We start from the raw sequence: 57,671 nt of genomic DNA on the forward strand, positions 1-57,671 counted from the left end.
TCAACAGCAGTTGGCTAAAATTGAACCTTTAGCTAAACAAATTAAAGGTGTCAAAAGTGTAGTTGTTAAAGCAACTGTTGCCGCAACCAAAAAATAAGGCAGATAACAACAAATCCAAGTGAGTAGGTAGGCAGAAATAAATTCCGATCCTCCTGCTCAATCTTATTGGTCAGTAATAAGTATAACTGACCACTAAGAATTGACAACTGATGACCTTAATAATTATATTTATTGATGCTCAGTTCAGTTATTGAATCTCTTTGTAATCAGCGAAAATCAAAACTATGGAAACCGAACAACAGCAAGATCAATCTATCAATCCTTCCTTATCACAAGGTATGCTAGCACTTGAAGGTACAGATACTGAAAACTTGCCAAGGTTGTCACCAGCAGCTGAACCTGAATCTCAATGGCAGCAAATTAGCAGACAAGTTACTCAATTTTTAGAGCAACTGCCCCAATACTTAAGTAACTTTTTTAAGGACTACAAGCAGCCTCTAATAACCGTTGCTTTAATTTTGACGGCGATTGTTTCAGTTAAGGTAGTCTTTGCAGTATTGGATGCAATCACTCATATTCCATTACTATCACCGCTCTTTGAGTTAATTGGAATTAGTTACGCTAGTTGGTTTATTTTCCGTTATCTACTGAAGGCTTCTAATCGGCAAGAATTAGCCGATGAAATTCAATTTTTGAAAAACCAATTTCTGGGCGAATAAATTTCTAACCCATTAAAATATTACAGACATTCCCGACTTATCTAAAAAGTCGGGAATGTCTGTAAATAGAGCAATACTGTTTGATTTCCAAACACCAGAGGCTCAGAACCCGGACTTCTTCAAGAAGTCCGGGTTCTATTTTGTTCGTAACTCCTGTAAGGATTGCTATATCCTATTTTGGATGCAAAACGTAGTATGGGCAGAATAATCTTCATTGGTGTCTGTGTAAACCTTCAGTCAAAACTCTTGTTTTACCCAATGAGCGTAAATTATCAGTATTTAACCGAACTTAACATTAGTCTTTTGGATACATCAAAAGATAGAGAGTATAAGATTATATTTAAATTTTAATCACCTCTCAAGATAGTCGATCGGAGATGAAAAAAAGCGTAATCTAGTTTTTGAAGTTATAAGAATACTGCTTGAAAACACTTAAAGATGTGTCCGACCTAAGGTCGATACATCTGGACTTTAGACAAGGGATGAAAAGGGCAAAAGCCTTTAGGCTTAAGTCAATTTTATGATTGAACATGGTAGTATACTCAGATCAGTATAAGATTAAAAAACCTACCCCCGGACTGGGGGAAGTCATGCCCGAAAGAACCTTGAGGAGATATGACTACGCACTTTTTTGTGCAAACGTGGTCAGCCTGGGAACCTGAGAAATCAGGATATCAAAACAGTGATGTTTTAAGAATCTCCGTTTATTGAGAGCGGAAAGTGTCAATTAATACATTCTTTAACGAGGACATAATTTATGGCTAATGAAGGAGTTAACAAAGGTATAGATTCATCCGATCGAGCTGAATCCGATACATACGATCGCGGCATTATCCCAGCTGAAACAGCTGCTCGAATGGAAAGAGAAGGAAATCTGTACAAAACAGTCCCCACAGAAGAAAGGGAGGCAGATGCACCTACGGATGACCAAACCGATCCAGATAGTATACGCACCACTGACGGTTATACTGTGGACAAAGAAGGTTTGTTGAACAACTATGCTGTTGAACCGGAAATGTACTACGAAGAACCGGGTGATGCACGTAAACAAGCAGCAGAAGAAACTGCCCAACGTGTTGAAGAACTCGGAGAAGTTAATCAGGACGAGGAAGGCAAGTTGACCGAAAAGGGTGACAAACGCGGTAGAGGCCCAGGAATAATTTAATTCACTATGCTTTTGCTGGGTGCAATTACACGTCAGAAGGCGAAATAAGTGGTTTGTAGAGACGCAATGATTGCGTCTCTACTTTTATGGCTAAATAATATTATGTCCGGCTAATCACTTAATGAAGGAGTGGGGAGAAATGAATTCAAAATTCAAAATTGAAGAACTCTTGTCTCCTCTTTCCCAATGCCCATTTCTTAAATGATTAACGGCTCAAGTTCACTATTATGCCATTTTCGCTGATGCCATTCGGCAACCAAAGGACGGACAATAAACTTAGGCTGTCCATCGCCTTTAACGTCAATGCGTAAACCTGAATAAGGTCGTCGCTTCTGAAAACCTTGACCGTTGCGACCAATGAAGAGATGCGATCGCGCTACTAATCTATTTTCATTCCCAAAAGTCTCCATCAAATCTGCTCCCTCAATTCGCTGGCGTCGCAAACTAAACCCGCTACCCCCACAAACTATCCAGTGGATATGAGAATCAGCGTGTCCTGTATCCATTGTTTCCAGGTGTTCTAAGCAGTGGGCGTGACCGTTTAATACCAAATCAAGCAAAGGACGCCCCTGAGTTAGGGAACCTATTTCTTTAGCTACCGCATCCAGCACAGCACGGAGGCGATCGCGAATGATCAGAGTTTGTGCTTGTTGCCACTTTGTCGCTTCAGTTACATAGGGAGGATGATGGAAATAAATCACCCTTCCCCGAACTTCAGGATTATTCCAAGATTCAATTAATTTTTGTTTGAGCCAGTCTAGTTGTTCAGTATCAGTTAGCGTTGTTTTATTAGTCGCTAGTTGCTTATCGATATCAACAATAATTTCTTCAATTTGTGACAGCTTGGCGTGGAAGTCGTCTAATTGGTCGGCTTCAGTAGGGTTTTCGGGACGAAGCTTGGCTGAGGTTTCAATAATTTCCAGCTTTTCTTGCTCTAAATCTTCACGGCGTTTTTCTAAGACTTTGCGATCGGCGTTACCTTTTTTTGTTTTAGGTAGGGGCGGTGGATCGTTAAATGTATTAGAGTCCAAGGCAAAGAAATCAATACCACCATAGCGAAAAGTGTAGTAACGATTGGGAAGGCGGGTGAAGTGCCCAGGTTGATAGCAAAGACAACTACCTGTATCTGTCTTGGCTGTGTAATATTTCTCTAAGTGGCTGGCTAACTCTCCGGGAAGCTGAAAGGCGTTAAGATAGTCCAAAAACGCCCGTGCATAGGCATCACCGGTTCCTGAGCCATGCAAGCCCACATCTAGGTCTAACCGCGATCGCAACAGTCCACGAATGGGTAATGTTGTTAAGGACGCCAAGCTCAATAAAATCGGCAAGTTATAGTAATCGTGATTTCCCGGTACAGGTAAAATGGGCAGCTTAAAAATCATCTGGTCATAGGCAATCTGTCTGGGATGCTCTCCTCCCAAGATAAACTCTCGGTAAGGCTCGATAAAGTTTTGGTGGTAGTATTCACTCGACCCCACTAAATAGATCACATCCCCGGTATGCAGCATAAAGCGGGATTCGTTGTGATGGGGCAGCATGAGTTCAGCCACCTGTCGCTGGGGATTGTGTCCCCGGTGCTTGCCGGAACCACTATCACCTACAACTAAAAATGAGAACTCCGAATTGTCTGTTTGACCATCTTCCAACACCAGCCGAGTTTGGTCGATGTTCCGTTCTACAATTAACGGATCTTGCCACCGCACTCGCTGATTCATTTTACGAATTTTGTTAGCGATCGCTGGATCAGATACAAGTTTCAATGCAAGCTACTCCTGAATCTTCAATTTAAGGCGAGCAGAGGAGCAAGGTTGCAGCAAGTCTTTCCCCAATGCCCAATACTTCGACTTCGCTCAGTACAAGTGCCCAATGCCCTCATTCTTCTACTGTGTCTTTCATCTCAATAGTTAGATTCGGAAGTCCCTCTAGTTTTTCCGTAGGCTCAACTTCTTCTACTAATGGCACAAAAATTTTCAAGCCTGCTGGTACGCACTTAATTTCTACTGGTGTTGTGCCGACTATTTCACCATCTAAAACAACCTTTTGTGGTGGGTTAGTTGTAATTTTAAATTGTTTGGCTCGTAAAAAGCCAATATCATCCCGTTCTACAGCGTTACCTGTAGAGGCCGTTTGAAATAGATGAAATGTAGCAGCGATCGCTCCTGCCTTGTTAACTGGAGCTACAATCGTTAAATCTAGTAACCCATCATCATAAATCAGACCTGCTGGCCCTTGAGCGAAGACGGAAGTAGCAGGCGCGGCATTTGCTACTGTTACTGCACAGGCACTAGTTTTAATTATTTTGTCTTCAGTTTCAATTTCAACATCAAAAATTTTTAAGCTTCTCAGTTGTTGAATTCCTGCCAAAACGTAGGCCATCATTCCAAAACGATTTTTCGCTTCCCGGTCTGCTAATTCTACAGTTTCAGCTTCAAAACCAATACCTGCTAAGAGTACCATTGGGCGATCGTTGCAATAGGCTACATCTACATTGCGGGTTCCACCCTGTAGGATTGTGTTACATGCAGCTGCGATCGTGTCAGGAATTCCTAAAGCTGTGGCAAAAGCGTTTGCTGTTCCTCGAGAAATGATCCCAAATGGAATCTCAGTACCCACTACAGCCGCCGCCGCCGCCGAGAGAGTGCCATCTCCCCCCGAAGCAATGATTGCATCTACCCCCCTCGCTACTGCTGCATAGGCCAGCTCGTCAGCGTCGATTTCTTCAGTTGTGAGATAAATATCTAGGTCAATATCTGGCTCTAATATTGCCCGAATTTCTGCCAGTTCTAAGTCTGGGTCTCCCTGACCCGCAACTGGATTGAAGATGAGGCAGGCGGAACGATTCATAAAATATAAAAGCTAAACTTAGGTCACTAAAATATTCTTTATAGCATTCTTGTAAAATTTCAACTTCCCTCTTGCGGCTAGGTTGCCGGAATGTATTAACGACTAATAGTGCAAGAAGGAAGTCGGCAATAACAAATCAACAGATGTAATAAATATAAAGTTAAGGTAGGGTGTGTTAGCTCTGATCTGAGTTCTACGCTACCTAAAATCTCAAATTCCTATACTTAAACAATAAAAATTTTGCCATGCGTCAATTATTACTAGTTTTGGCAAGTATACTAACTCTCAGCAGTTTAGATACTCGCACAATGACACTAGCAGGTACAACGCCTGATTTAGCCGAGATGCGCTTAGTTCAAAAGCTCAATTGCAATAATCCTCAAACTCAAATAGCAATTAATGAATGCACGAAGTTATCTTATCAGAATGCAGATAAAAAACTGAATCGAGTTTATCAACAATTGTTACCTACCTTAGAAAGCTCTAGGAAACAGAAATTGATTGCTGCACAGGTAATATGGATCAAGTTTCGAGATACCAATTGTGAGTTTGAAAGAAGCAGAAATGAGGGAGGAAGTATTGCGCCGACGATTTATTTTGGTTGTCTAGAAAATACCACAAAACTGCGTACCCAACAATTACAGGAATATCTCAAATCCGACCCTTAATTTTTTTGATTTATAGCGATTTCTATGCTCGCATTACGATAGCTACTTTCTTTCTGGATGCGCTGCATCCTCTGGTGAAGGAGTACCCATCTGGTTAATTGTGGCAATCATCTGATATAAGCGCCCTAAGTCGCGTTGATTGAAGCGCAAAATCAGCCGGGGTAGTTCAACAGTTTCATCTTGTGCTTCTTGAGGTAATGCCTGACTTTTTTCAATCCGCCCTTGAATAATAATGTCGCTAAAATCAGCATTGAGTTGCTCTACAAGAGCGTCTGATATATCTGTCTTCAGGCGGACGATTAACTTATCGCCTACATATCGACAGGAGTGATAAACCTGGTAAAAACGGGTGATAGCGTCACAAGCTACATCCAAGTTGTCTGTCACCGTGTAAAGGCTGGGGTCTTCAGGGCTGACAAGACCATTTTGCACTAATTGTTTATCAATATATTCGCTCCAAGACCGCCAGTAATCACCACCAGGGCGATCGATTAAAACTAGAGGTACTGGGCCAAATTTACCATTCTGGGTTAATGTCATACATTCAAAAGCTTCATCTTGAGTGCCAAAACCTCCTGGAAACAAGGCTACAGCATCACTTTCTTTGAGGAGAAACAGCTTGCGGGTAAAGAAATATTTGAAGTGAATTAGCTTGGGATCACCCTCTATAAAAGGGTTTGCTTGCTGTTCAAAGGGTAACTGAATGTTTAATCCAAAGGAATTTTCTCGCCCAGCACCTTCATGACCCGCCTGCATGATTCCACCGCCACCGCCGGTCATCACCATAAATCCTAATTGAGAAACAGCGCGAGCAAACTCAAGCGCCATTTGGTACTCTGGTGTATCTACCGCTAGACGAGCAGAACCGAAGATGGTGACTTTGCGAACGTGTCGATAATCATAAAAAAGCTGGAAACCTCGCTCCATATCTGCTAACGCAGCCGACAAGATTTTCCAATCGAGACGCTCAATTTCACTATCAGCTAGACGAACAATAGTAGCAAGTGCTTGCTGAATAAATTGCCGATTTTTTAATGTCGGTAAACGAGTGATCAATTCAGCGATATCCGCCTGTAAAGACTCTAATGTGTCAAACGACGCAGATGAGGTCATGAGAACTGCTGCAACAATGGCATTATATTTTACGTGAACAGCTCACACTCTAGCAAGCGGGATATAGCCCTCTGATCTAGAGTTAGTACACTCAAAACTGGTTTTGAGGTAGTATTGCTCATTAGTCAAGCCCAGATCCCCATGTTTTGAGATTGGAACTCGGAAGTTCGTGTTCGGAACTCGGAAGTTCGTGTTCGGAACTCGGCAAGTCGTGTTCGGAACTCGGAAAGTCGTGTTCAGAACTCGGAAAGTCGTGTTCGGAACTCGGAAGTTGGTGTTCAGAACTCGGCAAGTCGTGTTCAGACCTCGGAGGGTGGTGTTAAAACCTACTAATTTTTCTAACTTCTTGTGGGGTGGGCGTCTCGCGTTTAGTGTAGAAATTTGGGCTTGATGGGTGTGGGAAGAATGACAGACCGCAGAGGCACAGAGGACACGGAGGAAGAGAAAAGGCGATCGCACCGTGCTAATAATTAAACATTTGCTGTTTTTGAGTTGATCATTCAAGTTAATATACTCATCTTTTAAGATTGAAACTCACGCATTTGGTGTTCGGAACTCAGCTTTTTCCCTTCCCCTGATCTCAATTCAGTCCCAGTTCTTCTTTCAACGCCGGAGGTACATTAACTGCTGTCTCTAATCCGCGCACATCTTCCCACTGCTGCTTTTTACCCCAGGTCATTTTTTCCATATTCGCATCGCTGAGGTCTGCACCACCGAGAATGGCATAGCTGAGATTGCTGTGACTGAGATCGGCGCCATTGAAGATAGCACCACTGAGGTTACTGCCACTGAGGTTAGCACTGTTAAGGTTGGCATAGCTGAGGTCTGTGCCGAACAGGATAGCGTCGGTGATGTCGGCATTACTGAGGTCGGCTTCGCTGAGAATTACCCCACTCAGGTCGGCTTCGTTGAGAATTACGCGACTCAGGTCTACGCCGCTAAGGTCGGCACCTAAAAACATTGCGCCGTTAAGTCTGGCATTGTTAAGCTTGGCACCGTTAAGTTTGGCGTAGCTGAGGTCTGCGGCGATCAGGATGGCATCACTAAGGTTGGTACTGAAAAGAATTGTGTCACTGAGGTTACTACCATTGAGAATGGCGTGCCTCAAATCAGCACCACTGAGGTCGGCACGGCAGAGGTCGGCATGGCTAAGGCTGACGTTGCTAAGGTTAGCTTCACTCAAATTCGCACCGAAAAGGATGGCGTTACTTAGGTCAGCATAGCTAAGGTTGGTGCTGCTGAGGTCGGCATGGCTAAGGTTGGCGTAGCTAAGGTTGGCGTGGTTGAGGTTCGCACTGCTAAGGTCGGCGCGGTTGAGGTCGGCGCGGCTAAGGTTTGCACAGCTAAGGTTAGTACCGCTAAGGTTGCTGCTGCTGAGGTCGGCAGCATTGAGGTTGGCACCGCTAAGGTTGGCACCGCTAAGGTTGGCATCGCCGAGGTTGGTACCGCTAAGGTTGGCATTGCTAAAGTTTACGCCGGTTAAGTTGGCATCGCCGAGGTAAGCATGGCTGAGGTCGGCACCGCTAAAGTCTGCCCCGGTGAGGTTGGCATCACCCAGGTAAGCACCCCGAAAGTTACCGCCTTTGAGGAATTGCCCAACTATATTGCTAAAGTTGCCAATTTCCAGGGCATCGCTATAGTTGATGATCCGCAGCAGTTGGGATGTGAAAAAATTATCTGTGTCCGGTTGAGAAGATGGATAGAAGGTGATTTTTTGTTTGAGTTCATCTCGCTCTTGGGCGTAGCGGTGTAACTCTAACAGTAAAATCAGTACGTTCAGCCCTGTATATATGTCTACCTGTCTCAGCCCGATCGCAATATTTTGTGCCGCTAGCTTTAATCTTGTTTTCTGAGGTAGGTTCTTATCTGGTGTCGCATCGATAAATTCTCCCTGACACCAGCGACGATAAAAATCTTCTAGCCGCCAAAAAAGCAGTTCTGGGTAAATTTTTTTATTAGTTACAACCAATTCCATTAGTTGGTTGACTATTTCTGTTTTCAGCGCCCCATTCCCCAGTAAATCGTAAATCTCTTCATGCATCTGGCGATCGCACATTCTAAAACAAAACTCAGAGGGTAGAGTCCCCAATGTGCGATCACCCATCTTAGAAGTCAAACCGCTCTTTGATATTGTCCATTTTTCTAAGCTTTCTTGCAGTCTTTGAAACCAGAAATTTTCCTGCAAATTATCTTGAGCAAATTTAACGCTTTTGTCTGGTTCTTTAATACTTTTTCCTAGAGGTAAAACTGCTTCGGTTTCTGGCGATGTGGTCTTTGGCATATCTTGCAACCTTGTACCACTCACATAATTTCTCAGCAGCAGCCAGACTTGAGATAAATATGTTGACATTTCTGTGTCCGTTGTTACATTTTAATGAGTGTTTTGATCATCCTGAATTAAAAATTTTTCTCTGCTAGTTTGCTTTTCACTACCAAAAATTAATAGTATCAATAAATACTACACGAAAAATATCATCGGTTGCCGATGTCTACGATATGCTATACCAACGGCATTCCTGGTGGGCGACTTATCACTAACTTGTAGTAGCTTCAAGCTTCTTCTGATGATATAAATAAAGTGTTAGCTTAAAAATGCTTTCTAAAATCAAGTAATTTTCCGGTTTTGCCTAATTTGTGATACTTTTTTACCCATAAATTTACTAGTCTAATGTAAGAAGAATATTTGCTGTTTGTTGTAGACACAATTGTTAGGAAAAATCTGACAGTAAAATAGCCTATTAACAATTCCAAATTCCAAATTCCAAATTCGTCTGGGAAAGTTCTGTTCGCCCTTGACGTTGGCAAAGCCATCGGATAGCGCCACAAAGAGCGAGTCCGCGTACCCCTACAATACAAGCAAGCTACGCGCAGCGTCTCGTAGAAAAGAGAGTTTCAGATGAGGATTTAAACCCCGGCTGAAACTACGTGTTGAGGTTGCCCGTCTGAAATCCTTTAATTTTCGATAAAGCTGAAAAATGGCAACTAAAATTGAAGTCTAAAGTTTGCTGTTTATTATAAAGCAGCTAATAGAATCGCCAAAAAGTAGGCTATATAGCTTTGCAAAAGTCAAAAATTAACTCCGGGATAGTTATCGGGTATACATCGGATGAATAACAGATTAACCTTTTATATAATTTTGTTACATGGTTTGTTTTTAGGAATAACAACGGCTAGCGCCAAGTCATCGTCTGTTAACATAGTTGATCCAGATTTGTCAGCCAAGCATCATACTGTCAGACTTGTAGAAGCCGTGGTTACAGCCAGAAGTGGAGAGAAATCCAATAGTCAGTTAACGACAGAAACTTCTTCAACTAAAATCTCCGGTTTATCGCCAAAGGATATGAAGATTCCCCAGAAACAGAGGCTACCGTCAGGGCAAGTTTGGGTAATTAATCAAAATAAATACGCACAGCCTCAACCGTTTATTTGGCTAGTAAAAGACCTTAAAAAAGCAGGATATCAACCATTTTTGCAAGTTGCAAACCCGTCAGAAAAACCGAATTCAAAGCCTAATTCTACTACTAAACCACCAGCAAAGGATGATTTACAGCCGTTTGATGAAGTAACCAAAGACACTCAAAAGTTCGGGGGATTGTTCACCCTTTATCGCCATAAAGAAAAGAATAAAATTTATCTAGAAATTAAACCGGAGCAACTTAATAAAAATTACCTAGCTACGACAACCCTGGAATCGGGCATTGGCGAACGTGGTATTTATAGTGGTATGCCTTTGCAAGATTTTTTGTTTTATTTCCAACGGGTGGATAATAAATTAAACTTTGTGATTCGCAATGTACATTTTCGCACTCGTGAGGGAGATCCGCAGGTGCGATCGCTAGCCCGGTCTTTTAGTGACTCTGTTCTCTACACTATTTCTATTAAAAGCATTCATCCAAAACGCAAAACTATTCTCATCGACTTGGGCGATTTGTTACTGACAGACTTAGCTGGATTATCTGTAAGTTTAGGAGTACCAGCAAGCACAGATCAGTCCTATTTTGGTACTGCTAAAGCTTTTCCCCAAAACTTAGAAATTGAATCAGTTTTGAATTTTTCTGGTGGCGTTGGACATAAGAGTGAAATACCAAGCTTTGCGTCGCTACCTGACAAGCGTGGCTTTACCCTGCGCGTCCACTATAGCTTCTCCCAACTACCCGATCAAGATTATCGACCGCGCCTTGCTGACGATCGCATCGGCTATTTCATCACCGCCTACCAAGATTTATCCAAAGACGATCGCGGCGATTCTTTTGTCCGCTACATTAATCGCTGGCATTTGGAAAAACAAGACCCAAAAGCAGTAATTTCTCGTCCCAAAAAACCGATTGTTTTTTGGATTGATAACGCTGTACCCTTAGAGTACCGCGATCCAATGAAAGAAGGCGTCCTGATGTGGAACAAAGCCTTTCTGAAAGCGGGATTTAAAGATGCAATTGAAGTCCGACAAATGCCGGATAATGCCACATGGGACCCAGCAGATATTCGTTACAACACGATTCGCTGGATTAACACAGTCGATGGTTATTTTGCAATGGGACCATCCCGCGTTAACCCATTGACTGGGGAAATTTTGGATGCAGACATTCTCGTAGATGCCAGCTTTGTGCGGCTACTTAAGAATGATTATCGCCGAATCGTCCAACCCAGCCAAACACAAAATCGCACTACTTTATCAGCTTTGATGCAAAATCGTCTACTTTGCCCCAATGGTTTAGATCCGAAAAACAATGGTGTCCCTCAGGAGATGCAAGACCAACAGGGATTGTTGAGTCGTTTATCGAAAATGGCAGGGGAGTACGATTTATGCTACGGGATGGAAGCTGCTAATCAGTTTGCCTTTGGTTCACTGGCGATGTCACTGCTGCCTGATAACATGGCAACTCCAGACCAAGTGAAAGAATATATCAATCAATATTTACGTTTAATTATCGCTCACGAAGTTGGACATACTCTTGGTTTACGCCATAACTTCCGTGGTAGTACACTGCTACCACCACAGGAGATGAATAATACGGAAATTACCAAAACTAAAGGTCTGACAACTTCGGTAATGGACTACATTCCCCCAAATATCGCCCCTCAAGGTACAAAGCAGGGAGATTATTTTCCCAGCATGGTGGGGCTTTATGATGAATGGGCGATTAAGTACGGTTATATGCCAATTCAGACATCAACTCCCATAGCGGAAAAGCCAATTTTGGAGAAAATTGCTGCACAATCCTACAAGCCAGAGTTGAGTTATTCCACAGATGAAGATGTGTATGACCTTGACCCCACAGCCAATGCTTGGGATAACAGCAGCAATGTGCTGCTTTATTCTCAGTGGCAGTTGAATAATTCGCGGGTGATGTGGGAACGTCTGGATCAGCGTTACCCACTGGCTGGTGATAGTTATACTGATGTGAGCGAACGTTTTGGCACAGTATTGGATAACTATTTCCAGCAAATATATTACACTACAAAATACATCGGGGGACAGTCTTTCTATCGCATTCACCCTAGCGAGATTCCTGCTGATAACCTCTCTGGAGTCCGCCAACACCGATTACCATTTGAACCAGTACCAGTTGAACAACAACGTCAAGCTTTAGAGACGCTGCAAAAGTATGTGTTTGCAGAGGATGCCCTGAGTTTTTCACCAGAACTACTGAATAAATTAGCACCTTCGCGTTGGCGACATTGGGGTAGTTCTCCGCAAGTTGGCCGTTTGGATTATCCAATTCATGATTTGGTGCTACTCATGCAGAGTTCTGTGTTGCGGGATTTACTCTCAGGCGATCGCCTCTCTCGTCTCAAGGATATCGAACTCAAAACTCAGGAGGGACAAGCACTGACTCTACCGGAATTATTTGACACTTTGCAGTCAGATATCTGGACGGAAGTAATCAAACCAAAAGGTAAATCAATCAAAATTTCCAGTTTGCGGCGAGGCTTGCAAGGGGAATATCTAAAGATTTTGACGGCTATGGTGTTACGGAAAGAATATGTTCCAGAAGATGCTCGCACTCTGGCTTGGTATAAACTCAAACAACTGGATGAGAAACTCAAGCAAGTTAATTCCGAGGATGAATATACCAAAGCGCATTTACTAGAAACAGGCGATCGCATCGAGAAAGTCTTAAATGCGCCGTTGCAAGGGAATTAAAAAGGGAGTAAGGGAATAGGGGAATAATTTTTAATTGTTTCTCTTTCTCCCATCACCACTTTGGCTAAATATATTTAGAATACCCATAGAGGCTGAGAAAAAAGTTTATGTCAGCTAGAGATAAATTTCACAATGTTGTGAAATTGGCATTACAAAAGGACGGGTGGCGAATTACTCATGACCCTTTGCTAATTCGCATAGAAAATATTACCGATATGTATATTGACTTGGGGGCAGAGAGAATTATTGCAGCAGAATATATTACCTATCTTACTGAAAAGTACCAGTAATGGGAATTTTGATTGATACTAATGTCGCGCCAAGACTCGAACTTGCTCACCAAGTCTAGTGATTTGTTAGACCACTCGCCTCGCTACCTAATACTCCAACAGTTTGTCATATTTTGCGTGTGACCCAATCCAAAACCACACAAAATCCTTATCCTGCTCCACAGCTAGCGCACGATAGTATAAACCCACTCGTACTGACCAAAAACCTCCTACTTTCTTAAAATGCAGTGATGGATAGCGAGGGTCTTGCTTTAGTAATTCGTAGCATCGATCTGCAAATTCTTGAATATCACTTGGTAACTGTTGATAGCAATACCAAAAATCTGGGCTTGCTCGGTGTCTCACAGTTCAGTACAATTTCCTGCTCTCAAATCTTGCAACGCTTTTTCAGCCAGAGCATCAAGCCGACCCGCAGCTACATCTGTCTCAAACTGTTTATCCCATAAGGCCGCATCGAATTCTGCAAACCAGACACGGAAAGCAGCAAGCTCCTCTGGTGAAAGTTGACTGACAGCAGACTCAATATCATGTAGGGTACTTATATTCATGAACACCAAGCTCTTTACTCAACTAGTTCAAATATACAACTATCTAAATATCGCGTAATTTTGTAGCTTTTGCATAAAAGGAGGCAGCAGATAATAAATTCTACCTCTGCTACCTCTGCTTTCTCCTAACTACTCAACGCCTTTAAAAACCGTTGCAAACTCTTAAACACACTGGGCTTTTTCTGTGGTGTCGCATCTGTTGTTGTTTGCGGTTGTCCTTTTAAAAGGATCAGATCCAAATCATCACCCGATGGTTTTGTGGGTAATTCGGCAATTCTTTGATATTCGCCGCCGGTTTCCAGCCAAACTTCCCACTGTCCTGGGTAGCAACGACATAAAGCACTTTCATCATCTATGGGGCGCAGGTAATAACAGGATTCAATGGTACTGATGAAACGCCGACGGGTTTCCCTAGCTGTATAACCAATGCCTACAGTTCCAGAATCTTCTAGGCGGGGATTTAACAAGACTACAGGGCGATCGCCTATTTCTTCACATAACTTTTCCAATTGCACTACTTCTACGGAAGTGGGGGCAATGAATAAGAAAATTTCATCCTCTGGCTGAATTTTTGTCTGCAAGGAAGCAGCCCTACCCGTGCCGATATCCAAAATTTGAAATGGTGCATCAGCCCAATTGCGGCGGGCTAAGGCCGCAGCCCCAGCGTCAGCAAAGAAAATCTTCAAACGGGAATCATATTCTGTAAACACGGGCAGAAATTGTTCCGCTACCGGCATAAACTTGAGTTCTGGGAACAGTAACTCAACTTGTAGGCGAGTGCAACCATCTGCAAGGGCAGCTTGGACGGCTACACGAGATTGGGCGATCGCATCTTCAAGACTATTGGGTAGTTCACTCATAGTTCATATTTCACTCTAGCATTACTTCCATTGTTTCAGTATTAGCTCTGATTTTGACCTGATTAAATTTGAATATGAATAATTTGATCTTGATATGGCAACCTTAAAAAGGAAGTATTGATATCAAGGTCTTTCATGAAACCTGTTTTGCGTAAAGGTCAACTAACAACATGGAAGGATGACAAGGGTTTTGGCTTTATTCGCTCCAGTGATGGCAGTCAAGACGTTTTTCTTCATATCACTGCACTCAAAGAAACAAATCATCGTCCACAACTTGGTGATGTGATTTGCTATCAGCTAACCGTTGGGAAAGACGGAAGAATTCATGCTTGCAACGCCTTCATTGAGGGAGTTGTATCCGAACATATGCCGATAACTTCATCTTTGGCAATAGAGAAAGAAACATTTAAGCTGAAAGCAAAATCTTCTTTAATGTTCGAGGTATTGCTCTTATCTTTATTACCAAGTTTAGGAGCAATACATTTTGCATTGACGACTTTCAACCCAATTTTTTTGATTCTCTATCCGGCGATGAGTTTTATTACCTTTGCACTGTATGCGGATGATAAATCTCGTGCAAAGCAGGGGCGTTGGAGAATACCAGAAAAGAGATTACATTTGTGTGAATTGATGGGTGGATGGTTGGGGGGATTCATCGCTCAACGAAGATTACGTCACAAAAATAGGAAGGTTTCATACCAAGTTGTATTTTGGGTAATAGTAGCTATTCATCTGATATTTTGGTTGGATTGGCTTTTCTTTGGGAGAAGACTGGTAGACCTATTTATTAGCATTGTTTCTAGAGGATAGCAGAGAAAATAAGCAAAACAAACTGCTCTGTCGAGATTCCCTGACTACTTGCTAATTTTTCGATCTGCTGTTGAAGTTGGGGAGGAAATCTCAATTGAAGAAGTGCGATGCCTGCGGCGGGCGAAGCCATCGCATAGAAGACACTCTCAAAATTTTACCTGTTGGGAAAAAACTCGTTTAAGGCTTTGGGCGACATAGAGCGCCAATCAGATAAAACCTAGATATTTTGATATGCGATAGCCAAGCCAAATCCCCACAAGGCCACCAATAACGCCCAAAAGGATCGAGGTGAAGGATAGCAAACTTCCACCCCATAATGCAGGGATGTAGCTGCCAATCGTAGAGCCAAGAAACATCCCAATTCCAATGATGGTTTTACTCATTCAAGAAAAGCCTTAATCAAAAGTAATCAAAATAAGTCATGCTTGAACTCCTTTATGACTCAAAATATTACCTTTTGGGAAAAGACTTGTTTAATCCTTTCGGCAGGGTTGCTGATCTCTGGTAGTCATGAAGTCATCAGAAAAATTGTCTAGACTATCAATGAGGGATTCCCAAGGGTTGTCTTTGGCAATCAGGATAATGGCGTTACCAATTTTTTTGATATAAACTTCAGTCCCAGTAAGTTGAAAGTCTTCGGGTAAAATAACGATTTGGTGAGTGCCATCAGTGGTGAGTTTAGCAGTGTTCATGGTGGTGTTTAAGGATTATTAATACAGAAACTAAAACATGGGTTATGTTGCTGATATTGAATATCTACAGGAATCAGAACGGCACACGCAAATTTTCTCATTCTTTTGATTAACTGTCAGCATCATCCCTCGTGTTCCACACTGAGGACATTCGGAACCAGTTATTTTTCTCTCTTCAGGTAGTTTGATTGAGTGATTACAGGAGTGACACTGACGGTAACGCTTGTTATGGGGACTAACTTCCATTCCTATCGTGCCGCATTTTGGGCAAATATCACCTTGAGTATAAGTGTTGCTGTGTTGTGTTCCACTTCCACAGTGAATACAGATGTAATAGTTCTTTTCTGGTGACTGGTATCTGCTCTCTCTACTATCAATTATTTCACTGCATCCCCAGCATTCGTTCAAATAAATATTATGGTTATGACCTTCTCCACGTTTGCAAGAAAAAACTGTAACCCTGAATTTAGTACTAAATTGAGAATATTCTATATTGTGCGGCATTATATCTTCACATACAGAACACTTGAGTCTTGAGCGAATTTCGTTAATGCGATTAATCCACCCTGATAGTTTTGGTAAGTAATCCTCCGGCTTTCTCAAATCAGGCATAGATGGCACAATGTCTACTGTTTTAAAAAGTTCTAGTAAAGACCAGTTTTTCCAATCTTGTGAACATTCAGCAGATAAACGCGCTCCATACAAACCAAAATTTGAATTTGAGCTTCTGTTTTGTTCAAATAAGTTACAGTTATTTCTTGCACGCGGGCAATAAGCGCTAGTTACTATTTTAGTCTCACCTGTTGTTTGAATTTCTTCTTTCTCCCATAGTTTTCCTTCACAGTATTTAACTTTCACTTCTGTAGGTTTGCAGTAAGGCAATAACGGATCAAGATTTATAGGCTCAGTAGAATTTTTAGCATATTTAATTACATAATTTATCAATAATTTATCTACTTGTTCAAAAACGTTATTGCTTTGATTTGGATTTTCTTTAGCCCATAGTATTTTCAGGACACATCTTATCAAATCATCGTTCTCTGGGTTAGTGTTATGAATACGTTGAAACTCAGTAATAAATAGAGAAATATGTGTATTTTCTTTTGCTAGGCGATAAACACATAGTATTTTTGCTTGTGTTGACAAATAATGCCAAATAAATAAGGAGCCATCTGCTATAAAACTCCACGCTAATTTAATTTGATCTTCTGGAAGCAAAAAATGGAATGATTTAAGGATTGGCTCTTTGTATCTTACCGATTCTGGAAGTAGGTAAATTAATATTATACGTTCTTCATTGGAAACAGCATTAATCACATTTCCAATTTTTTGGACGATATCTTGATTTTCTAATTGACATTCTTTTTTCAGCTTTGACAACAGGATTAATATTTTTTCTTCTGGTGGCAAAAACTCTAATATTCCATCCCATCTTTTAAGGCTATTTGGCAGTTTAGACAGCAAAACTTTAAGTTCATCACTTGGAGTTTTAGCAAGAATTTTTCCAATATGGGATATAGTTTTAGTGTTTTCACTAATATTATTGTTTAGCCTTGCTATCAGAATAGTAATTTGTTCAACAGCAGGTAAAAATTTCAAAATTGCGTCGTGAGATTTAACCAAATCCTTGTGTCTAAATATAGAAATTAATTTTGTGATATCTTCTTCTGTTGAATCTTCAAGTATCTCTGCAATTTTAAAAATATTATCTTGATAATTTAAATCTTGTTTATTACTGATTTGACTTACAAGAATACCAACACGTCTATCTCCTGACGCTATAGGCCAAATCTGTTTTTCCAGAATAATATAATCAGGTATACTTATCCAGATCATGCCTAATTTTGAATGTACTAAAAGCTCTCGCAATTCAGATAATAATATGTCTCTACTAGAGGCACTTTCTATATTGCTAATCAGTTCAACCAAGCATTTTACGTGTAATTTTATATTGAGGCGCTTACGATCTTCTGGATAATTCACATACAATTTATATACTTTGCTGATGATTTCATCACATATTTTTAGATTTAGGTCTTGAATATTTGAGATAATATTAAATATCTCCTCTCGCAAAGCAGCATCTATTTCTATATTTAAATCATCAGGTAAAAGTTGTAAGCATAACTCTAACTGCTTATTATATGGCAATATTTGTCGAATATTTCGAGCTTGATAGTGCAGTAGAATAGGCTCTGGTATGTAATCTAAAAAACGTTTCTTTTGCCACGGCAGAAAACTGCTTAATTTTTGATTCGCTAAGGAAACAGCTTCTTCGATTGAGTTATTATTGAGATATCCCCAAAATGCCAAGGCACAAAATTTAGGATCGCTATGTTTCAAGCAGCATTCAATGATATCTGAATCTTCTTCTTCACTTAAATTAAGTAAGTGCAAATTACTTAATTTATACCCGTTGCCATATATTCTTAATTCAAACTTTACTAGTTTTCCTTCTTTTAAATCAGATTCTGAACAATAAATTTCTGTTCTATGCACCCATATATCACCTTTTCCCTGACATTCTACAAATCCATAATCATTTATTTGACCTGTTTGATTGTTGAAACCACCAAACCATTTAATTTTGCCAACTTCCTTAAATGACTCCACCACCCCAATTTGTCTCATAGCGCATCTGTGTTTAACTAGCTTATACGCTTAGTATTCCCACAGGTATGCGATTTGTAACAGTTAATTTAACGCTTAACTAAAGATAAATCTGGTGTCAGCCTTTGCAAAACCTGCTTCAACACCATTACCGTCCAATCTACATCAGCTTCAGTCGTATCACGCCCCAATGTGATGCGAATTCCACCCAAAGCAGCTTTTTCGGAATAGCCCATCGCTAACAATATCGGGCTAGGGCTAAGTTTACCACTGTGACAGGCAGCACCAGCACTGATGCCGATGCCAGCAAGGTTTAGCTGTCTTACCAAGGTTTTACCACTAAGTTTTTCCCCATCGGCGTTTTCTAAGCACATACTGATATGGTGAGGTAAACGATCGCAGCCATCCCCAGTAGCAATTAAACCAGGAATTTCAGCTAGTTGGGCAAAAGCGTGATCGCGTAACTCAATTAACCGTGGTGTTTCTGTAGCTAATTCTTGTGCTGCTAACTCTGCTGCTACACCAAACCCCGCAATTATCGGTACTGCTTGCGTACCAGAACGTAGTCCCATTTCTTGTCCACCACCACCCAGCAAGGGCATCAAATCCACACCAGGACGCACATACAACGCCCCAGCACCTTGCGGCCCATATATTTTATGACTAGAAAGGCTAAGTAAATCTACAGGCAGTTGTTGTACATCTATGGGTAAGCGTCCCGCAGCTTGCACCGCATCTGTATGGAACAAAGCCCCATGCGATTGCACAATCTTACCCAATTCTGCGATCGGTTGCACTGTCCCTACTTCACTTTGACCGTAAATCACGGAAACTAAGACTGTATTATGTCGCAACGCCGCCTTTAAATCCAAGGGGTTGACTCTACCTTTAACATCTACAGACAAGCGCGTAACTTCCCAACCCCACATCTCTAGCAACCCTACTGTCTCAGAAATTGCGGAATGCTCAACGCTGGAAATAATTAGATGTTGAGGAACAGCATATAACCGAGCCACACCCATAATTGCCAAATTATCTGCCTCAGTGCCGCCAGAGGTAAAAATGATCGATTCAGGAGTGGCGGCGTTAATTAAACCAGCAACTTGGACTCGTGCTTGTTCCACAACCGTTGCCGCCCGTTGTCCCCACTCATGTAAGCTGGAAGGATTACCCCACTGTTGAGTGAGGACTGTTTGCATAATTGCGATCGCTTCTTTTCGAGTTGGTGTAGTGGCGCTGTAATCTAGATAAATTTGCATATAACCGATAATGGTGAGAACACACGCTGGTAATAGACTGCTAATCTTGTCAGCATATAGAGTTTTTGTGGACAAATCCTAAAAAAAATCTCTGTAATTCTGCCTCTAGGAGTGGATTTTTCCCTTTACTTGGAAAGCTATTTCTCTACTTAGGAATAAGAATTAAATAACATACAATTTATATCCCTGGCTTACCTCACCCTCAATCCCTCTCCTGATAAAGGAGAGGGAAGCTAGAGATAGGATGAAGTTTTGCATTTTATTTAATCCATATTCGTTAATTCAGAACACAAAATTTTGGGAATGATAAATATAGCGGTTCTCAATTGGGTGCAGTAGAGTTTTAACCTCTCTAAACCTTTCGCCTACAAGGGTAGAGGCTTTGAATCTTACTCCCCTTCCTTTGTAGGGAAGGGATTGGGGGTTAGGTTTTGTATTTAACTTAAGTGAAAATCGCCTTATATCCACTCTCAATCCACTTTTAACAGATTACAGTGAAACTTATCTCTAGACAAAGATATTTTTTATATATCTTTTTACTGATCTTTCCCCTCGCTGGTTGTCAACGAGTCCAGTCCTACAATCAGCGTCCAGCACCCTTACCACAAGATCCGTTAGTTCAAGTTTACTTTAACCATTCTGAATCTTCAGAATACAAGGAAGCTTACCGTCAGCAAACTCGCCTGGGGGATGATTTAGAAAAACAGATTGTCGATGCTATTACGCACGCTAAATCTACAGTAGATGTGGCGGTGCAAGAATTACGTTTACCCAGAGTTGCCCAAGCATTGGTTGATAGACAAAAAGCTGGGGTAAAAGTCAGGATAATTTTAGAAAATATTTATAGCCGACCTTGGAGTAGCTTTACATCTACTGAAGTAGGTAAGTTAGATAAAAGAGAACAGGAACGTTATCACGAATTCCGCCAATTTCTTGATATTAACCAAGATAATCAACTCAGTCCAGCAGAAATCAATCAAAGAGATGCTTTGATAATTTTGCAGAATGCCAAAATTCCCTGGATAGATGATCGAGCCGATGGTTCAGCCGGTAGCAGTTTGATGCATCACAAATTTGTGATTGTGGACGATCGCATTGTAATCATCACTTCGGCCAATTTTACTTTAAGTGATACTTCTGGTGATTTTACAAATTCCAGCAGTTTAGGTAATCCCAATAATTTATTGCAGATTGATAGCACAGAATTAGCATCTTTATTTACAGAAGAGTTTAACATCATGTGGGGAGATGGGCCGGGAGGTCAGCCAGATAGTCAATTTGGTTTAAAAAAGCCGATGCGTTTACCTAAACAAATAACTTTAGATAACACCCAAATTACTGTGCAATTTTCGCCTACTTCTCCAACTCAACCTTGGAGTAACAGTAGTAATGGTTTAATTGGTAAAACTTTAGATTCAGCAACCAAATCTATTGATATGGCGTTATTTGTTTTTTCCGAACAGCGTCTTGCAAATATTTTAGAAAAACGCCATCAACAAAGTGTGGAAATTCGCGCTTTAATTGAACCACAATTTGCCTATCGTCCTTATAGCGAAGCATTAGATATGATGGGGGTTGCTCTGAGTAACAAATGTAAATATGAAGTTGATAACCATCCTTGGTTAAACCCAATTACTACTGTAGGCGTACCTGTGTTACCCAAAGGCGATTTATTACATCACAAATTTGGTGTTATTGATAGTCAAACAGTAATTACAGGTTCTCATAATTGGTCAAATGCTGCTAATAGTGGTAACGATGAGACACTTATAGTAATTGAAAATCCCATAGTTGCTGCCCATTATGTGCGAGAATTTGCTCGTCTTTATACTAAAGTTAAACCCGGCTTACCACCAGGAATTCAAAAGAAAATCAAATTAGAACAAACACGATGTCCCCAGATAAAAACTTCTTCATCAACTGAGCTAAAAGCAATTAAAAAACTAAATATCAACACCGAAAGTCTAGAATAATTAGCAACTCTTTTTGGTGTGGGTAAGAAGTTAGCACAGAGGGTAATTATTAGCCGTCAATAGCAAAAATTTACATCCTTACAAGACTTAGAACGAGTTCCAGGAGTGAGTGCTAGAACTTTAGAAAAATAGAGCGTAGGCGTAACTTGGTAAGCCGCACAGCATTCTTTATTAGCCCACGTAGGTGGGCTTTGTTTGTGTAGCCGCGTTCGTGTCAGCGTGCCGGAGGCTCTATTCTATTCGCCAGGGCTACAATATTACATGAATGCGATATTTAAATGCGATCGCTAGCTGAATCAACTAAACTGCGAAAATGCCCATTCTGAGAAAATCGTTCTGCGATTATTTGTTGATAAACCGCCTCATAGCCATCAGTCATGTGTTCAACGCTGAAAAGATTTTCGACATACTGACGACAGGCATAGCGGTCTAACTTTCCTACCCCATCGATAGCACTGATGCACTCTTGAATATTATTGCAGAGGAAACCCGTCTTCCCGTGGGCAATTACCTCCTCAGTAGACCCCAATTTTATCGCAATCACTGGCGTACCCGAAGCCATTGACTCAACCATCACCAATCCAAAGGGTTCCCGCCAAGTAATGGGGAATAAAGTTGCTACTGCACCTCCCATCAGAGCATTTTTTTGAGAATGGTTGGCTTCACCCAAATACTCAATTTGCTCTCCGTCAACGTGCGGTTTGATTTCCTTCTCAAAGTATTCCACATCAACGGCATCCACCTTACCTGCCATTTTCAAATGCCAACCAGCAACTTTTGCAATTTCTATGGCTAAGTGCGCTCCCTTCTCTGGAGACATCCGACCCAAAAACGCCAGGTAGGGCGGATGTTCTGGTTGGGAGTGAAACTTATAACTATTGACATCAATCCCGTTGTAGACCGTTGCTATAGAGTTCAACCCTAACCTTGGTTCTCGTTGTGCATCGGAAATATTGACATAGGGTTGTTTTTTACCAAAACTAAACATTTTTTCGTTGTCAGGGGTAAAAATACCGTGCAACGTGTGAACCGTAGGGGTTGTGACGAGATTCGCATAAGCAAGTGCCCCATACCCCACATGGGAGTGAATAATATCAAACTCTTGTGCGCGTTCATACACCGAAGCTAGATTCAGCATCTCGTAAATGCCGTAATCTTTGATAGTAGGATCGAGTCTGAGGGCGCGGGGATGAACTGACGTTAGTGTTGCCAGACTCATAGAATCTCCCGATGCAAATAAAGTTACTTCGTGTCCGCGTCGGACTAATTCATCGGTCAGTAACCCAACTACTAACTCTATACCACCATAAGCTGGAGGTGGAACTCTCTCCCACAATGGAGCTATTTGAGCAATTCTCATCATAAACCTCCTAAAAAATACAACTTGAATTAGAAGTTTTTTATTCCTGTTGTTGCAGTGGTTGTAATTGATTCACTCTGCGTCAGAAAGTAACTATCAGATACAAAACTTATTAACAACTTTCTTCAAATCTTATGCTATTACTTCTATATTTTTTGTCTACCCTAGTACGGAAATTACCCACTCCCATAGAGGTAAATACATTCTAAGTTATTAATTTTTGTGTGATTTAGTGAATTTTTAAATAGATACTTTTTTATGAATAGGAATTTTCTTTAATCGTCAAAATCTCAGTTAAATAATGATATTGGGCGACAAAGCTCTACTATCGGCTGTCAATTATCTGATTTTCAAATGTTAATTAAAGAATAATCTGTGTAGATACTCTTTGCGCGGCTTTTCCTACTTCAAGGATAACTCGTAGCCGCCGAAAAGACAGATTTTCGTAAGATAGGGTAGTATCAAAAGCCGCAATTTTTCTTAGAAGTTCTATCCAAGTTTTTAAAGAAAATAATTAACTAGTACACAGTGGCGAAAGTTTGCCCTCTCCATGAGTTGGATTCCCCAGCAGGCAAAAGCGAGAGAAGATAGTTAAATCATTGACTTATTGCATTAAGTATGATATTTTGTATTGCCATCAATAAAAATCAGATATAAAATAAACGTGAATATCTCTCTATCTCTCAAAAAACCGCGTGTCTCATGGCAGGCGGTTTTCTCACTGCTGATATTTGTGTTCATGTACCTGCCCATACTGGTACTTGGCTTTTATAGCTTCAATCAGTCGCCCTACAGTGCAACTTGGCAAGGATTCACTCTCGATTGGTATGGCAAATTGTTCAGTGACGATCGCATCTTATCAGCTTTCCAAAACAGTATGATCGTTGCTGGTTTTGCTGTGGCAATTTCAGCAGTGCTGGGAACCTTGATGGCGGTTGGGTTGGCGCGTTACGAATTTCCTGGCAAGAAATTGTATCGTGGTGTTGCTTACCTACCATTAATTATTCCCGATATTGCGATCGCAGTGGCTACTCTAGTATGTCTTGCGGCCTTTGCAATACCTTTAAGTTTGTGGACGATAGTTGCAGCCCATATCGTATTTTGTCTGGCTTACGTCGGACTTGTGGTTGCTTCCCGACTGACTAATTTAGATCCCCACTTAGAAGAAGCAGCACTAGATTTAGGCGCTACACCAATGCAAGCATTCATCAAAGTATTGTTACCTCAATTAATGCCTGGGATTGTTGCTGGTTGTCTCTTGGCTTTTGTTCTCAGCTTAGATGACTTTCTTATTGCCAGTTTCACTGCTGGTAGCGGTTCTAACACCCTACCAATGGAAATTTTTAGCCGGATTAGAACAGGAGTTAAACCTGATATTAATGCACTCAGTGTAATGCTAATTTCAGTATCTGCGATCGTTGCTCTTCTAGCTGAATTAATTCGCATTTCTGGAGAGAATAAAACTTTCAAATAATCGTCGCAATTGCCAATAAAAATTATGGGTGATTTAGTTCTCCGTGAACTTTTTTCGGTGAGTAACAACAGCTATCTTGAAGAAGTCATAATTCATAATTAACAAGTAGGGTGCGTTATCCCCTTATCCTAATGCACCATGTTACCCAACCGAATTGTACAGACGCGATTAATCGCGTCTCTCCTGACATATTTTTATAATTTTTAAGCACATATAAAAAATTCCGTGTTCGCTTCTCTACATAACTGTTTTCAATTAGATAATATTGGGGCTAACTTTGGAGAAGATGCTATTTCTCCCTCATTATGCAAATCTGCCAAAATCCCCATTGCTCAAATCCATTCAACTCCGATAGCAATAGATTTTGCGTGAGTTGCGGACAAAGCAACTTTGGCAAACTTCTTAGAAACCGTTACCGCGTATTGAGACTCTTAGGTGAAGGTGGCTTTAGCAGAACCTATGCTACGGAAGATGTAGATAGACTAAATGCCCCTTGCGTCATCAAGCAATTTTTCCCGCAATTTCAGGGAACAGGACAACGCACGAAAGCAGCACAATTTTTCAAAGAAGAGGCTTTTCGGTTGTATGAACTTGGAGAAAATCATACCCAAATTCCCAGATTACTAGCTTATTTTGAACAAGGTGCTAGCTTGTATCTCGTACAAGAATTTATTCAAGGAAAAACTCTTTTACAAGAAGTTCAGCAACAAATCTATGGGGAAAAACAAATTTGGGAACTTTTAGCTGATTTATTACCAGTACTGGAATTCATTCATACTCATAATGTCATTCATCGAGATATTAAACCAGAAAATATTATTCGCCGTGCAAGTGATGAAAAACCCGTCTTAATTGACTTTGGCGGTGCTAAACAGGTAACACAAACCAGTTTAGGAAGACAAGCTACGGTAATTTATACCCTTGGTTACGCCCCAACTGAACAAATGGCTGGATTTGCTTGTCATGGCAGTGATTTGTATGCTTTGGGTGTAACTTGCGTGCGTCTTTTAACTCAATGTTTGCCTTTGCAGGATGCTTCTGGACAGATTAATGATCCTATTTATGATGCCATGAACGCTAAATGGTTGTGGCGCGAACGGTTACAGGAAAAAGGTATTATTATCAGTGATGATTTAGGGAGAATTTTAGATAAATTACTCAAACATTTACCGAGTGAAAGGTATCAAACAGCAGTAGAAGTTATCAACGATTTGAAGTTTACAAGATCGAATATTGAACCTGTTGCCTTGAAAATTGTTTCGATGTCTCAACCCATATTACCGCCGCTACCACAAAAAGTAATAGTACCATTACCTCTTTTAGAAACCTTTGAATTTGACGTAGTAACAGTAGACACAGGTGGTAGAGAAGTAAACCGCATCAGTTGCAATGCAAACTTTTTTGCCGAAGAATTGGGTAAGTCTGTCACATTAGAAATGGTATTGATTCCTGGTGGTACTTACATGATGGGTTCACCGGAGTTTGAAGGGGATGCTGAGGAACGTCCTCGACATAAAGTTACCATTGAACCATTTTTTATGGGGAAATTTCCCGTAACTCAAGCACAGTGGAGAGTGGTAGCAGCTTTACCTAAAGTCAAACAAACTTTAAATCCCAATCCATCGAGATTCAAAGGTTTAGATAGACCAGTAGAAAATGTATCTTGGTATGAGGCTGTAGAATTCTGTCTCAGGCTATCAGAAAAAACTGGACGTGACTATCGTTTACCGAGTGAAGCTGAATGGGAATATGCTTGTCGTGCTGGAACTACAACATCTTTCCACTTTGGCGAAACGATTACCTCTGAGTTAGTCAGTTGCACTCTCGAACCAAAAAGCAAATTCCGTAAAGAAACAACAAACGTCGGTAGTTTTGAAGTCGCCAACGCCTTTGGATTGTACGATATGCACGGGCTAGTTTGGGAATGGTGTGCTGATTCGTGGCACAACAATTACAACTATGCACCCTTAGATGGAACAGCTTGGGAAGTTGGCGGTGATCTAAATCGCCGGGTGCTACGCGGTGGTTCTTGGAGTTTCAGTGCAGAACTTTGTCGCAGCGCCAGTCGTAGCTGGAATGAGTCAGACGGGGGATTGAGGATTTCTGGCTTTAGAGTAGTATTTTCGGTAGAGGAGATTATTTAGTAATTTAATTTAGAGATTGTATAAATTATGAACAACAGAATTGAGAAGGGTGACATACTACCTGCTGAAGAACTGTTAATTTTAATCAAGGGAGATTTTCCCATCTTGGGCTGATACCATTTCACTACTCTACACCCGCCCTGAAATGGTTTAGCACGGGAAAATGATTTGTAGCCAGCTTATCGTAGGCGACAGTAAACCAGTAGCTAGTTAAGTTTTCTTCCAGTTGCCAATGTTTGCTGTTAAACTTTTACCGAGCATTTTTTTAACTCTATCTTAAGAAATAATTACTTAATCGCTCGGAAATGCGAAAATCTATGAGAATACAGTGATAATTCAATTGCTAATTCTTCGCCTTGCGCCCTTTTACTTACATTGTGTTGATACTACCTTTAGATTATCCCTTAATTGTAAATATGAGATAATACAGCATATCCTTATTCCTCATATAATACTTAGGATTACAGAGAAAACCTGATCAAAGTTACCCCATTAACACTTTTGAGTAAAAATTAATAGGGTAGAATAACTGAATATTACTTAGATATTTTGCATTTTGAAATTTAGAAGCAGGATTTTTTAATGATCAGCTTAAGTAATTCGGAAAATGGTATCGTTAGCAACACAGCAGCCACTAAGAGGTTGGCAAGGGCGATGATGGTTTCTGGTGGAGAGTTTTCACTATTATTAGCCTGTTGTAACTCTGTTCCAAGGCAGCAGCAAGTGCTGAATTTGTTAACAGAATTTTCATCAGCAGATATCCACGAAGTTATGCTTTCACCTGCGGCTGACAAACTGTACACAGCTATTACAACTGAAATTGGTACTACTCAACCCGAAGCTTTGATGGTAAGGGGTTTAGAATCTGTAGTGGCAATTAACCAACTAATCATCAGTACCAATATCATGCGAGATGAGTTTCGGAAACAGTTTCGGTTCCCCTTGGTGTTGTGGATAAATGATGAAATTCTCTGCAAGCTAGTCTGGCTAGCACCCGATTTCAAAGACTGGGCAGCCAGTACTATTAGATTTGATGTACCTAATAATCAGTTAGTTGAATCTAAACAACAAGCCATTAGCGCCTAATATTGCCTGAGATGACAAAATCTCAACTACGCTTCTGTCCCATTCTTTTCTAAAATTACTTTTATTGCCCGTAGGACTAGAGGGCGTTTTGATTGAGTGCATTTTCATGCAGAATTTTTATAAGGAACAAACAATTAGTACATCCGCGTCTGTCTTTATATCTGTTTTAGAAGACAGATACTAAACTAATTCCAACTGGCGAACTTCTGGAATTATGTGCTTTATTATCCATTTTTAGTTGGATACTATTTCTTAGTCCTATATTACTATGAAAATCATGCTGAAAAACTACTTTAAACCCAATCAAGCGCGAATTTTGACTGCTTTGATTTTGACTGGAATTTTGTCTGTTGCTAGCGGTTCAACACTTATTAAAGGGGCTACAGCTGCTTCTGCGAACTTCTCCCTAGAAACAAGCAACGAAGTTCTTAAAGATAATATTAAACCAAACCAGTTGCCACGTCTAGTAGCTAACGCGGTACTGCGAGATTTAGCCCGCAGACAGGGAATTTTAATCAGAGAACTGCAAATTATTGATTATAATCAACAGACTTGGCGTAATGGTTGCTTGGAACTGCCTCAACCTGATGAACTCTGTACCGAAGCATTAGTTCCTGGTTGGCTGGTTGTGGTATCTAATGGCAAACGAAACTGGATTTATCACACCAATCAAACAGGTTCCGTAGTCAGGCTGAATGAAAAAGCTAGCGAAAGTACACTAGTCCCTGTGCAAATTCCAGTCAGCGAGTTACCACCAGCGTTAGATAGAGATGTTGTATTTCGGCAAATCTCCAGTGGGGGTTTTGCTGGCCTCACCTACCAGACTGTTTTACTCCAAGATGGGCGATTGATTCGCGTGCGGATTGGTGATGCCAATGATTCTCAGCGTAGTGTTCGTCGAGTTTCTGTGCAACAAGTGCAACAATTTCAGAGATTTTTAGAACGTTCTAAGTTTAGTAAATTCCAAAATTTGAGTTACCCAGCCCCCAATGGTGCTGCTGATTATATCACCTATACTCTCACCAGTCAAGAGGGTACGGTTCAGTACAACGATATTTCTCGAAATAATCTGCCAAAGAATTTACAAGCAGCAGTCAAAGCCTGGAATCAGATTGCAGCCAGCGCCCGATAAGAAACCTGACTGATGGAATTAAACCTTATCTAAGTTGAGAACCGTAGTTTTGCCCTCACCCTAAATCCCTCTCCCATATCTGGGAGAGGGACTTTGAAATTCTGGCTCCCCTTCTCCCATATCTGGGAGAAGGAGTTGGGGGATGAGGGCAAATCCTTTTCATCACCGAAGAACTACAGGTTTCAAGATAGACGCGGTTTAAATAGCGATTGTTTTAGCGCTTACAATCGAAACGATCGCTATTTCTGCTAATTGTTCATAATTTGATCATGGCTGTAGCTAAATGATAAAAAGATTTGTAAAGTGGTGTGTTGAGTTTCCTTCTTGGTGGTATATTCGCCAAAGTAAAAAGTCTCTTTTGTTTGCCGTTATAGTTACCTTGAGTGTGGTAGCTACGGTGATCCTATCGTTCCCTTTGAACGCTCAAATTAATTTGCCGCGAAGGGCAGTATCTGAGTTAAGGGGAGTGTGGTTAACAAATATTGATAGTGATGTCTTATTTGAGCGCGATCGCCTCAAGGGATCTCTGCAACGCCTTGATCAACTCAATTTTAACACGATATATCCGGCGGTTTGGAATTGGGGATATACATTGTATCCTAGCAAAGTTGCAGCCAAAGTTATCGGGCGATCGCTTGATCCCACACCCGGACTGCAAGGGCGAGATATCCTCAAAGAAATCGTTGATGTCGGACATGATAAAGGGTTAACAGTGATTCCCTGGTTTGAATTTGGCTTCATGGCACCAGCAGATTCTCTATTAGCTAAAAATCGTCCCCAATGGCTCACCAGTCGCCGTGATGGAACTCGGATTCTCAAAGAAGGCAAACATAATCGTGTTTGGCTAAATCCCTTTCGCCCAGAAGTACAACAGTTCATCCAAGATTTAATCGTTGAAATTGTCAGAAACTACAATATTGATGGGATTCAATTTGATGACCATTTTGGTTTACCATCAGAATTAGGGTACGATGCCTATACAGTGGCACTTTATAAAAAAGAACACCGTGGTCAAGCTCCCTCGAAAAACTCTCAAGATCCAGAATGGGTGCGCTGGAGAGCTAACAAAATTACTGAGTTTATGAAACGAGTATTTAAAAGCATCAAAGCTACTAAAAAAGATTGCTTGGTTTCCGTTGCTCCGAATCCTCAACGTTTTTCCTACGACTTCTTTTTAGCAGACTGGCAAAAGTGGGAACGGCTGGGAATCATTGAAGACTTAGTTTTGCAGATATATCGTGATGACTTGAATGTTTTTATCAGCGAATTAGAATATCCAGAAGTGAAAGCAGCCAAGAGCCATATTCCAGTGAGTGTGGGCATTATGGCTGGGTTGAAAAACAAATCTGTACCAATCGAACAGATTCAGATACAAGTGCAAAAAATCCGCGATCGCAATTTTGCTGGAGTCTCCTTCTTCTTCTATGAAACCCTCTGGAACATGAGCAAACAAAAGCCCCAAGAGCGTCAAGCTGGCTTCCAGAAAATCTTCCCCACACCCGCCGCTTATCCGAATTTGTTAGCCGGTTGGAAACCGTTGAGTTAATTTTCCAGCGTTGCATATTTGCGTGATAATTTTCCTAGTTTTGTGGGATGGGCATCTTGCCCGTCCCTTGTATTTCGGGGCGGGCAAGATGCCCACCCCACAAGAGTTATGTTTAATTCGGTTATGCAAATTAGATGTTTTTCAGCTTAAAACTATACGCTGTAGTGGCAATTCATGAATTGCCACTACATGAAAATCCTAACTCCCAACTCAGCACTATCCTATTCCCAAACGCCCAGCCAAACCGGGAGTCAGGGGTAAAAGCGTGGTAATCATCAAGAATAGAGCTAAAAGACCCAAAGCGGCTCTAGCGTCATCAGGTTCAGTAACTTCATTCAAACTAGGACGTTCTTGATCGCGTTGCAAAAAGAAAATGACGATCGCCCAGTACATGGCAAGAGTATTACCGAGAGACACTAACGCTAGTAAAATTAAAGTTGCGATCGTTGCCCGTCCTGCGGTTTTGCGTCCATAAATCGCCTGAACAATCCGGCCACCATCTAGTTGTCCTGCGGGCATCAAGTTCAAAGCGGTAATTACTAACCCCAGCCAACCAATCACCACTAGGGGATGAACACTTACTAGGGGCGACTGCAACGCCGAACCCAGGACAACTCGCGCTAAACTTCCCACCAAAATCGACCCTTGGAAAAACTGATTTGGCAATTGAAATAAACTACCTGGGTGGGAAAGTAGCAAGCCCGTCACCAGCATTAATAAAGAGACAATACCACCTGCGGCTGGCCCTGCCAAGGCGATATCAAATAATACCTTGCGGTTGGGCAACAGAGACTCAAAGCGGGTAATTGCACCAAAGGAGCCAATTTGCACAGCAGGTAGAAAGAAAGGCCAGCTAAGGCGAATTTGGTGACGCTGGGCAAGTAACCAATGACCAATTTCGTGAACTACTAAAATCGTAAATATCCCAGCGCCTATGGGTAAAGCTTCTCTGAATCGCCCTGGATTGCCAAAGAAATCAAAATTCAGCAATAAGCCCGCAGCTTCTAGATTTGTGGCAATAGTTGTCACTAATAGGACGCCCGCAAAGACTTTTTGCGATAACAACATTGGACGGGGATCATTGCGACTCGGCAGCACAATTACCACGGGTCTGCTATCTGTATTTTCCACTAAAAACAGGCGATATTGATCACCAAGGCGTTGCCGTAAACTTGCAGTTAGACGGTTGTGAACCTCTTCTGGTTCTCCCCGCAAATTGCCTTTGAAAATGGCTCCATCTTGGTAAGCGATCGTTTCTGTGGCAAAAAATGTATCGATCCCGAAAATGCCTTTAATTACATTTAAGTCATCTTCCGGTATTGGGGGGATCTCCGCTTTCAGTTCTGCAACTGCTACTTGTGGGGAATTTGCTGCAAGTGAGGCATCAGCCGCGAGTCTTTCTGTGGCGCGTTGCTTGAGGATGGTATCTTGCCCAGCTGCGCGTAACTGTCTGCCCAAAAAGACGTACAATCCAGCCGAAGTCACCACTAAGAACAATATACCCGCTATATTGATGTAAATCCCTGCGGCAAACAATCCAAAAAACAGCAGCCAGGGAGTCATCAACACCACCGACTGTAACCAGGCTAAGATTCCCAGCTTACCAAAAGGTCTGGCGCGATAAAAGCCCCAGCCCAAAATGCCTAAAGCTACCGCCAGGATTGCCGCCAGGATAGAAGTTTCTGATAAAGTAAACATCTCCAAACCTTTGCTATTGAGACTGAGCCAGAACAAGTCCGGTATTGCGGATACACTTATTAATGTATAACGCCGCCTGTAATCTGCCCAAATTATCCGGCTTCGAGTGGGCGTAGCCAAACCCAGGCGAGGGGTAAAAAAGTTCGTAGTCAGGACTTTAGTCCTAGATTTTTAAGCACTAAAGTGCTTACTACAAACCTAGCAAAATTAATGAGACAGACCACTAGGTTTTAAAAAGTAATTCTTTTGTAGGATGTGTTACGGCTTTAGCCTAATGCATCTGAGAAACCTGAAAAGAGAGCGATCGCTATATTATGCGATCGCTCTCTTACCAAATAATTAATTTGCTCAAACTCTATATGAGCGAAGTAGTCTTCTAAGTCCAATAAAGAATTTCAGCATTTGGAAAGCGCTTAGTAATCTCACTCTCAAAAAAGCAACGCAACGCCTTCATTGTGTCGCGATCGTAAACGTACTTCGTCCCACCAAACTTATTACGCTTGACGCTGCGTTTGGCCTCATCCATCTCTAATTTTGATTGGGGATACCAAGTTTGCAACACTTCTTTTGACCCAGGTGTGAACCGATGCGAGATTAACTCAAAGGTAAGGTTACAGTCAAAATCCAGTGCCTCGTTTATCTGGTCAAACAAACAACTATAGTGCATCTGCCAATCGTCTATCGGTATAATTGGCGCAATCACCAAGCCTACTGGATAACCGCCACCGCCACGCCCTTGTGGTAGTGCCAACCGTCGCAATGCATTAAGTCTGGATGCTACGGATGCTGTGCCACCTTCAAACTTACCAGAAATCGGTGCGGCATTAACGCTCATCCGACAGCGAATATGCCCATTGTGTGGTAAGTCGAGTAATCCATCCACAGCATCAAACTTTGATACCCAACGTAGATGTGCATTGCTACGAGTGCCAAAGTAACGGATACATTCGGCAAGACTTCCAGTTAAATGCTCAATACCCAATGGGTCAGTATAACAGCTAACTTCAAAACTTGTGGTTTCCCCCTCTTGTTCGTAGTTAGCTAAATTCTCTAATATCTGCGGTAAGTTAGCAAAAACGCGGATGACAGGTGGCCCCGACAAGCTACCAGCTAAGTAGCAGTATTGACAGTGAGCCGGACAACCCTCGGCAATGTGAAACTGCCAATCCGCAGAAGGTGGGATGGGACTCAGCTTAAAAGAACTGGGTGGTGCAGTAACCACCGCTAAGGTACGCTTGGCGATGTTGTAAGTATCCCGCTCAGATTCACCGCGTAGACCCTTGAGGCGGTTCTGTGATAGTTCTTCTATTGATAGGTTGAGTGACTGCACACGTTCAAGAATCTGCTGCCCCCAAACCTCATCTAGGGCAGCAGGTGTAAACAGTACCCGTTCAGGTATCCACAATTTTGGTGATCTTGTTTGTGTATCTGATACTGAAACCTGGTCTGTAATTGTATTCAGCAATATCGTTCTCCGTTATTTAGTTTGCTGATTTCTGCAATTAATTTTCTAGGACTTGCTTAATTCGTCGCTCTAACAAATCAAGATCCAAAGTGCCTTCATCACGGCTAATTCGTCGCACAGTCGAATTAACATTACCTAAATTAACCAATAAATCTTGAAGAATTTCCTGCTGCTGACGGGCTTGAGTAACCTCGTGTGGCTCTTGTACTAAATCACGCACGATGGTATCTTCAGCGCGAGAGGCGATAATTGGATCACTTTGCCCTTGAATGTGAACAAAGGTTCGTCGCCCTGGTCCTCGCTCATCTTCTATTGGTATAACTGCTGTTACTTGGTCAGAACGCACATATTTGCCAAATCCCAAATGGACTAGCTCTGATGAGAGTATTTTCATATAATTGAAGCGTTATCTTTAAGTCTTACTTATATTATAAAATCTAGAGAAGTGACCTTAAAGCCATAGACCATACGGGTTATACCCAATTCAAAGTAGTAGTTTCCTTTCTCAATTGCTGCTTAATTTCTCTATGTCAGTCACACTATTCCTACCAGCTTTCGGGCTTGTTCTGGGGTTTCATCAAGCTCAATAAACTCAAGTGTTAGGTTCAAGTTCTAACTTTGGCTTGTTAAGTACAGCATTTCATTAATTCGTAGCAAATTAAATTTTGCCATACCTTGCATTGTTAATGCGTCCCCCTACAATGCCAACGCATCAGGATGCAATGCCAATGCATCGCAATGCAATGCCAATGCATCGGGATGCAATGCCAATGCATCGCAATGCATTGTTAATGCATTGCGATGCATTAACAATGCGTCCCCTGACAATGCCAATGCATCGGGGTGCATTAACAATGCTACACTTTTACAGAAAACTGTACTAAGGCTGGATACTCAGTATTGGTCATGCTGAGGTCATGAATGTACACCAAGCGTAAGTCCTGGATATTTCAGCCTATGCAAGCAGATCATCTCATCACTACGGTAAATTTATTAAGCGATCGCAAAATCAAATAAATGATGTGCCATTTCCAATTTAGAACAAGGTGCGATCGCTAGCTGATTTCCTTGCCTATCTAAAAATATCGCTTGATTATTATCACTCCCAAAACCACTATCAGGTTGATCGATGGGATTAGCAACAATCACATCCAATTTTTTATTCTGTAATTTTTCTAGCGCAGGCTTGACTATATCCCCACTTTGTGCTGCAAAACCAATTAATATCTGATGCGGCTGTTTGAGTTGTGCTAATTGGGCGACTATATCCGGTACAGGTTCCAGGGGTAAAGCTTGGGGGAGCGATCGCTTGGGCAATTTCTCTATACTATAATCTCGTGGCTTCACATCTGCCACAGCAGCTGACATCACAATTATATCAGCGTTGGCTAAATATTCTACCATAACGTGCTGCATTTGCTCGGCACTAACAACGGGAATTGCTTGCACTCCCAATGGTACGTTCCAATTAGCTGGGACATGCACTAAAGTAACGTTTGCCCCTCGGTGAAGTGCCGCTTGAGATAGCGCCAATCCCATTTTACCTGTGGAAGGATTACCAATAAACCTCACTGGATCAAGAAACTCACGCGTTCCCCCAGCGCTAATTAACACTCGTTTACCTGCTAAATCTCGTTTGCCTTGAGTGTGTAACAACGATTGGATGTAAGCCAAAATTTCTGGAGGTTCTGCTAATCTCCCAGCACCAATGCGATCGCACGCTAATAAACCTGATGCTGTACTCATCCCATGATATCGGCTATCTGTCAATAGCTGTTGCCAATTTCGTTGCACTGATCGCTGTTCCCACATATCCGTATTCATTGCGGGTGCTAACAGCACCGGACAAGTAGAAGCCAGCACGGTATTTGCGAGTAAATTATCCGCCATCCCGTAGGCTAATTTTGCTAATGTATTAGCTGTCAAAGGAGCAATTACTATAACATCTGCCCATTCGCCCAACTCAATATGCAACGGACGAGAGTGAGTTGCTTGCCAAAAATCATCATCTGTGTAGGCGGGATGACGAGATAGGGTGGTTATTGTCAGAGGCGTGATAAATTTTTGCGCTGAACGGGTGAGGATGACTCGAACTTCCACCCCAGTTTTAAACAGCGTCGAAACCAATTCACAAATTTTGTAGGCGGCGATACCGCCACCTACAGCAATTAGAACCCTGTTCAATTTTGGATTAGTCATAATCAAAAGTTAGGAGTGAGTACTTACAAAAATTAGTACTAAATAGTTAGAAATCCTAACTCCTGTACAGACGCGATTAATCGCGTCTCTCCTAACTCCTGTACAGACGCGATTAATCGCGTCTCTCAACTACGCTTCATCGTAGGGTTCCAAGTCTAAGAGGTAGATATAGGGTTCAACTAACTCTGGACGCTGAAATGCGATCGCTCGCAATAGATGCCAATCATTTAAACCCTCAAAAGCATTACTATAATTATCCAGTTCCAGACGTGTAGCTAGTTCTTCTACTTCTGCCGCAGTCATGGCAGCAATTTCTTTTTGGGAAATGCTTAGAGTTGTCATAATGTCTTGCCCCTCCCTTATGCAGCACTCGCCTTCAGCATGGGTTAAGTTGCGCTAAACGCAGCCACCCAATATATATTACTCATTAGAGGTGATTAATTTCGTGAAAATTGTCAGAATTTGTACCAGAATTTATAAAAAATTCGTAATGCTGACTAGCCAATTGTATTTACAACGAAATTCCGTAGCACCTCTAACGTTTGTGGATTTATTTCATGCCCCATGTCAAATTCGTGGTATTCTAGCGCCACTCCTAGAGACTTGAGAGTTTCTCGTGCCTTCAAAGCGGCTTGCAGGGGAACAACTTCATCATATCTCCCGTGAGTAATTAAAGTCGGCGGTATCTTACTTTTAGCTGCCGTTAGTGCATCAGGATGTAAATACCCACTCATGACAACTAAACCTGCTAGGGGCAATTTTGAGCCGACATCTAAAGTCATTGCCCCGCCTTGAGAAAATCCACTTAAAATGGTGCGTGATAAAGGTATGCCAGTGGTAGTTTCTAAAGATTTCAAGAAATCTGTTAGCAATTGCCGACTTTCTGCCAACCCTTGATACATATTCTCCCCCCGCAGGTCATACCATGCCCTCCCTACAGGGGAATAGGAATAAGGAAAAGGTGCATTGGGTAATATAAACTGGTAATCAGGTAAGTTGAGCAAGGGTAACAAGGATGCTACATCCTCAGCATTAGCACCCCAACCGTGCAAAGTGACAATTAAGCCTGCGGGGGGTTGAGAAGTTGCAGGAGGAACGGTGATAAATTGTAAAGACAGAGGTTTACTCCTAAAATTCTACTCTTCTAATAGATCCTATCTCTTCAAGTAGACTTAGTATTTAAATGGATTTGCTGCTTGTCTAAAAAAGCGCGATCGTCACAGACATCGCTAAGTAATTTCTAAGCGTACATTAACTATTTGTTATCTGCTTCATCTTCAAGCAGGATGGTATTGAGAAGATTCAATTCACTGGATGCCATAAAGTAGCGATCGCTAAAAACTGTTTCTAATTGTGTAAAAATCCGTCTACCTGCCACAGCTACCCAAGGAAATGTTCGATAGTGAGCTACTACGGGTATAATTAAGCCTTGAGGAGTTAGAGAACGTCCTAGCGCACTTCTCCAAGCTTGCGGATCTTCTAATACCTGTTGGCGGATGTCATCTTCTGATTGTTCATTGTTGGCAAAGTTAGTCTTGTTTGGAATCAAGGTCTTTACTAGACTGACTTTCAAGTAAATATACGAACTAAGGTAACTTGGTCTTAGATATTAATTTCCTGGATATTGGGAGAACATACAAAGAGGACTGAAATGACTGAACAAACTTGGAACCCGACAACTCCCAATCAACAAGTTCGACTACGTAGAAACCCTGGCAAACGGGGAGTTACTACAGGACAAACAAAAGAATCTGCGGGTAGGTTATTAGTCCTTGTTAACTTTGGCCCTAATGAAAAGACATATAAGTCATACGACCAATTAGAACCATGTGGAGAGCCAGAAGAAATTAGAGACTTACTGGAAGCAGGACGTTTTGGTAATCCCGATGATTTGCGGCGGATTTTGACGTTTGAAAAAGTTAAAGGACATTTGACTAATATTTTTTATAGTATGGAGTCGAGTAATACGGACTTTTATGCCTATCAATTTAAGCCTGTGTTAAAATTTTTAGATTCTCCCGTCGGTCGTTTATTAATTGCAGATGAAGTTGGGCTTGGTAAAACTATTGAATCAATGTATATTTGGAAAGAATTACAGGCACGGGAAGATGCTCGTCGTCTGTTAATTGTTTGTCCCGCTATGTTACGGGATAAGTGGCTCACTGATCTAAAAAAACGTTTTAATTTTGATGCTAAAATTATTGATGCTAAAGACTTATTAGAAGCGACACAATCAATTTTACAAAGAGGTAATTCTCAGCCTTTCATTTACATAACAAGCTTAGAAGGATTACGAATAAAAAAGTGGGATGAAGACATTAAAGGTACGCGAGCAGAATTAGCACGATTACTTTATGATAATCAAGCTAATACAGAATTCAGTATTTTTGATTTAGTGATTATAGATGAAGCCCATTATTTACGTAATCCAGAAACAGCAAACAATAAACTTGCGGAACTTTTACGTGATGCTTCTAGACATTTAGTTTTACTGACTGCGACTCCAATACAAATCCGCAGCAATAACCTTTATCAACTACTTAAACTTATCAGTCCAGAAGACTTTTTTGATCCATCAACTTTTGAAAGGATGTTAGAAGCTAATAAGCCAGTAGTAGAAGCTCTACGAATGATTTGGAAAAATCCACCTGACATAAGTGCCACCCAACAATCTGTTGAAAAAGCTAGACAGTCTTACTACTTTTCAAAAAGTTTGAGGATTAAACAAGTCAGTGAAGAATTGGCTAACTCTAATACTATTGAGCCAGCAAATCAAGTAAGACTAGCTCAATTCTTAGAAAGTTCGTCACTATTTGGTCAATTTATGACCCGTAGCCGAAAGAGAGAGGTTATGGAAAAACGAGTTAAACGAACTGCACAGACATTACAAGTAGAATTCACCTTACAAGAAAAACAAGTTTATGACTATATCACTAACAAAATTCGCTTTGAATCTATAGGTAAGCAAAAGTTTGATATTTTCAGATTATTGGCTCGTCAGCGCCAGATGACAAGTTGTATGGTAGCGGCTTTAAAAGCTTGGAAAAAGAATGGTGTTATTCACGATTTTTTAGCTGGTGATGATGATGAATTACTCTATGAGCTATTTGGTTATGAGTTAAATAATGAATCAACAACTATTTTTAATAATCTAGGAACAAATATTAAAAGAGCTACATCTAATTGCCCTATTCCTGAAGATGATTCTGAGTTTCAAATATTTATTGATAATTTTCAGAAAAATGATACCAAATACAAACAGTTAATTACATTTCTCCAACGTGAGCTTCGTAATAAGCCACAAGAAAAATTTGTTCTGTTTGCCTTCTATCGTGGCACGTTAACATATTTGCAAAAACGTTTAACAGCAGATGAAATTAATAACTGTCTAATTATCGGTGGTATGGATAGGCAAGACAAACAGGTAATACTTGCAGAGTTTCAAAATAATAATACCTGCTCACTTTTACTTTCTTCTGAAGTTGGTAGCGAAGGTATAGACCTACAATTTTGTCGATTTGTTATTAACTATGATTTGCCTTGGAACCCCATGCGAGTTGAGCAGCGTATAGGCAGATTAGACCGTTTGGGTCAAAAAGCTAATAAAATTTCTATTATTAATTTTAGCTTGAAAGATACAATAGAAGAGTATATACTCGAAAAACTTTACAGCCGTATAAAAATATTTGAAGAAAGTATTGGTGATTTAGAAGAAATTCTGGGCGAAAAAACAGAAGCTTTAATATTTGAGTTTTTAAATCCCAAATTGAATGAAAAGGAGCTAATATTACAAGCGGAACAAACTATTACTGCTATCGCCAACGAATTACAACAACAGAGAAAGTTAGAAAATGAAGCAATAAATTTAGTTGCTTTCTCTGATTACATTTTGAGTCATATTAATACAAGTCGTAGACAAGGAAGATGGTTACGACCTGAAGAACTCAAAGCTTTTGTAGAAGACTTTTTTAAATTGCAATATCCGGGTACAGTTATTACACCAGCTCGCAATCAACAGGGTCTATTTGATATCAAACTTTCGGATGAAGCCAAAGTTGATTTGAAAATGTTTTGTACCCAGCGCCGTTTTTCAACTCCAACTCGACTATATAATCAAGCTGTTTCTTGCTTTTTTGATCCAAAAATTGCTGGGGCTATCGGTAAGTTCAATCATGAATTGCTCGATCCTACTCATCCTTTAATTCAATGGATACGACAAAAATATGAGCCAGAATCACGTAGTGAAGAAGGCGCTCAAAATCTTCAAACAGTCTCAGCTTGCAGGATAAGTAATCAAGAGGTTGGAGTCGAATCTGGTATTTATGTATATGTAATTCATCGCTGGGAGTTGTCGGGACTGCGGAAGGAAAACCGTCTTGCTTATAAAGTTGTGAAATTAGGTGATAGTAACTCACTACCAGATGAAGTTGCAGAAGCACTGGTGAATCAAACTGCACTGTGTGGTCAACAAAGACCGAATGCCAATAACTTAGTTGAACTTGAGCAAGTATTGAATAATTATGATAAATGTGAGGAGCTTTTACAAGAGGCTTTTGCTGATGCTGAGGCTGAGTTTGAGGCTGAAAATACAGATAGATGCAACGTACAAGAAAGCAGTGCAAGAGCTTATGTTAAACGGAAGAAAGAAGAATATGAAGAACGGATTAAAAGATTTATAGCTGAAGGTAAACTAACTATTATTCGTGCTGATGAAGGTCGGATTAAAAAAGCTCAACAAGACCTGAATATTGCACTTAAAAATATAGAGCTAAAGCGCCAAATAACTACTTGTAATCCTGCATTAGCAGCAGGTATAATATTTATTGAGTAAAACAGATTTGCAAGGTTGTAGTAAATAGTAGTTTATGCTCTATCTAGCTAAGTAAATTCGGACTAGCTTCGTAATAGCCTAACCTGAAATTACGGTAAACCACCCTTAGATTTTAAATAACTTTTTGGTTATAAAAGGTACATTATCTCACACCAAGTGAGTTTCGAATATCTACCTTTTCTGAATCAGGGATAGGACATGGCTACTGCGACATTAGATTTAAACTTAGGTATTGATTTTGGCACTCAGTTTACCAAAGTTTGTGTCCGAGATACTGGGATTGACCAGTCTTGGGTTGTTACATTTACTAATGGTAGCCCTTCATTGAATGAAGCACTAATTCCAACTCAGCTTGGTATATGTTGCGATGGAACCTTGTTGGCAGGACTTACTCAATCTGAATGGCAAGGACAAACACAGTCAATGTCAGTGGTCATTGATTACATTAAAATGCGGCTAGCTAATATTGACTTGCGTGAAGAAGGAAATCAATATCCTTCGGATTTATTACCGAATTTTCAAGGAATTGATTTGAATAGTAATGAAAATTTAGAAAATATTTGTGCTTATCATCTCAGCAGTGTAATTATAAAAGCGAAACAGTGGGTTTACAAAAATAACGCTGATTTAGTAAAAAATCAAAAAATTAATTGGAGTGCAAATATAGGAGTTCCTGTAAAATACATTGATTCGCGTGCAATAGAGCGTTTTCAAAAAGTTTTATGTCTGGCTTGGTTACTTAGTGAATCTAATGAACCTTTACCTTTATACTTTCAAGAACTTAAAGAACGAATAAGGCAATTAAAACAAAATATTTCTTATGGTCAAATACCTTGTTTTGCTATTCCAGAAATAGCTGCTGGAGTTTACTCTTACACTGTTTCCCGACAAGCAGAACCAGGCTTATACATCTTTTTTGATATAGGTAGCGGTACTATAGAAGGCGCTTCTTTCCAGTTCTGGCGAGATACCAATGATATGCCAAAAGTAGATTTTTATTCGGGAACAGTGGAGGCGCTTGGCGTTAATGCTTTAGCAAAATGGGTAAATAATCAAGTTATAGGTTCAAAAGTACAAATTGAACATGATATTATTCATAATAGTCAAAAAATATTACAAGAAATACAAGCTATATCCGAACGTCTTGCTAATTCACACTCTACAATACAAGGTGATTTTATAGCTAATAAATTTAAGGTTACAGAAAGAGCTATTGAAAAAACTTTACAGACCAGTGTGCCGCACCAAACAGAGAAATTACTTCATCTAATTTTGGCTCAAAGTTTAATTCACTGTCAAGTTGCTCAAGTAATAATGACTAGCAAAGAAAAGAACAGAGAATATTTCCAGCATTCTTCTAGTTTAACCATTTTTCTGGGAGGAGGAGGTAGAGAATCTCAATATTACCAGGACACGATTCAATCTACCTACTCCGCTTGTAATCATCAGCATGCAGACATACCTCCATATCAAGTAAAAGAGCTTCCATTCCCGAAGGGGAATTTTGATATGAGTGGCATTGAACCTCGTTATTTTCATCGCTTTACTGTCGCTTATGGTTTGTCGATTCCAGAAGCAGAAGCGCCCGAAGTTCGTCTTCCCAGCCGCTTTCCATATCAACCTCCGCAACCAGTTCAGCCTATTACTCCTGAAATAGGAAGATACCCAGACGATCATTCATCAATGTGATCTAAACAGTGATAAAAGGGGTGAACAGGTTTAATCAAACTGATGATAGGCAATCTGAATTGTTTTTAGTATTACCTTCTCGATGATGACTAGGGTGTGCTTTGTGCTAATTGCAGTTGTCATGATGTTTAAGTATTTCCCTGTTTTGGTATTAATTTAACGTTGGATAACCTCTTAGATTCTTCTGATTCCTAATGAAATTTTAGGGATTTAATCCAGCCCGTTGAAAGATTGCGTGAGGGGTAATTTCCAATTCTGGTAGTAAATCATCAGTAATTATTTGATGAGATCGATAAGTAATCGGTAACGAAGATAGCGCAAATACAGTTACAGTTCTAGCTTTTGTATCAACCACCCAAACACGAGAAACACCAGCTTTCAGATAATCAGTCGCTTTTTCGGCAATTTCACCAAAAGTTTGACCAGGTGAAATGATTTCGATGACTAATTCAGGTGCGACAGGACAAGCTTCGTCTAATAGCCAATCAGCAGGAAGACGGTTATGAGAAATATAGGTCAGATCGGCTATAGGCATCCAATCTTCTTGATTTCGTGTTAGTTTAATTGCCCATTCAATCACAACTCGACCCTTTGCTTGTGCCCATGTAGACAATAGTATAAATAAAGCACCAGTAGTCGAGCCATGAAAAAACTTTGGTGACATTTCATTATTTTTATATTTGGGTACAGCTTCGCCATTAACAAACTCGTATGTAATATCTCCTTCGGGAAGTGCGAGAAATTCTTCTAGGGTTAGGCGTTGATTAGAAGACTGAACCATAGATGTTATGTGGGTAAAAGATGCTTACTTTTAGTTTAGGCGATCGCTAATATTAGAGACTAAGCCTAGTTAGTCCTTATTTCCAGCATTTTCGACAGTGATTGATAGTTGTATCCAAGCTGACTCTCGGGGATATAAGCATATAAATTAACGTGAGTTCGATGAACCTCTCCGAAACGGAAAGGGACGAGCAACGAAAAATTCAGCTTTTTGCTCCCCTCTCCGCGTCGGAGAGGGGCTGGGGGAGAGGTCAAATAAAACTTGTCGAACTCACGTTAAATTACACGAGTCAATATTATTCCTCATGGTCTTGAAGTTAACCAAGGCTTATGTAAAACTTGAGATCCTTCGCTTCTGGCCTAGTTTTAAGGAATTGATCAATGGCGCGTCTAGCCCTGCTGAGTGTATCTAACAAAAATGGTTTAATTGACCTAGCCCGTAGCTTGGTGGAAGAATTTGACTTTGATTTAATCAGCAGTGGGGGAACAGCCCAAGCCCTCAAAGATGCGGGACTCGCTGTTACAAAGGTTGCAGATTATACAGGTTCACCAGAAATTTTAGGTGGTCGAGTCAAAACCCTGCATCCGCGAATTCATGGCGGGATTTTGGCGCGGCGAGATGTTCCCCAAGATATTACAGATTTAGAAAATAACCAAATTCGCCCGATTGATTTAGTAGTGGTAAATCTATATCCTTTTGAAGAAACGATCGCTAAACCAGGCGTAACATTATCCCAAGCTGTTGAACAAATTGATATCGGTGGCCCTGCTATGCTACGGGCATCATCGAAAAACTTCGCCCATCTCGCTGTATTATGCGATCCAGCACAGTATGACGAGTATTTGGAGGAATTGCGCCAAAATAACGGCGAAGCATCCCTAGAGTTTCGCCAGAAGGCAGCATTAAAAGGATTTTCGCACACTGCTAGCTATGATCAAGCGATCGCCTCTTATCTCGCAGGAATACAGCAGTACACCCTTAGCGGTACACAATTGCAATCTCTGCGTTACGGCGAGAATCCCCATCAACCCGCCACCTGGTATCAAACTGGTACTACTCCAACGGGATGGACAGCCGCGACAATACTGCAAGGCAAAGAACTTAGTTACAATAACTTAGTTGATTTAGAAGCCGCACGCCGAATTATTGCTGAATTCGATACCCCAGCCGTAACGATTATCAAACATACAAATCCCTGTGGTACGGCATTGGGAAGCAGTATTTCCGAAGCGTATCAAAAAGCTTTCAACGCTGACTCTGTTTCGGCTTTTGGTGGTATTGTCGCACTCAACCGCCCAATTGATGCTGCTACAGCTAGCGAGTTAACCAAAACATTTTTAGAATGTGTGGTTGCACCAAGTTGTGATCCAGAAGCTGAAGAAATCCTTGGCAAAAAATCTAATGTGCGAGTTTTGATTTTACCAGATTTAAGTATTGGTTCTAAGGATACAGTCAAAGCGATCGCAGGTGGTTTCCTCGTCCAAGCTAGCGATGACGTGATTGCTGACGCCAGTCAATGGCAAGTAGTCACCGAACGTCAACCCACCGACAGCGAATTAGCCGAATTGCTGTTTGCTTGGAAAGTTTGCAAACACGTTAAATCTAATGCCATTGTTGTGACAAGCGATCGCACTACACTAGGAGTAGGTGCTGGTCAAATGAACCGCGTCGGCTCAGTTAAAATTGCCCTAGAACAAGCTGGAGAAAAAGCCAAAAGCGCAATTCTCGCCAGCGATGGATTTTTCCCCTTCGATGATTCAGTCAGAACAGCCGCAGCAGCAGGAATTACAGCCATTGTCCAACCAGGGGGAAGTTTGCGCGATAAAGATTCAATCAAAGCTGCGAATGAACTGGGTTTGGTGATGGTCTTAACTGGTGTACGTCATTTTTTACACTAAAATTCTTTTCTGTAAGGTGTGCAGTTTTGAAAGTGTCACTCAATATACTTGCCCTTTGATAGATGTAGTGATAAATTATAGTCGTGTGTGAGGAGCAAGTTAAGAATAAAGAGCGCCTGGGGTGGAAACACGGCAACACTCCCAAGCGCTTTTTAATTTGTCAGAATTTGGATTGGTTGTGCAGTTTTGAAAGTATTACTCAATATACTTGCCATTTGATAGAAGTAGTGATAGTGTTTATTTGTGTGTGAGGAGCAAGTTGAGAATAAGAAATGCCTGGGGTGGAAACACGGCAACACTCCCAGGCATTTTTTTAATTTGCATATATAAGTATAAATTGGTGGTGCAGTTCTGAAAGTGTCACTTACTATACTCGCCTTTTGATAGAAGCAGTGATACTATTTATTTGTGTGAGGAGCAAGTTAAAAATAAAAAGCGTTTGGGGTGGAAACACGGCAACACTCCCAGACGCTTTTTAATTGGTATGCAGAAAAAAGTACTTGCAGATTCGCTGGAATTTTTGAGATAATCACCTACAGTCCAAAATCCAGTTAAGCCTACCCACAATCAAAACTAGAAATTCAGGTGCAAATCAACCGACTGACTCAACAAATTCAGTTCATCATTGAGATTGATCAATTGAAACAGGTGATGCGCCAAACCCTTCTTATTGATGGATCACGCCGCGAAAATAGTGCCGAACACTCTTGGCATTTAGGGGTAATGGCGATCGCATTAGCAGAATATGCCCCAGATGGTGTTGATATATTCCATGCGATCAAAATGCTGCTAATTCACGATTTGGTCGAAATTGATGCCGGTGACACTTTCTGTTATGATGTGCAGGGTAATCACAGCAAGGCAGAACGAGAAGCACAAGCAGCGTTGCGCTTATTTGGACTTTTGCCAGCAGATCAAGGTCGCGAGTTGCGTTTACTTTGGGATGAGTTTGAAGCCGGAGAAACACCTACTGCCAAGTTTGCCGCAGCCCTAGACCGTATACAACCCTTGCTGCATAACCAGCAAACTCAGGGCGGAACTTGGCGCATTCATGGCATTAGGCGCGAGCAGGTTATCAAACGGGTAGCGCCAGTAGAAACAGGTGCGCCGGAACTCTGGCCTTTTGTTCTACAATTGATTGATGATTGTGTGACAGCAGGGTATCTAAAAGAGACTTCTACCCTCAATATTCAGGGCTGATGTCCCAAAATTTCCTCCCACTCAGATTGCGAGAGGGGTTGTAACTCTATTTGCATATCAAAACAATTACTAGCTGCGGAAACTAAAGCTGCAATAATCTTTTCTACACTCAGATTTTGAGGCAGTTGTACATCCGTAAAAGATTCTGCACCAAATACTTGATTGAACAGTTCAGCATCGGGTTGCAAACGGATTGAACCATGTTGCAAAATTGCCCCATTACGTCGCAGTTGAGCGCTACCAATGAGTTTACCACCATCTGGCAAAACTAAATCTGCACTGGTAGCGGTGCCAAAACAATTAGGGTTGTAGATGTAACCTCGCCCAGCCGTACCGTAATGTAATTGTACGCCAAGCGATCGCCAGCCTTGAATCAAAAACTCACAAATTTTTTCGTACACCTGGAGGCGACTACCCACTAGTCCAGATGTGACTACAGCGTAAGTTAAATCACCTTGATGTAGCACCGCCCGTCCACCGCTAGGACGCCGCACTAAATCCAGTTTTTGCCCTTGCCAAGTTAAATGTTGCCAATATTCAGGGTATTGGCGTTGATGATAGCCGAGAGAAATGGCAGGTGGCGACCAAGTATAAAAGCGCAAAGTTGGCGGATGCTTTCCAGACTGGTGCTGTTCTAGTAACCATCGGTCAATCGCCATCTGCACATCGCCACCCGCCTCTAGCAAAGGAATTAGTCGCCACACTTTAGAATTCAAGAGTTAGGAGAGACGCGATTAATCGCGTCTGTACAGGTTAGAGACGCGATTAATCGCGTCTGTACAGGAGTTAGGAGTTAAAAAGTTTATACAACTGACATACTTATAAATCCGCACTCATAACTCCTAACTGAAGCGAAGCGATTAGTCAAGCTGCACCAAATTCCGATTGTAAAGCTTCATCGTTATTATCAGCGATCGTTGCCACAATGGTAATCAGCCGAGACACTTCGCCAGGAGATAACTCCGCTAAGGTGCGTGTTGATATCACAACCACTCGGTTTTCAACAATACCAAAACGCGCTTCAAAAGTGCTAGAGCAGTTCAACTCCAACAGATAACGCAGCAATCTGGGTTCATCTTTAGCAGGTAAATTTAGCACCTCAGACCAAACTGTTATGGTGTCTTCATCGGTTGTCCCGTTGAGTTTGACAAATACTTGCACACTTCCGTACTTAAACTTCCAGAGATGACCACCTTCTGGAGTGTGGCTAACCATTGCACTGTCGTCTTGTTCCAAAGAGTCAATGACATTTTCAATTACCTCCACATGGTTGATGCTTGTCCTCTCGGCGATTAGCTCATTAATGGATTCGTCACTAGTTAGGGTTTCTTGAGAGCTTGTCATACAAATTTTTTCTCAACATACTCGCTGTTTGATCTACACATACTTTATAACTTGTAGACGCAGTTAGTTTCAGCTTCCTTTTGCGGCTACTTTCCAAATGCCCATATAGCCTGACGAATTTTTTCACCTGGGAACTGCTACTTGATTAATTACCGACGTAATTACCGCATCCATTTGTAAACCATCCAGCATCGCTTCTGGTTTCAAAATGAGACGATGACGTAGCAGTGGCGCTGCAACTGCTTTAACATCATCTGGCGTGACAAAATCTCTCGCAGTTAACCACGCTAGGGCTTGAGATGTCTGCAACCAAGCACCGGCGGCGCGAGGCGATGCACCCAAAGTTAAATCGGGATGTTGACGCGATGTTCTCACCAACGCCAACAAATAATCAACGATCGCTTCTGATACTTTAACCTCTTTGACTGCTTGTCGTGCTTGCAAAATCTCCGCTACTGTTGCGATTGGTTTCAAACGGCTAATATCCAAACGCCGTGCTGCAAAACCCGCCTGACGATTGAGCAACATTTGCTTTTCGGCGGCTTGATCGGGGTAATCTACCACTAGCTTAAATAAAAATCTGTCTAACTGCGCCTCTGGTAAGGGATAAGTCCCCTCAAATTCCAGGGGATTTTGGGTTGCAATCACCCAAAATAAATCTGGTAAGGGTAAACTTTCACCATCCAGCGTTACCTGCATCTCTTCCATCGCTTCCAGTAGCGCCGCTTGGGTTTTGGGAGGAGTACGGTTGATTTCGTCCGCTAGCAGCACTTCAGTAAATATTGGCCCTTTTTTCAAAGTGAAATTGCGGCTATTCAAGTCAAAAATATTTGTACCAGTAATATCTGAAGGTAAGACATCTGGTGTTAGTTGAATCCGGCGAAACTCCCCTTGGATTAATTGCGCCAACACTTTTACTAGAAGGGTTTTACCAGTTCCCGGTACTCCTTCTAAAATTACGTGTCCACCCGCTAGCAGTGCTACTAAGACTTGTTGTATTAGGCTAGATTGTCCGACAACTACTTGATTAAGACTTTGACCAAGGCGAATTAAGATAGGATGGGTTTCGCTCATATTTTTTTATTGATAAATAACTAACGCAGAAATATTATGGATAATTACAAAGAGATTTCTAAGAAATAAACGAACCACAGAGACGCAGAGAACACAGAGAGAGGAGAAATAGAGGAGATTTTTGCGTCGGTTTTGGGATATTTTTTTTATTTAGAAGTCCCTAAATAACCAACCTACAAATATTATGCCTAATTCCAAAAATTAATTATGAATTATGTTAGCGCAGCGTTAGCGAGTCCGCGTACTCCTGCGGAGGACAAGCTACGCGCAGCGTCTCGTAGAGAGCGTCATTATGAATTATGAATTTCCCTAATGTTTCGCCATTTCCCCAACCAGCTTAACAGGTCTCGTTCACTGATGGGTTGTTTGCGAGATTGTAGCTTTAAAACTGCATCTAGTTCTGCTGCACTTGCGCCTGTTTTTTCTATCCAGAAGTTGATCAAGGCTTGAGGTTCTAAAAGTACTTGCCCTAATCCCAAAGCTTTTTGGAGTTGTAGTTGTTCTTGTTTACCCACCATCTGTACAACAAAGTCGGCGGTATCAGCTTTCTGCAACACTCCTGCTAAAGCTTGGATGTATGCCTCGCTGTTATTTACAACTGGTGTATTTAAAGCTACTGGCTTACCAAAACGGCGATTCTGTCCCCAAGTTAGCAGCAATAGCAGGATAGCTACTTGCACCAATATAGGAAATAAAGGAGTTTTAGCAAAAAAACTAGATAAATCTCCTTCGCTTTCTTTCTTCCTGACATCAGCATCTTTATAGCCGTGGATGTATTCATCGACAAATATTGTGTTACCTTTTTCAGTAACCAAATTGGCTAGATACTTGAAATTACTTAAATAATCTTGGTAGGCGTTAGCGGCTAAATAAGGAGTGGTGGAAAAAATCACCTTTCCTTGTTTGTAATTTTCTTCCCAGACAATAGCACCAAAGCGATCGCCTAAATCAACTTGCTTGGAGTTAGCTTTCTGATCTCGTCTACGTGTATCAATTTTTATATCACCTTGGGGAGATTTCTGCATGGTGCTAAACTCCGCTTCTGTAACCCGCGCCCCCACACCCAAAATTACCAAAGTATTCCCTTTTTCTACCCATTCACGCTCTTGACTATCCAGTATCCTCTCCCTTGGATAGCCGCCTACCTGTAGGATGGTAACTGGGCTGTTCTCTGGCTGAATCTCACTAAAAGGCTTTTGCCAGCGCTTGATAGAAATTCCCTGCTGTTGCATAAAAGCATACCAAGCACCATAGCCATCGGAGGCGCGGTTATAGGTAGAGCCAGTGTTAAGTTTAGTATTATTAGGAGCCGCGATCAAACTAAGTAAAACGATCGCTGCTAGTGCGATCGCGGACATCCAAGCAAGGCGATTTGAACGTTTCATTTTCGACTTTCACTATAATCACTTCGTTTCAGGATCACTAGTGTTAATACTTACTTATTTTTCAGGTAAAGTCAAAAATATAATTAATTTTATCTCAGTTTCCCAGCATTACGCGCTCTATATATATCAATACGGTTCGGTTAAGGCTTAACTTTTTATCAAAGTCAATTTTTTAACAAACCGCAAAGGACGCATTCGCGCAGCGTCTCGTTGGCGCAGCCTCTCGTAGAGAAGAGAAGGACGCATTCGCGTAGCGTCTCGTAGAGAAGGAAGAGAAGGAAGAGAAGGAAGAAATAACTTAACTGAACTGTATTGCTCTATATATAACTGTGATCTATGACATCTTACGGCGGTTTTAGTTTGGATGCAATACACTTTGACCTCTCTCCTTTAAGGAGAGAGGCTTTGAATCTTACTCCCCTTCCCTTGTAGGGAAGGGGCTGGGGGTTAGGTCTGTATTTCACTCAACTGAGAACTGCTATAACGATCGCCAGTAATCGGTTGTTCCATGCGTTTCAATGCCACACGGTCAGCTATGTAAAGCATCTTAAGTAAGCCTAAATACTTCATCGGCTTACCGTGCAACTTTAAGAGTAGTGCTGCGGCTTCAACGGCTTTCTCAGGATGAAACCGAAACTGGATTAGCATAAGCATTCTGAAGCGACTGCTTCACACTATTACAAATCTATTCTAAACCCTGGCGATCGCTGACACATCGCCAAGGGCAGAAGAAATTATCCGCAGATAATATCACTCAAATTGCATAAGCGATCGCCCCGATACAACAATAAAACCGACCGAATCAAGCCTCAGAAGCGGCTGGCGAATTCCCTCTAGAATGGCTGCATTTAAAGCAGTTTCTATCTTCAATTCTTCCGCTAATGCATCATCCCAACTTTGCTGGTTTAGACGTAGGCGTAATTGTTCTACTCGATTGTCTAATTTCTTTTCGGCAACGTTAGCAGAACTTTGGCACAAGTCAATGAAATCGGGACGATTGGAAAGTAATTCTGAAGAAGTGTTACGCATTTGATAACAAAAATTTTGCCATTTACTAGGATCAACAAAATCGTCAATAATTCCTAAGCGCTCTTTTGCCAGATTGTAATCTCTTCCTTGATTATTGTTTTTATCTTTATATGAGCGTTGCAGAATACTTAAGAGCGCTTTATCCTCAACAACACGTATTTGCTCGTTGCGACCATCAACATAGATAGTTTCTATAATTGGCGGAAATAGAGCATCAACACGTCGCTGCAAGTTTTTGAATTGAGAATTATCTAGTTTGTAATCGGTTAAAACTTGTTTGACATTTTTTAAATTTGTTTCGACTACATAATTGCATTGGAAACCAAACCACTCCTTCCCTTCTTTCGCATCCCAAGATGCATCAGTGCGCCACATTGCAAAGGCTTCACCTCGGTCATCCCAGTTTATATAGTTCAAGAGTGCTTCTACAAATCCTTCCCCAATCCGAAAGAGTTTAATCCCAGAATTCTGATTTGCTACCCGGCGATTATAAGTACCAAATTGGTCTAAAGAACTCTCAGCAAAACGGTTCTTTAAGTCATTTATGGGAACCAAAGTACGCGTTGTTGGTTGATAACGTCGCATCTCTGATGAATCTGGGTTATTTTGTCCTCTGAATCCTAGCGCGTCACAAATCCAGCCTTCAATTGCTCGCTTAATTTCTAAATGACGAGCATCGTAATTATCTAAATCTTGAAAATACTGGGTTGCAATTTCATCGTTAGCGTCAATTTCATCGAGAGTATTTTGTTCGCTAATTTTCACTATTTCCGCTTCAATTTGCTCTTGAATTGGCTGAATCATCTCTAACAATCCAGCCGCACTTGATTCAAACAAAGCTGTTTCTAATTCTGCAAGTTTCTCATCCACATAAAATTGGAGACTTGCAATTGATTGTTGGAAAATACCAAACCCATCTTTCAATACTTTATACCAAGCATTGTGAGGGCTATCTTCCATATAGGGGCCAATCAAGGCACAGGATTGGATGCCAATTTTGCTGCCAATGCGGTCAAGTCTGCCAATTCTCTGCTCTAATTGATTAGGCGACCAAGGAAGGTCAAAATGAATTAACCAGTCGGCAAACTGGAGGTTACGCCCTTCTTCTCCAGAGCGATCGCATACTAAAATAAAGCAGTTGGGATTATTCTTGAACCTATTTAAGCCTTCCTCAACCTTATCTGCTGGTTCCCCAAATTGATGGCTGGCTACTGTCTCTGCACCAAAAGTATCAGACAAATAACGGACAATTTCGCCACAAGTTTGCCCAAAACTGGTAAATACAATAAATTTGGGCAGAATATCGCCAGTAATTGGTCTCTTGATTCTCTGCTGTATTCTCGTTAGGAATTCCTTTTGATTCTTCCGAACGTTTGCAGGAATTTTGAAGTAAGTACCTAGCTGATTCAGCAGCACTGTTTTCAAATTTTCCCTGCGTTCTCCGTCCTCTTGAGGTTGACGAATAACTTTTAGTAAGGATTGCAGAATCTCTTCTTCCCCTGAGAATTTCGGGGTTGTAGTTAATAGGCGAAGATCATCTTCTTTAAACTCCTGGATCAGTTTAGAATCAGGTTTACCAGTTAAACGGGCGGCAATTACCTGCTCTAAAATGCCTAACCAAGTACCAGAAGCTAGAAATAACAGCAGAAAAATTCGCTGATATTGCTTTTCATGGGGAGCGACACTACGCCATTGATTGCTCAGTTCGTGGATATCAAGCGATCGCTCGTCTAAATCATACTCTTCTTTCGGCGTAAAATTACGGTCAAAGATCACATCTTCCACAGCAGCGCGACGGTTGCGAAGCATTCGGCGGTGTAGTCGATAGGTATCGCTAACGTGGACACGAATCGCTTGGACGATTTGCTCTTGGTTGCTAGAATTTGCTTGTAAACCACTTTCTAAATCATCCGCCAGCTTCAGTAAATACTTATCTTCAGCAAACAGATTTCGCAATTGCTGCAAGTTGTTTTTGAGAACTAGAGGCTTGGCATCTTCTTTAAAAGAAAGCAAAAGTTTACCAATTTCCTGACGGCTATCAACTTTGGCGCGAAAACCTGCTAAATCATCAAGTTTATAGGTTGTAGGGTCGAGCAAGTGCAACATTGCCAGAAAATCTTGCTCATGATTGAGAACAGGAGTAGCGGATAATAAAAGTAAGCGATCGCTTTTATGAGCAATATTTTTGCAAGTTTCAAAACGCTTTAGCACTGCTGCATCCTTAGAGGTTGCCATTGCGGCGATGTGATGGGCTTCATCTAAAATTAAGCAGCCTATCTTCGCTTTCAGGTTGATTTTATGGATATCTTCAACCGCCAGCACCGCTACTCGTTTGCCAAAATGGGAGATGTAAAACTTGTTTTCTAACTCAGTCCGCCATTGTTTGAGCAAATATTGCGGAACTATGACCACCGCACCTTTTTTTGGCTCATCAAGAAGAAATTGACGCAGAATCGCACCCGCTTCGATGGTTTTTCCGAGTCCCACCTCATCTGCTAGCAAGTAGCGTTGGATTGGGTCTTCCAGTACCCGCCTGACTACTTCAACTTGGTGAGGATAAAGATTAATATTTGCCGAAATCAGTCCCGTCATCCCGCGACTGACAGCGCGTTGCTGAATTAAGGATTTCACGAAAGCCAATCTTTTGTCGTGAAAGTAGGGCGTTTCGTGACCCTTCATCGCTAGAGTTTCAATCGGGTCAGTGTTGGGTAAATTGCAACGAACGTAAATTTCTTCTTCAGTAACAATTGCAGTTTTCTTGTCTGGCAAATCAATTTGATACATTTCTGTATCTTCATCCCAGATGAAAATTCTACCAATTATCCATTTATCCTGAGTTTGGGACTTGACATAGCATCGAGCTTGTGGTTCAAGCTTGACTTGAGAGAGTGAACTTAAAGGTAAAGTTTTTTGGAGACGTTGCCCGATGGAGCAGAAATACTCAACGTTCGCATTGGTATCAGATATTTCCGTAACTTTTCCGATACCCAAATAGTTATTCTGGGACTGTACCAATAAACCAAGCTTAATCATAGATCCAGTCACCTGAACACACTAAAAGAACCTTCCAGACTAGTTTGTTCACCTATATCTGGCAGTTTTGTCAATCAACATTATAGATTAATAAACTCGGATTACAGTTTTTGTGAGAGCGATCGCGACGACGGGCTATTCCAATAGAGTTCAGTTAAGCATTTCTTCCTTCTCTCTGTGTTCTCTGCGCCTCTGTGGTTCGTTGTCTGGTTGTCTCGTTCCCAGTCTCCGACTGGGAATGTCCCTCAGGGAGGCAGAGCCTCAATGACTCGCGGTAGAATCGCAATAAGCAGCATTTTTAGCCTCTGGCTGGAAACGAGGTTTTAAAAGAGTTTTGGCTTTGCCTTGATAACGCCACGATACAATTAAGAACATATACCTTTATTTCCGATGAAGAAAATCAGAGACAACACAATTAAGTTAAATCAATTTTTAAAGTTGATGGGTATAGTGCCAACTGGAGGGCAAGCCAAGCTGATGATTCAAGGTGGCGATGTCCAAGTAAACGGTATGCTGGAAACTCGACGAGGACGGCGACTAGTACCGGGTGATAAAGTGACAATAGAAGGACAGACTTTAGAGGTGAATTTGAACAACAATGAAGACCAAGACGTAGTAATAGATTTTACCGAACAAACCGAGTAAAGGATTTTTATCCCAAATTGAAAAGTTATTGTTTTCCCTTGTGAGTAATGCTGCAAATTTCCAACAAAGTTATTATCCCCCAGAGTGATCTTGAAATTAGCGCGATTCGTTCGCAAGGAGCGGGAGGCCAAAATGTGAATAAGGTTTCCACCGCGATTCACTTGCGCTTCGATATTGTGGCTTCATCATTACCAGATTATTATAAACAACAGCTTTTAAAGCTGAATGATCGACGCATCACCCAAGAAGGAGTTGTGGTAATCAAAGCCCAAGAACACCGAAGCCAAGAGAACAATCGGGAGTCAGCGTTGAGACGACTTCAAGAACTCATTCAAAGCGCAGTTGTAGTGACGAGAAAACGCAAACCCACTAAACCGACTCGCAGTTCTCAAAAAAGGCGCCTAGACTACAAAAGTAAGCGCGGACAGGTTAAATCTAACAGAGGGCAGGTGAGCGAATAATTCATAATTCATAATTGTTGGTACAGAGCAAATCAATTTATTAATGGATAAAAATAAATTTTTTGGTTGCAAAATCTTACCAGAGAAATAAGACTAATTCCTTCTATGGACTCTGGTCAAGTTTATGAGTCAGTTGGTTAGCTTGAGAATAGGAACTATTAAAGGTGAAAAAAGATGAATAAGACATTACTAACGATTTTGATGCTTGCACTCTTACTATTATTTATCATCTCTCCGTTTGCTGCCCTTGCTAGTTTAATGCTGCTAGTGTTAGTTTCGGCGTTTTTCTCTTTACTAGCGAACTTGTTCCAAGTAATAATTGGTGGTGACATCAACCCCAAAAGGTCTTAACAATTAGGCGGTGCGTTAGGATGAACGCCATAACGTACCCTAGAAGCGACGAACTTTGAGCTTAAAAATCAATTTTCATCTTGAAAGAGATGCCACCAACTCGGTTGATTATTTCACTGTCAGCAAGAACTTTTCAGCCAAATCGTTTATATAAACCCACGGCTGGATTTATCGCTCTGGTACTAAGTCATATTGATGGATAAGATGTTTTTGTTGCTGCTAACAAATGTGTGAGTAACTGCGTTCCTATACTATTATTTCTATGTTGGGGAAGAATTGCTATTGCTAGTTCAGGAGTGCGATCATCAACATAACCATATCCTTTATTTTCACCTGTCAATAAACGCAGCCATGCGGCTTCTACTGGCTGATTACTACTTTTTAGAACAGCGACGAAGCCACTATCATCTTTACCTCCCCAATCTTTCACATATTTTGCCAAATCAGGATTATTCATTGCATCCTGCACTGTCGAATTACCTTCTTCTACCAGATGGGCTGCTTCGTAAAGCATTTGCCAAAGAAAAGGCTGATCTTCTTGTGTGAGTGGACGAATAAAATAATCCATGAGCCAAATATTATGGTAAATTACTCAGTGGTGTCGCTAAACCGTCAATGCTGACGAGATTTCTCTGCTGTTGAAATTCTCGAACTCCCTCTTCGCCTTTTTTACTAGCCCAGTTTACTAAAGTCTGGCGCTGACCTCGATATTCATAGAGTGGTACGCCAAAACCACAGGAAGTCTGTATTTTTTCAATGTCAGCGACGATAATTTGACGAGTTCCAGGCATCGGTAAAAACAGAGAGTAGAAAGAGTTCCAGTCTGGAGAACTCGGTAAAATCGTCTTTCCTTGACCGTAAAGACGCAAGATACACGGGGGTTCCTCAAAGGCGCAAAACATGAAGGTTATCCGCCCATTTTCTTGCAAATGGGCTGATGTTTCGTTACCACTACCTGTAAGGTCTACGTAACCTACTCGGTGGGGAGAGAGGACGCGAAAGCAGCCTAAACCTTTAGGAGACAGGTTAACATGATCCTTAGGACTCAAGGGTGCAGAGCCAACAAAGAAAAGTTGTTGGGCTGCAATGAAGTCTTGCAGTTCCTCAGTAATACAGTCAAAAAATTTAGACATAGACTGTCTGATTTATATGGGGAGTGGGGAGTGGGGAGTTTGGAGAGACGCGATTAATCGCGTCTGTACAGGAGTTTGGAGAGACGCGATTAATCGCGTCTGTACAGGAGTGGGGAAAAGTATTACTATCTGATATGCCGACTAGCCATCTGGATGGCATCAGCGATATCGACATCACCATCGCCGTCAGCATCTAAGAAGGAATTCAGCACAGGATTTCCGCCAGCTTGGGGATTCTGAGCATTTGCACCTGATTGTAAAAAATTCAACACCAAAGGTACTGCTGAAGGCAGCAATTGTTGAACTATACCAGCATCCAACCCAGTGCGCTGGGCAGCAACTTCAGCTACCTGCTGTTGCATCTCAGGAGAAAACAGCGAATCGACGGCTTGGGGGTTAGGTGAAGTACCAGCATATTGATTCACTAGAGTTTGGGCGGCTTCATTACCATCTGTGGCTTGTTTGTCTTGTAAAGCAGAACGCACTTGACCACCCACAATTGACAAAACTGATTGGATGGCAGAAGGGTCTGCGCCAGTATGTTGGCTCAACTGCTGTACAGTGTTAACAATATTTCCGAGTTGACCTAAGCTGCCGTGTTGATTAGGATTAGCGATCGCACCAAGAATTTGATCGAAAAGTCCCATAAGTTTGTTTTTCCCTTTATTCTTAAAAAGCTTGCCAAAACTGGCTTGAGTCTTTTGTGTAGGCGGATTTTCGTCAGTCCACTAATAGATTAGAACACGCAATGGCAAGTAATTTTACCCTGATGTTTTTCTACCACAATCTGATGTGCTCTGGCGTAGTCCACCGCAGGCATCGCTAGCCCCAAACCAGTACCATAACGCACTTTAGCTTTTCGCTGTTCGGCTAAAAACTCGATAGTATAGCCATGTACTAGTTTCCTTTAAGGGAAACAGCAGATAGGTAAGAGGATTTATCGTCACAATAATGTTTCGGAAGTCTCGCCGTGCCAAAAATAAAATACCATGAGCAACTTGCTGTGCAGACATCACT

At 41.3% G+C, this 57,671-nt stretch carries 47 protein-coding genes and 3 pseudogenes (1 of these 50 running past the window's edge); 20 read left to right on the forward strand and 30 right to left on the reverse strand.

Annotated features, from left to right (window positions below; all coding sequences use genetic code 11):
- The 3 genes and pseudogenes from V7K15_RS04525 to V7K15_RS04535 all read left to right on the forward strand — a co-directional run.
- Positions 1-97, forward strand: a pseudogene (locus tag V7K15_RS04525) (BON domain-containing protein); the annotation flags it as partial.
- A 187-nt stretch (positions 98-284) separates the two neighbouring features.
- A complete protein-coding gene (locus tag V7K15_RS04530) occupies positions 285-719 on the forward strand; it encodes a CAAD domain-containing protein (RefSeq protein WP_334903404.1) in 435 nt (144 codons plus the stop codon).
- A 757-nt stretch (positions 720-1,476) separates the two neighbouring features.
- Complete coding sequence (locus V7K15_RS04535) at positions 1,477-1,884, forward strand: hypothetical protein (protein WP_334903406.1); 408 nt, start codon at positions 1,477-1,479, stop codon at positions 1,882-1,884.
- Between the two features lie 197 nt (positions 1,885-2,081).
- On the opposite strand, the gene V7K15_RS04540 is transcribed toward V7K15_RS04535, so the two are convergent.
- The gene (locus tag V7K15_RS04540; RefSeq protein ID WP_334903407.1) at positions 2,082-3,644 is read right to left on the reverse strand and encodes a metallophosphoesterase family protein; all 1,563 of its coding nucleotides are present in this window, start codon (positions 3,642-3,644) and stop codon (positions 2,082-2,084) included.
- 112 nt (positions 3,645-3,756) lie between these two features.
- The gene (locus tag V7K15_RS04545; RefSeq protein WP_334903409.1) at positions 3,757-4,728 is read right to left on the reverse strand and encodes a YegS/Rv2252/BmrU family lipid kinase; all 972 of its coding nucleotides are present in this window, start codon (positions 4,726-4,728) and stop codon (positions 3,757-3,759) included.
- Positions 4,729-4,973: 245 nt separating this feature from the next.
- Here V7K15_RS04545 and V7K15_RS04550 point away from each other — a divergent pair, with 245 nt between their 5' ends.
- The gene (locus V7K15_RS04550; protein WP_334903411.1) at positions 4,974-5,396 is read left to right on the forward strand and encodes a lysozyme inhibitor LprI family protein; all 423 of its coding nucleotides are present in this window, start codon (positions 4,974-4,976) and stop codon (positions 5,394-5,396) included.
- A 42-nt stretch (positions 5,397-5,438) separates the two neighbouring features.
- Here V7K15_RS04550 and V7K15_RS04555 read toward each other — a convergent pair whose 3' ends face one another.
- From V7K15_RS04555 to V7K15_RS04565, 3 genes are all read right to left on the reverse strand, one after another.
- Positions 5,439-6,509 carry an LOG family protein gene (locus V7K15_RS04555; RefSeq protein ID WP_334903413.1) on the reverse strand — a complete coding sequence of 357 codons (1,071 nt, stop codon included), beginning with the start codon at positions 6,507-6,509 and terminating at the stop codon, positions 5,439-5,441.
- A 121-nt stretch (positions 6,510-6,630) separates the two neighbouring features.
- Positions 6,631-6,801 (reverse strand): hypothetical protein, encoded by a 171-nt coding sequence (locus V7K15_RS04560; RefSeq protein WP_334903415.1) that lies wholly within the window; start codon positions 6,799-6,801, stop codon positions 6,631-6,633.
- Positions 6,802-7,089: 288 nt separating this feature from the next.
- Positions 7,090-8,859 carry a pentapeptide repeat-containing protein gene (locus tag V7K15_RS04565; protein ID WP_334903417.1) on the reverse strand — a complete coding sequence of 590 codons (1,770 nt, stop codon included), beginning with the start codon at positions 8,857-8,859 and terminating at the stop codon, positions 7,090-7,092.
- 756 nt (positions 8,860-9,615) lie between these two features.
- On the opposite strand from V7K15_RS04565, the gene V7K15_RS04570 reads away from it, so the two are divergent.
- Positions 9,616-12,654 (forward strand): zinc-dependent metalloprotease, encoded by a 3,039-nt coding sequence (locus tag V7K15_RS04570; protein ID WP_334903419.1) that lies wholly within the window; start codon positions 9,616-9,618, stop codon positions 12,652-12,654.
- A gap of 107 nt (positions 12,655-12,761) precedes the next feature.
- Positions 12,762-12,911 (forward strand): annotated as a pseudogene (locus tag V7K15_RS04575) (element excision factor XisH family protein); the annotation flags it as partial.
- 120 nt (positions 12,912-13,031) lie between these two features.
- Here V7K15_RS04575 and V7K15_RS04580 read toward each other — a convergent pair.
- From V7K15_RS04580 to V7K15_RS04590, 3 genes are all read right to left on the reverse strand, one after another.
- Entirely contained in the window at positions 13,032-13,289 is a 258-nt protein-coding gene (locus V7K15_RS04580; RefSeq protein WP_334903421.1) for a ParE family toxin-like protein, read from the reverse strand.
- Positions 13,286-13,492, reverse strand: a complete 207-nt coding sequence (locus V7K15_RS04585; protein ID WP_334903423.1) for a hypothetical protein — start codon at positions 13,490-13,492, stop codon at positions 13,286-13,288. Before V7K15_RS04585 ends, V7K15_RS04580 begins: the two co-directional genes overlap by 4 nt.
- Before the next feature lie 125 nt (positions 13,493-13,617).
- The gene (locus tag V7K15_RS04590) at positions 13,618-14,352 is read right to left on the reverse strand and encodes a DUF1995 family protein (RefSeq protein WP_334903425.1); all 735 of its coding nucleotides are present in this window, start codon (positions 14,350-14,352) and stop codon (positions 13,618-13,620) included.
- Positions 14,353-14,487: 135 nt separating this feature from the next.
- On the opposite strand from V7K15_RS04590, the gene V7K15_RS04595 reads away from it, so the two are divergent.
- Entirely contained in the window at positions 14,488-15,162 is a 675-nt protein-coding gene (locus V7K15_RS04595) for a cold shock and DUF1294 domain-containing protein (protein WP_334903427.1), read from the forward strand.
- Positions 15,163-15,635: 473 nt separating this feature from the next.
- Here V7K15_RS04595 and V7K15_RS04600 read toward each other — a convergent pair whose 3' ends face one another.
- The 3 genes from V7K15_RS04600 to V7K15_RS04610 form a co-directional block, all read right to left on the reverse strand.
- Positions 15,636-15,854, reverse strand: a complete 219-nt coding sequence (locus V7K15_RS04600; protein ID WP_334903429.1) for an antitoxin — start codon at positions 15,852-15,854, stop codon at positions 15,636-15,638.
- 42 nt (positions 15,855-15,896) lie between these two features.
- Complete coding sequence (locus V7K15_RS04605) at positions 15,897-18,485, reverse strand: hypothetical protein (RefSeq protein ID WP_334903431.1); 2,589 nt, start codon at positions 18,483-18,485, stop codon at positions 15,897-15,899.
- Between the two features lie 68 nt (positions 18,486-18,553).
- A complete protein-coding gene (locus V7K15_RS04610) occupies positions 18,554-19,723 on the reverse strand; it encodes a cysteine desulfurase family protein (RefSeq protein ID WP_334903578.1) in 1,170 nt (389 codons plus the stop codon).
- 494 nt (positions 19,724-20,217) lie between these two features.
- Between V7K15_RS04610 and V7K15_RS04615 the strand changes: the two are divergent.
- A pseudogene (locus V7K15_RS04615) lies at positions 20,218-21,828 on the forward strand (phospholipase D-like domain-containing protein).
- A gap of 142 nt (positions 21,829-21,970) precedes the next feature.
- On the opposite strand, the gene V7K15_RS04620 reads toward V7K15_RS04615, so the two are convergent.
- Positions 21,971-23,056: a glycosyltransferase family 4 protein gene (locus tag V7K15_RS04620; protein WP_334903579.1), complete on the reverse strand. Its 1,086-nt coding sequence runs from the start codon at positions 23,054-23,056 to the stop codon at positions 21,971-21,973.
- Between the two features lie 664 nt (positions 23,057-23,720).
- On the opposite strand from V7K15_RS04620, the gene V7K15_RS04625 reads away from it, so the two are divergent.
- From V7K15_RS04625 to V7K15_RS04645, 5 genes are all read left to right on the forward strand, one after another.
- Positions 23,721-24,530 (forward strand): ABC transporter permease, encoded by an 810-nt coding sequence (locus V7K15_RS04625; RefSeq protein WP_334903433.1) that lies wholly within the window; start codon positions 23,721-23,723, stop codon positions 24,528-24,530.
- A 305-nt stretch (positions 24,531-24,835) separates the two neighbouring features.
- Positions 24,836-26,674, forward strand: coding sequence for a bifunctional serine/threonine-protein kinase/formylglycine-generating enzyme family protein (locus V7K15_RS04630; RefSeq protein ID WP_334903434.1), 1,839 nt, complete (start codon positions 24,836-24,838; stop codon positions 26,672-26,674).
- Positions 26,675-27,256: 582 nt separating this feature from the next.
- Positions 27,257-27,760, forward strand: a complete 504-nt coding sequence (locus V7K15_RS04635) for a hypothetical protein (RefSeq protein WP_334903436.1) — start codon at positions 27,257-27,259, stop codon at positions 27,758-27,760.
- A 268-nt stretch (positions 27,761-28,028) separates the two neighbouring features.
- Positions 28,029-28,892: a hypothetical protein gene (locus V7K15_RS04640; RefSeq protein ID WP_334903438.1), complete on the forward strand. Its 864-nt coding sequence runs from the start codon at positions 28,029-28,031 to the stop codon at positions 28,890-28,892.
- A 283-nt stretch (positions 28,893-29,175) separates the two neighbouring features.
- The gene (locus V7K15_RS04645) at positions 29,176-30,438 is read left to right on the forward strand and encodes a glycoside hydrolase family 10 protein (RefSeq protein ID WP_334903440.1); all 1,263 of its coding nucleotides are present in this window, start codon (positions 29,176-29,178) and stop codon (positions 30,436-30,438) included.
- A gap of 216 nt (positions 30,439-30,654) precedes the next feature.
- Here the strand turns inward: V7K15_RS04645 and V7K15_RS04650 are convergent, their stop codons facing one another.
- The 7 genes from V7K15_RS04650 to V7K15_RS04680 all read right to left on the reverse strand — a co-directional run bounded on the left by V7K15_RS04650 (position 30,655) and on the right by V7K15_RS04680 (position 37,349).
- Positions 30,655-32,136 (reverse strand): site-2 protease family protein, encoded by a 1,482-nt coding sequence (locus V7K15_RS04650; RefSeq protein WP_334903442.1) that lies wholly within the window; start codon positions 32,134-32,136, stop codon positions 30,655-30,657.
- Positions 32,137-32,512: 376 nt separating this feature from the next.
- Positions 32,513-33,535 carry a spore photoproduct lyase family protein gene (locus tag V7K15_RS04655; RefSeq protein WP_334903581.1) on the reverse strand — a complete coding sequence of 341 codons (1,023 nt, stop codon included), beginning with the start codon at positions 33,533-33,535 and terminating at the stop codon, positions 32,513-32,515.
- Positions 33,536-33,638: 103 nt separating this feature from the next.
- A complete protein-coding gene (locus V7K15_RS04660; RefSeq protein ID WP_334903444.1) occupies positions 33,639-33,995 on the reverse strand; it encodes a hypothetical protein in 357 nt (118 codons plus the stop codon).
- A 599-nt stretch (positions 33,996-34,594) separates the two neighbouring features.
- Complete coding sequence (gene coaBC, locus V7K15_RS04665; RefSeq protein WP_334903446.1) at positions 34,595-35,800, reverse strand: bifunctional phosphopantothenoylcysteine decarboxylase/phosphopantothenate--cysteine ligase CoaBC; 1,206 nt, start codon at positions 35,798-35,800, stop codon at positions 34,595-34,597.
- Between the two features lie 129 nt (positions 35,801-35,929).
- The gene (isiD, locus tag V7K15_RS04670) at positions 35,930-36,142 is read right to left on the reverse strand and encodes a protein IsiD (RefSeq protein ID WP_292761436.1); all 213 of its coding nucleotides are present in this window, start codon (positions 36,140-36,142) and stop codon (positions 35,930-35,932) included.
- A 155-nt stretch (positions 36,143-36,297) separates the two neighbouring features.
- Positions 36,298-36,918, reverse strand: coding sequence for an alpha/beta hydrolase (locus V7K15_RS04675; RefSeq protein WP_334903583.1), 621 nt, complete (start codon positions 36,916-36,918; stop codon positions 36,298-36,300).
- Between the two features lie 137 nt (positions 36,919-37,055).
- Positions 37,056-37,349: a hypothetical protein gene (locus tag V7K15_RS04680; RefSeq protein WP_334903448.1), complete on the reverse strand. Its 294-nt coding sequence runs from the start codon at positions 37,347-37,349 to the stop codon at positions 37,056-37,058.
- A 102-nt stretch (positions 37,350-37,451) separates the two neighbouring features.
- Between V7K15_RS04680 and V7K15_RS04685 the strand changes: the two genes are divergently transcribed.
- Positions 37,452-40,631 carry an SNF2-related protein gene (locus V7K15_RS04685; protein WP_334903450.1) on the forward strand — a complete coding sequence of 1,060 codons (3,180 nt, stop codon included), beginning with the start codon at positions 37,452-37,454 and terminating at the stop codon, positions 40,629-40,631.
- 198 nt (positions 40,632-40,829) lie between these two features.
- Positions 40,830-42,320 (forward strand): hypothetical protein, encoded by a 1,491-nt coding sequence (locus tag V7K15_RS04690; protein ID WP_334903451.1) that lies wholly within the window; start codon positions 40,830-40,832, stop codon positions 42,318-42,320.
- Between the two features lie 202 nt (positions 42,321-42,522).
- On the opposite strand, the gene V7K15_RS04695 is transcribed toward V7K15_RS04690, so the two are convergent.
- Positions 42,523-43,101: a Uma2 family endonuclease gene (locus V7K15_RS04695; RefSeq protein WP_334903452.1), complete on the reverse strand. Its 579-nt coding sequence runs from the start codon at positions 43,099-43,101 to the stop codon at positions 42,523-42,525.
- Positions 43,102-43,481: 380 nt separating this feature from the next.
- On the opposite strand from V7K15_RS04695, the gene purH reads away from it, so the two are divergent.
- Both purH and V7K15_RS04705 read left to right on the forward strand, forming a co-directional pair.
- Positions 43,482-44,999: a bifunctional phosphoribosylaminoimidazolecarboxamide formyltransferase/IMP cyclohydrolase gene (gene purH / locus V7K15_RS04700; RefSeq protein ID WP_334903454.1), complete on the forward strand. Its 1,518-nt coding sequence runs from the start codon at positions 43,482-43,484 to the stop codon at positions 44,997-44,999.
- Between the two features lie 585 nt (positions 45,000-45,584).
- Complete coding sequence (locus V7K15_RS04705) at positions 45,585-46,199, forward strand: HD domain-containing protein (RefSeq protein WP_334903455.1); 615 nt, start codon at positions 45,585-45,587, stop codon at positions 46,197-46,199.
- Here the strand turns inward: V7K15_RS04705 and V7K15_RS04710 are convergent.
- The 6 genes from V7K15_RS04710 to dpdE all read right to left on the reverse strand — a co-directional run bounded on the left by V7K15_RS04710 (position 46,190) and on the right by dpdE (position 54,064).
- A complete protein-coding gene (locus V7K15_RS04710; RefSeq protein ID WP_334903585.1) occupies positions 46,190-46,858 on the reverse strand; it encodes a lipoate--protein ligase family protein in 669 nt (222 codons plus the stop codon). The genes V7K15_RS04705 and V7K15_RS04710 overlap by 10 nt on opposite strands.
- Before the next feature lie 205 nt (positions 46,859-47,063).
- On the reverse strand, positions 47,064-47,543 hold the full coding sequence (locus tag V7K15_RS04715; RefSeq protein WP_334903456.1) for a YbjN domain-containing protein: 480 nt from the start codon (positions 47,541-47,543) through the stop codon (positions 47,064-47,066).
- A 123-nt stretch (positions 47,544-47,666) separates the two neighbouring features.
- Complete coding sequence (locus V7K15_RS04720) at positions 47,667-48,617, reverse strand: AAA family ATPase (RefSeq protein WP_334903457.1); 951 nt, start codon at positions 48,615-48,617, stop codon at positions 47,667-47,669.
- A 290-nt stretch (positions 48,618-48,907) separates the two neighbouring features.
- Entirely contained in the window at positions 48,908-50,002 is a 1,095-nt protein-coding gene (locus tag V7K15_RS04725; protein ID WP_334903459.1) for a DUF4350 domain-containing protein, read from the reverse strand.
- A gap of 447 nt (positions 50,003-50,449) precedes the next feature.
- Positions 50,450-50,656: a type II toxin-antitoxin system antitoxin SocA domain-containing protein gene (locus V7K15_RS04730; RefSeq protein ID WP_334903461.1), complete on the reverse strand. Its 207-nt coding sequence runs from the start codon at positions 50,654-50,656 to the stop codon at positions 50,450-50,452.
- 96 nt (positions 50,657-50,752) lie between these two features.
- Positions 50,753-54,064: a protein DpdE gene (gene dpdE / locus V7K15_RS04735; protein WP_334903463.1), complete on the reverse strand. Its 3,312-nt coding sequence runs from the start codon at positions 54,062-54,064 to the stop codon at positions 50,753-50,755.
- 390 nt (positions 54,065-54,454) lie between these two features.
- On the opposite strand from dpdE, the gene V7K15_RS04740 reads away from it, so the two are divergent.
- The 3 genes from V7K15_RS04740 to V7K15_RS04750 all read left to right on the forward strand — a co-directional run bounded on the left by V7K15_RS04740 (position 54,455) and on the right by V7K15_RS04750 (position 55,521).
- A complete protein-coding gene (locus V7K15_RS04740; RefSeq protein WP_292828745.1) occupies positions 54,455-54,709 on the forward strand; it encodes an RNA-binding S4 domain-containing protein in 255 nt (84 codons plus the stop codon).
- A gap of 47 nt (positions 54,710-54,756) precedes the next feature.
- Positions 54,757-55,170, forward strand: a complete 414-nt coding sequence (gene arfB, locus V7K15_RS04745; RefSeq protein ID WP_334903464.1) for an alternative ribosome rescue aminoacyl-tRNA hydrolase ArfB — start codon at positions 54,757-54,759, stop codon at positions 55,168-55,170.
- 174 nt (positions 55,171-55,344) lie between these two features.
- Entirely contained in the window at positions 55,345-55,521 is a 177-nt protein-coding gene (locus V7K15_RS04750; protein ID WP_334903465.1) for a hypothetical protein, read from the forward strand.
- A gap of 187 nt (positions 55,522-55,708) precedes the next feature.
- Here V7K15_RS04750 and V7K15_RS04755 read toward each other — a convergent pair whose 3' ends face one another.
- The 4 genes from V7K15_RS04755 to V7K15_RS04770 form a co-directional block, all read right to left on the reverse strand.
- Entirely contained in the window at positions 55,709-56,089 is a 381-nt protein-coding gene (locus V7K15_RS04755) for a GNAT family N-acetyltransferase (protein ID WP_334903467.1), read from the reverse strand.
- A 10-nt stretch (positions 56,090-56,099) separates the two neighbouring features.
- The gene (locus tag V7K15_RS04760; protein ID WP_334903468.1) at positions 56,100-56,654 is read right to left on the reverse strand and encodes a pyridoxamine 5'-phosphate oxidase family protein; all 555 of its coding nucleotides are present in this window, start codon (positions 56,652-56,654) and stop codon (positions 56,100-56,102) included.
- Between the two features lie 125 nt (positions 56,655-56,779).
- A complete protein-coding gene (locus tag V7K15_RS04765) occupies positions 56,780-57,301 on the reverse strand; it encodes a DUF937 domain-containing protein (protein ID WP_334903470.1) in 522 nt (173 codons plus the stop codon).
- A gap of 204 nt (positions 57,302-57,505) precedes the next feature.
- Positions 57,506-57,671, reverse strand: the 3' end of a protein-coding gene (locus V7K15_RS04770) for a bifunctional sterol desaturase/short chain dehydrogenase (RefSeq protein ID WP_334903471.1). It continues 1,082 nt past the right edge of the window; 166 of the gene's 1,248 nt are visible here — the last part of the coding sequence; its start codon lies beyond the right edge, outside the window — the gene reads right to left on this strand; it ends in the stop codon at positions 57,506-57,508.

The sequence above is a fragment of the Nostoc sp. genome, assembly GCF_036919815.1.
Taxonomy (GTDB): domain Bacteria; phylum Cyanobacteriota; class Cyanobacteriia; order Cyanobacteriales; family Nostocaceae; genus Nostoc.

Coding starts and splice junctions, on each gene's coding strand:
- V7K15_RS04695 (WP_334903452.1), bottom strand. CDS start 43,101: ATGGTTCAGTCTTCTAATCAACGCCTAACCCTAGAAGAATTTCTCGCA.
- V7K15_RS04610 (WP_334903578.1), bottom strand. CDS start 19,723: ATGCAAATTTATCTAGATTACAGCGCCACTACACCAACTCGAAAAGAA.
- V7K15_RS04650 (WP_334903442.1), bottom strand. CDS start 32,136: ATGTTTACTTTATCAGAAACTTCTATCCTGGCGGCAATCCTGGCGGTA.
- V7K15_RS04760 (WP_334903468.1), bottom strand. CDS start 56,654: ATGTCTAAATTTTTTGACTGTATTACTGAGGAACTGCAAGACTTCATT.
- V7K15_RS04740 (WP_292828745.1), top strand. CDS start 54,455: ATGAAGAAAATCAGAGACAACACAATTAAGTTAAATCAATTTTTAAAG.
- V7K15_RS04690 (WP_334903451.1), top strand. CDS start 40,830: ATGGCTACTGCGACATTAGATTTAAACTTAGGTATTGATTTTGGCACT.
- V7K15_RS04620 (WP_334903579.1), bottom strand. CDS start 23,056: ATGAGAATTGCTCAAATAGCTCCATTGTGGGAGAGAGTTCCACCTCCA.
- V7K15_RS04550 (WP_334903411.1), top strand. CDS start 4,974: ATGCGTCAATTATTACTAGTTTTGGCAAGTATACTAACTCTCAGCAGT.
- coaBC (WP_334903446.1), bottom strand. CDS start 35,800: ATGACTAATCCAAAATTGAACAGGGTTCTAATTGCTGTAGGTGGCGGT.
- V7K15_RS04630 (WP_334903434.1), top strand. CDS start 24,836: ATGCAAATCTGCCAAAATCCCCATTGCTCAAATCCATTCAACTCCGAT.
- V7K15_RS04585 (WP_334903423.1), bottom strand. CDS start 13,492: ATGAATATAAGTACCCTACATGATATTGAGTCTGCTGTCAGTCAACTT.
- V7K15_RS04535 (WP_334903406.1), top strand. CDS start 1,477: ATGGCTAATGAAGGAGTTAACAAAGGTATAGATTCATCCGATCGAGCT.
- V7K15_RS04660 (WP_334903444.1), bottom strand. CDS start 33,995: ATGAAAATACTCTCATCAGAGCTAGTCCATTTGGGATTTGGCAAATAT.
- V7K15_RS04730 (WP_334903461.1), bottom strand. CDS start 50,656: ATGCTTATGCTAATCCAGTTTCGGTTTCATCCTGAGAAAGCCGTTGAA.
- V7K15_RS04685 (WP_334903450.1), top strand. CDS start 37,452: ATGACTGAACAAACTTGGAACCCGACAACTCCCAATCAACAAGTTCGA.
- V7K15_RS04555 (WP_334903413.1), bottom strand. CDS start 6,509: ATGACCTCATCTGCGTCGTTTGACACATTAGAGTCTTTACAGGCGGAT.
- V7K15_RS04530 (WP_334903404.1), top strand. CDS start 285: ATGGAAACCGAACAACAGCAAGATCAATCTATCAATCCTTCCTTATCA.
- V7K15_RS04635 (WP_334903436.1), top strand. CDS start 27,257: ATGATCAGCTTAAGTAATTCGGAAAATGGTATCGTTAGCAACACAGCA.
- arfB (WP_334903464.1), top strand. CDS start 54,757: ATGCTGCAAATTTCCAACAAAGTTATTATCCCCCAGAGTGATCTTGAA.
- V7K15_RS04720 (WP_334903457.1), bottom strand. CDS start 48,617: ATGAGCGAAACCCATCCTATCTTAATTCGCCTTGGTCAAAGTCTTAAT.
- V7K15_RS04590 (WP_334903425.1), bottom strand. CDS start 14,352: ATGAGTGAACTACCCAATAGTCTTGAAGATGCGATCGCCCAATCTCGT.
- V7K15_RS04765 (WP_334903470.1), bottom strand. CDS start 57,301: ATGGGACTTTTCGATCAAATTCTTGGTGCGATCGCTAATCCTAATCAA.
- V7K15_RS04570 (WP_334903419.1), top strand. CDS start 9,616: ATGAATAACAGATTAACCTTTTATATAATTTTGTTACATGGTTTGTTT.
- V7K15_RS04640 (WP_334903438.1), top strand. CDS start 28,029: ATGAAAATCATGCTGAAAAACTACTTTAAACCCAATCAAGCGCGAATT.
- V7K15_RS04715 (WP_334903456.1), bottom strand. CDS start 47,543: ATGACAAGCTCTCAAGAAACCCTAACTAGTGACGAATCCATTAATGAG.
- V7K15_RS04755 (WP_334903467.1), bottom strand. CDS start 56,089: ATGGATTATTTTATTCGTCCACTCACACAAGAAGATCAGCCTTTTCTT.
- purH (WP_334903454.1), top strand. CDS start 43,482: ATGGCGCGTCTAGCCCTGCTGAGTGTATCTAACAAAAATGGTTTAATT.
- V7K15_RS04600 (WP_334903429.1), bottom strand. CDS start 15,854: ATGAACACTGCTAAACTCACCACTGATGGCACTCACCAAATCGTTATT.
- V7K15_RS04725 (WP_334903459.1), bottom strand. CDS start 50,002: ATGAAACGTTCAAATCGCCTTGCTTGGATGTCCGCGATCGCACTAGCA.
- V7K15_RS04565 (WP_334903417.1), bottom strand. CDS start 8,859: ATGTCAACATATTTATCTCAAGTCTGGCTGCTGCTGAGAAATTATGTG.
- V7K15_RS04750 (WP_334903465.1), top strand. CDS start 55,345: ATGAATAAGACATTACTAACGATTTTGATGCTTGCACTCTTACTATTA.
- V7K15_RS04545 (WP_334903409.1), bottom strand. CDS start 4,728: ATGAATCGTTCCGCCTGCCTCATCTTCAATCCAGTTGCGGGTCAGGGA.
- isiD (WP_292761436.1), bottom strand. CDS start 36,142: ATGACAACTCTAAGCATTTCCCAAAAAGAAATTGCTGCCATGACTGCG.
- V7K15_RS04710 (WP_334903585.1), bottom strand. CDS start 46,858: ATGGCGATTGACCGATGGTTACTAGAACAGCACCAGTCTGGAAAGCAT.
- V7K15_RS04595 (WP_334903427.1), top strand. CDS start 14,488: ATGAAACCTGTTTTGCGTAAAGGTCAACTAACAACATGGAAGGATGAC.
- dpdE (WP_334903463.1), bottom strand. CDS start 54,064: ATGATTAAGCTTGGTTTATTGGTACAGTCCCAGAATAACTATTTGGGT.
- V7K15_RS04605 (WP_334903431.1), bottom strand. CDS start 18,485: ATGAGACAAATTGGGGTGGTGGAGTCATTTAAGGAAGTTGGCAAAATT.
- V7K15_RS04645 (WP_334903440.1), top strand. CDS start 29,176: ATGATAAAAAGATTTGTAAAGTGGTGTGTTGAGTTTCCTTCTTGGTGG.